This is a genomic window from Streptomyces sp. NPDC052107, assembly GCF_040680215.1.
Lineage (GTDB): Bacteria > Actinomycetota > Actinomycetes > Streptomycetales > Streptomycetaceae > Streptomyces.
Genome location: NZ_JBFAWG010000002.1, coordinates 280,224 through 335,013, shown reverse-complemented (window position 1 = coordinate 335,013; position 54,790 = coordinate 280,224). Strand labels below are relative to the sequence as shown.

At 71.6% G+C, this 54,790-nt stretch carries 54 protein-coding genes, 6 tRNA genes and 2 pseudogenes (2 of these 62 only partly in view); 20 read left to right on the top strand and 42 right to left on the bottom strand.

The window, feature by feature from the left end:
- The 6 genes and pseudogenes from AB0M27_RS03495 to AB0M27_RS03470 form a co-directional block, all read right to left on the bottom strand.
- A protein-coding gene (locus AB0M27_RS03495; protein ID WP_365717425.1) for a carbohydrate ABC transporter permease crosses the window boundary here: on the bottom strand, positions 1-450 show its 5' portion. It extends 429 nt beyond the left edge of the window; only the first 450 of its 879 coding nucleotides appear in the window; the start codon lies at positions 448-450; the stop codon falls past the left edge of the window.
- Positions 447-1,406 (bottom strand): sugar ABC transporter permease, encoded by a 960-nt coding sequence (locus tag AB0M27_RS03490; protein WP_365717423.1) that lies wholly within the window; start codon positions 1,404-1,406, stop codon positions 447-449. Before AB0M27_RS03490 ends, AB0M27_RS03495 begins: the two co-directional genes overlap by 4 nt.
- An 11-nt stretch (positions 1,407-1,417) precedes the next feature.
- Positions 1,418-2,704 carry an extracellular solute-binding protein gene (locus AB0M27_RS03485; protein ID WP_365717421.1) on the bottom strand — a complete coding sequence of 429 codons (1,287 nt, stop codon included), beginning with the start codon at positions 2,702-2,704 and terminating at the stop codon, positions 1,418-1,420.
- 247 nt (positions 2,705-2,951) lie between these two features.
- A pseudogene (locus AB0M27_RS03480) lies at positions 2,952-3,480 on the bottom strand (alpha/beta hydrolase); the annotation flags it as partial.
- Between the two features lie 469 nt (positions 3,481-3,949).
- Positions 3,950-4,021, bottom strand: a tRNA-Val gene (locus AB0M27_RS03475).
- A gap of 83 nt (positions 4,022-4,104) precedes the next feature.
- Positions 4,105-4,578 (bottom strand): TIGR02611 family protein, encoded by a 474-nt coding sequence (locus AB0M27_RS03470; protein WP_365717419.1) that lies wholly within the window; start codon positions 4,576-4,578, stop codon positions 4,105-4,107.
- Positions 4,579-4,769: 191 nt separating this feature from the next.
- Here AB0M27_RS03470 and AB0M27_RS03465 point away from each other — a divergent pair, with 191 nt between their 5' ends.
- On the top strand, positions 4,770-5,183 hold the full coding sequence (locus AB0M27_RS03465) for an SsgA family sporulation/cell division regulator (RefSeq protein WP_004002642.1): 414 nt from the start codon (positions 4,770-4,772) through the stop codon (positions 5,181-5,183).
- A gap of 306 nt (positions 5,184-5,489) precedes the next feature.
- Positions 5,490-6,050 (top strand): CGNR zinc finger domain-containing protein, encoded by a 561-nt coding sequence (locus tag AB0M27_RS03460; protein ID WP_365717417.1) that lies wholly within the window; start codon positions 5,490-5,492, stop codon positions 6,048-6,050.
- A 133-nt stretch (positions 6,051-6,183) separates the two neighbouring features.
- Here AB0M27_RS03460 and AB0M27_RS03455 read toward each other — a convergent pair whose 3' ends face one another.
- Together AB0M27_RS03455 and AB0M27_RS03450 are read right to left on the bottom strand one after the other, a co-directional pair.
- Positions 6,184-6,336: a hypothetical protein gene (locus AB0M27_RS03455; RefSeq protein WP_165289388.1), complete on the bottom strand. Its 153-nt coding sequence runs from the start codon at positions 6,334-6,336 to the stop codon at positions 6,184-6,186.
- Positions 6,337-6,547: 211 nt separating this feature from the next.
- Positions 6,548-7,000 carry a hypothetical protein gene (locus AB0M27_RS03450; RefSeq protein ID WP_365717415.1) on the bottom strand — a complete coding sequence of 151 codons (453 nt, stop codon included), beginning with the start codon at positions 6,998-7,000 and terminating at the stop codon, positions 6,548-6,550.
- Positions 7,001-7,233: 233 nt separating this feature from the next.
- Between AB0M27_RS03450 and AB0M27_RS03445 the strand changes: the two genes are divergently transcribed.
- On the top strand, positions 7,234-7,758 hold the full coding sequence (locus tag AB0M27_RS03445) for a DsbA family protein (protein ID WP_365717413.1): 525 nt from the start codon (positions 7,234-7,236) through the stop codon (positions 7,756-7,758).
- A 26-nt stretch (positions 7,759-7,784) separates the two neighbouring features.
- Here AB0M27_RS03445 and AB0M27_RS03440 read toward each other — a convergent pair whose 3' ends face one another.
- The 3 genes from AB0M27_RS03440 to AB0M27_RS03430 all read right to left on the bottom strand — a co-directional run bounded on the left by AB0M27_RS03440 (position 7,785) and on the right by AB0M27_RS03430 (position 10,562).
- On the bottom strand, positions 7,785-8,609 hold the full coding sequence (locus tag AB0M27_RS03440; protein WP_365717411.1) for a GNAT family N-acetyltransferase: 825 nt from the start codon (positions 8,607-8,609) through the stop codon (positions 7,785-7,787).
- 79 nt (positions 8,610-8,688) lie between these two features.
- Positions 8,689-9,510: an aminodeoxychorismate lyase gene (locus AB0M27_RS03435; protein WP_365717409.1), complete on the bottom strand. Its 822-nt coding sequence runs from the start codon at positions 9,508-9,510 to the stop codon at positions 8,689-8,691.
- The gene (locus AB0M27_RS03430; protein ID WP_365717407.1) at positions 9,507-10,562 is read right to left on the bottom strand and encodes a chorismate-binding protein; all 1,056 of its coding nucleotides are present in this window, start codon (positions 10,560-10,562) and stop codon (positions 9,507-9,509) included. The genes AB0M27_RS03435 and AB0M27_RS03430 overlap by 4 nt, the downstream gene beginning before the upstream one ends.
- 178 nt (positions 10,563-10,740) lie before the next feature.
- Between AB0M27_RS03430 and AB0M27_RS03425 the strand changes: the two genes are divergently transcribed.
- The 5 genes from AB0M27_RS03425 (at position 10,741) to AB0M27_RS03405 (ending at position 11,218) form a co-directional block, all read left to right on the top strand.
- A tRNA-Gly gene (locus AB0M27_RS03425) sits at positions 10,741-10,813 on the top strand.
- A 38-nt stretch (positions 10,814-10,851) separates the two neighbouring features.
- Positions 10,852-10,925: transfer RNA gene (locus tag AB0M27_RS03420), tRNA-Cys, on the top strand.
- A gap of 1 nt (position 10,926) precedes the next feature.
- Positions 10,927-10,998: transfer RNA gene (locus tag AB0M27_RS03415), tRNA-Val, on the top strand.
- Between the two features lie 47 nt (positions 10,999-11,045).
- A tRNA-Val gene (locus tag AB0M27_RS03410) sits at positions 11,046-11,117 on the top strand.
- 29 nt (positions 11,118-11,146) lie between these two features.
- Positions 11,147-11,218: transfer RNA gene (locus AB0M27_RS03405), tRNA-Val, on the top strand.
- A gap of 47 nt (positions 11,219-11,265) precedes the next feature.
- Here AB0M27_RS03405 and AB0M27_RS03400 read toward each other — a convergent pair.
- From AB0M27_RS03400 to AB0M27_RS03390, 3 genes are all read right to left on the bottom strand, one after another.
- Positions 11,266-11,550 carry a zf-TFIIB domain-containing protein gene (locus tag AB0M27_RS03400; protein WP_365717405.1) on the bottom strand — a complete coding sequence of 95 codons (285 nt, stop codon included), beginning with the start codon at positions 11,548-11,550 and terminating at the stop codon, positions 11,266-11,268.
- An 80-nt stretch (positions 11,551-11,630) separates the two neighbouring features.
- On the bottom strand, positions 11,631-12,590 hold the full coding sequence (locus AB0M27_RS03395) for an aminoglycoside phosphotransferase family protein (protein ID WP_365717403.1): 960 nt from the start codon (positions 12,588-12,590) through the stop codon (positions 11,631-11,633).
- Between the two features lie 248 nt (positions 12,591-12,838).
- Complete coding sequence (locus AB0M27_RS03390; protein ID WP_365717401.1) at positions 12,839-13,015, bottom strand: hypothetical protein; 177 nt, start codon at positions 13,013-13,015, stop codon at positions 12,839-12,841.
- A gap of 603 nt (positions 13,016-13,618) precedes the next feature.
- Between AB0M27_RS03390 and AB0M27_RS03385 the strand changes: the two genes are divergently transcribed.
- Positions 13,619-15,046, top strand: a complete 1,428-nt coding sequence (locus AB0M27_RS03385) for a protein kinase (protein ID WP_365717399.1) — start codon at positions 13,619-13,621, stop codon at positions 15,044-15,046.
- A 29-nt stretch (positions 15,047-15,075) separates the two neighbouring features.
- Here the strand turns inward: AB0M27_RS03385 and AB0M27_RS03380 are convergent, their stop codons facing one another.
- The 9 genes from AB0M27_RS03380 to AB0M27_RS03340 all read right to left on the bottom strand — a co-directional run bounded on the left by AB0M27_RS03380 (position 15,076) and on the right by AB0M27_RS03340 (position 27,774).
- Complete coding sequence (locus tag AB0M27_RS03380) at positions 15,076-15,894, bottom strand: RNA methyltransferase (RefSeq protein WP_365717397.1); 819 nt, start codon at positions 15,892-15,894, stop codon at positions 15,076-15,078.
- A gap of 73 nt (positions 15,895-15,967) precedes the next feature.
- Positions 15,968-17,212 carry a uroporphyrinogen-III C-methyltransferase gene (gene cobA, locus AB0M27_RS03375; RefSeq protein ID WP_365717395.1) on the bottom strand — a complete coding sequence of 415 codons (1,245 nt, stop codon included), beginning with the start codon at positions 17,210-17,212 and terminating at the stop codon, positions 15,968-15,970.
- Between the two features lie 212 nt (positions 17,213-17,424).
- Positions 17,425-21,582: a nicotinate-nucleotide--dimethylbenzimidazole phosphoribosyltransferase gene (cobT, locus tag AB0M27_RS03370; protein ID WP_365717393.1), complete on the bottom strand. Its 4,158-nt coding sequence runs from the start codon at positions 21,580-21,582 to the stop codon at positions 17,425-17,427.
- Between the two features lie 394 nt (positions 21,583-21,976).
- On the bottom strand, positions 21,977-23,206 hold the full coding sequence (gene cbiE, locus AB0M27_RS03365) for a precorrin-6y C5,15-methyltransferase (decarboxylating) subunit CbiE (RefSeq protein WP_365717391.1): 1,230 nt from the start codon (positions 23,204-23,206) through the stop codon (positions 21,977-21,979).
- An 86-nt stretch (positions 23,207-23,292) separates the two neighbouring features.
- On the bottom strand, positions 23,293-23,931 hold the full coding sequence (locus AB0M27_RS03360) for a GNAT family N-acetyltransferase (RefSeq protein ID WP_365717389.1): 639 nt from the start codon (positions 23,929-23,931) through the stop codon (positions 23,293-23,295).
- Between the two features lie 131 nt (positions 23,932-24,062).
- A complete protein-coding gene (locus AB0M27_RS03355; RefSeq protein WP_365717387.1) occupies positions 24,063-24,893 on the bottom strand; it encodes a MetQ/NlpA family ABC transporter substrate-binding protein in 831 nt (276 codons plus the stop codon).
- A gap of 118 nt (positions 24,894-25,011) precedes the next feature.
- Complete coding sequence (locus tag AB0M27_RS03350) at positions 25,012-25,749, bottom strand: methionine ABC transporter permease (protein WP_365717385.1); 738 nt, start codon at positions 25,747-25,749, stop codon at positions 25,012-25,014.
- Positions 25,746-26,780 carry an ATP-binding cassette domain-containing protein gene (locus tag AB0M27_RS03345; RefSeq protein ID WP_365717535.1) on the bottom strand — a complete coding sequence of 345 codons (1,035 nt, stop codon included), beginning with the start codon at positions 26,778-26,780 and terminating at the stop codon, positions 25,746-25,748. Before AB0M27_RS03345 ends, AB0M27_RS03350 begins: the two co-directional genes overlap by 4 nt.
- 343 nt (positions 26,781-27,123) lie before the next feature.
- Positions 27,124-27,774: an HAD family hydrolase gene (locus tag AB0M27_RS03340; RefSeq protein WP_365717383.1), complete on the bottom strand. Its 651-nt coding sequence runs from the start codon at positions 27,772-27,774 to the stop codon at positions 27,124-27,126.
- An 88-nt stretch (positions 27,775-27,862) separates the two neighbouring features.
- On the opposite strand from AB0M27_RS03340, the gene AB0M27_RS03335 reads away from it, so the two are divergent.
- Together AB0M27_RS03335 and AB0M27_RS03330 are read left to right on the top strand one after the other, a co-directional pair.
- On the top strand, positions 27,863-28,222 hold the full coding sequence (locus tag AB0M27_RS03335; RefSeq protein ID WP_365717381.1) for a hypothetical protein: 360 nt from the start codon (positions 27,863-27,865) through the stop codon (positions 28,220-28,222).
- A 7-nt stretch (positions 28,223-28,229) separates the two neighbouring features.
- On the top strand, positions 28,230-28,649 hold the full coding sequence (locus AB0M27_RS03330) for a hypothetical protein (RefSeq protein WP_365717533.1): 420 nt from the start codon (positions 28,230-28,232) through the stop codon (positions 28,647-28,649).
- Positions 28,650-28,747: 98 nt separating this feature from the next.
- Here AB0M27_RS03330 and AB0M27_RS03325 read toward each other — a convergent pair whose 3' ends face one another.
- The 3 genes from AB0M27_RS03325 to AB0M27_RS03315 all read right to left on the bottom strand — a co-directional run bounded on the left by AB0M27_RS03325 (position 28,748) and on the right by AB0M27_RS03315 (position 31,065).
- Positions 28,748-29,245, bottom strand: a complete 498-nt coding sequence (locus AB0M27_RS03325) for a GNAT family N-acetyltransferase (protein ID WP_365717531.1) — start codon at positions 29,243-29,245, stop codon at positions 28,748-28,750.
- A 45-nt stretch (positions 29,246-29,290) separates the two neighbouring features.
- A complete protein-coding gene (locus tag AB0M27_RS03320; RefSeq protein ID WP_365717379.1) occupies positions 29,291-29,797 on the bottom strand; it encodes a sigma-70 family RNA polymerase sigma factor in 507 nt (168 codons plus the stop codon).
- Positions 29,798-29,889: 92 nt separating this feature from the next.
- Positions 29,890-31,065: a glycerophosphodiester phosphodiesterase gene (locus AB0M27_RS03315; protein ID WP_365717377.1), complete on the bottom strand. Its 1,176-nt coding sequence runs from the start codon at positions 31,063-31,065 to the stop codon at positions 29,890-29,892.
- Between the two features lie 364 nt (positions 31,066-31,429).
- On the opposite strand from AB0M27_RS03315, the gene AB0M27_RS03310 reads away from it, so the two are divergent.
- A complete protein-coding gene (locus tag AB0M27_RS03310) occupies positions 31,430-32,101 on the top strand; it encodes a lysophospholipid acyltransferase family protein (protein ID WP_365717375.1) in 672 nt (223 codons plus the stop codon).
- 113 nt (positions 32,102-32,214) lie between these two features.
- Here the strand turns inward: AB0M27_RS03310 and AB0M27_RS03305 are convergent, their stop codons facing one another.
- The 5 genes from AB0M27_RS03305 to AB0M27_RS03285 all read right to left on the bottom strand — a co-directional run bounded on the left by AB0M27_RS03305 (position 32,215) and on the right by AB0M27_RS03285 (position 38,179).
- Positions 32,215-33,738, bottom strand: coding sequence for an MFS transporter (locus tag AB0M27_RS03305; RefSeq protein ID WP_365717373.1), 1,524 nt, complete (start codon positions 33,736-33,738; stop codon positions 32,215-32,217).
- Positions 33,735-34,286: a helix-turn-helix domain-containing protein gene (locus AB0M27_RS03300; RefSeq protein WP_365717371.1), complete on the bottom strand. Its 552-nt coding sequence runs from the start codon at positions 34,284-34,286 to the stop codon at positions 33,735-33,737. Before AB0M27_RS03300 ends, AB0M27_RS03305 begins: the two co-directional genes overlap by 4 nt.
- 82 nt (positions 34,287-34,368) lie before the next feature.
- Positions 34,369-35,340 (bottom strand): aldo/keto reductase, encoded by a 972-nt coding sequence (locus tag AB0M27_RS03295; RefSeq protein ID WP_365717369.1) that lies wholly within the window; start codon positions 35,338-35,340, stop codon positions 34,369-34,371.
- A gap of 162 nt (positions 35,341-35,502) precedes the next feature.
- On the bottom strand, positions 35,503-36,933 hold the full coding sequence (gene argH, locus AB0M27_RS03290; protein WP_365717367.1) for an argininosuccinate lyase: 1,431 nt from the start codon (positions 36,931-36,933) through the stop codon (positions 35,503-35,505).
- Positions 36,934-36,982: 49 nt separating this feature from the next.
- Positions 36,983-38,179: an argininosuccinate synthase gene (locus tag AB0M27_RS03285; RefSeq protein ID WP_365717365.1), complete on the bottom strand. Its 1,197-nt coding sequence runs from the start codon at positions 38,177-38,179 to the stop codon at positions 36,983-36,985.
- Positions 38,180-38,301: 122 nt separating this feature from the next.
- Here AB0M27_RS03285 and AB0M27_RS03280 point away from each other — a divergent pair.
- The 3 genes and pseudogenes from AB0M27_RS03280 to AB0M27_RS03270 form a co-directional block, all read left to right on the top strand.
- Positions 38,302-38,740: pseudogene (locus AB0M27_RS03280) on the top strand (hypothetical protein); the annotation flags it as partial.
- A gap of 158 nt (positions 38,741-38,898) precedes the next feature.
- Complete coding sequence (locus AB0M27_RS03275; protein ID WP_365717363.1) at positions 38,899-39,486, top strand: pyridoxamine 5'-phosphate oxidase family protein; 588 nt, start codon at positions 38,899-38,901, stop codon at positions 39,484-39,486.
- A 3-nt stretch (positions 39,487-39,489) separates the two neighbouring features.
- On the top strand, positions 39,490-40,194 hold the full coding sequence (locus tag AB0M27_RS03270; protein WP_365717361.1) for a L,D-transpeptidase family protein: 705 nt from the start codon (positions 39,490-39,492) through the stop codon (positions 40,192-40,194).
- A gap of 5 nt (positions 40,195-40,199) precedes the next feature.
- Here AB0M27_RS03270 and AB0M27_RS03265 read toward each other — a convergent pair whose 3' ends face one another.
- Positions 40,200-41,657 carry a HAMP domain-containing sensor histidine kinase gene (locus AB0M27_RS03265; protein ID WP_365717529.1) on the bottom strand — a complete coding sequence of 486 codons (1,458 nt, stop codon included), beginning with the start codon at positions 41,655-41,657 and terminating at the stop codon, positions 40,200-40,202.
- Between the two features lie 92 nt (positions 41,658-41,749).
- Complete coding sequence (locus AB0M27_RS03260) at positions 41,750-42,490, bottom strand: response regulator transcription factor (RefSeq protein ID WP_365717359.1); 741 nt, start codon at positions 42,488-42,490, stop codon at positions 41,750-41,752.
- Between the two features lie 210 nt (positions 42,491-42,700).
- Here AB0M27_RS03260 and AB0M27_RS03255 point away from each other — a divergent pair, with 210 nt between their 5' ends.
- The 5 genes from AB0M27_RS03255 (at position 42,701) to AB0M27_RS03235 (ending at position 47,667) form a co-directional block, all read left to right on the top strand.
- On the top strand, positions 42,701-44,047 hold the full coding sequence (locus AB0M27_RS03255) for a ferric reductase-like transmembrane domain-containing protein (RefSeq protein WP_365717357.1): 1,347 nt from the start codon (positions 42,701-42,703) through the stop codon (positions 44,045-44,047).
- A gap of 19 nt (positions 44,048-44,066) precedes the next feature.
- Positions 44,067-44,576 (top strand): FMN-binding protein, encoded by a 510-nt coding sequence (locus AB0M27_RS03250; RefSeq protein WP_365717355.1) that lies wholly within the window; start codon positions 44,067-44,069, stop codon positions 44,574-44,576.
- Between the two features lie 73 nt (positions 44,577-44,649).
- The gene (locus AB0M27_RS03245) at positions 44,650-46,032 is read left to right on the top strand and encodes a ferredoxin reductase family protein (RefSeq protein ID WP_365717353.1); all 1,383 of its coding nucleotides are present in this window, start codon (positions 44,650-44,652) and stop codon (positions 46,030-46,032) included.
- Positions 46,033-46,049: 17 nt separating this feature from the next.
- Entirely contained in the window at positions 46,050-46,871 is an 822-nt protein-coding gene (locus AB0M27_RS03240) for an FMN-binding protein (RefSeq protein WP_365717351.1), read from the top strand.
- Positions 46,864-47,667 (top strand): FAD:protein FMN transferase, encoded by an 804-nt coding sequence (locus tag AB0M27_RS03235; RefSeq protein WP_365717349.1) that lies wholly within the window; start codon positions 46,864-46,866, stop codon positions 47,665-47,667. The genes AB0M27_RS03240 and AB0M27_RS03235 overlap by 8 nt, the downstream gene beginning before the upstream one ends.
- Before the next feature lie 332 nt (positions 47,668-47,999).
- On the opposite strand, the gene AB0M27_RS03230 is transcribed toward AB0M27_RS03235, so the two are convergent.
- The 9 genes from AB0M27_RS03230 to AB0M27_RS03190 form a co-directional block, all read right to left on the bottom strand.
- The gene (locus AB0M27_RS03230; RefSeq protein ID WP_365717347.1) at positions 48,000-48,764 is read right to left on the bottom strand and encodes a hypothetical protein; all 765 of its coding nucleotides are present in this window, start codon (positions 48,762-48,764) and stop codon (positions 48,000-48,002) included.
- Positions 48,754-49,341 (bottom strand): sigma-70 family RNA polymerase sigma factor, encoded by a 588-nt coding sequence (locus AB0M27_RS03225; RefSeq protein ID WP_365717345.1) that lies wholly within the window; start codon positions 49,339-49,341, stop codon positions 48,754-48,756. Before AB0M27_RS03225 ends, AB0M27_RS03230 begins: the two co-directional genes overlap by 11 nt.
- 110 nt (positions 49,342-49,451) lie before the next feature.
- Positions 49,452-49,997 carry an arginine repressor gene (locus AB0M27_RS03220; RefSeq protein ID WP_365717343.1) on the bottom strand — a complete coding sequence of 182 codons (546 nt, stop codon included), beginning with the start codon at positions 49,995-49,997 and terminating at the stop codon, positions 49,452-49,454.
- 7 nt (positions 49,998-50,004) lie between these two features.
- On the bottom strand, positions 50,005-51,240 hold the full coding sequence (locus AB0M27_RS03215; protein ID WP_365717341.1) for an acetylornithine transaminase: 1,236 nt from the start codon (positions 51,238-51,240) through the stop codon (positions 50,005-50,007).
- Positions 51,237-52,142, bottom strand: a complete 906-nt coding sequence (gene argB, locus AB0M27_RS03210) for an acetylglutamate kinase (RefSeq protein WP_365717339.1) — start codon at positions 52,140-52,142, stop codon at positions 51,237-51,239. Before argB ends, AB0M27_RS03215 begins: the two co-directional genes overlap by 4 nt.
- Positions 52,139-53,290, bottom strand: a complete 1,152-nt coding sequence (gene argJ, locus AB0M27_RS03205; RefSeq protein ID WP_365717337.1) for a bifunctional glutamate N-acetyltransferase/amino-acid acetyltransferase ArgJ — start codon at positions 53,288-53,290, stop codon at positions 52,139-52,141. Before argJ ends, argB begins: the two co-directional genes overlap by 4 nt.
- Complete coding sequence (argC, locus tag AB0M27_RS03200) at positions 53,287-54,327, bottom strand: N-acetyl-gamma-glutamyl-phosphate reductase (protein ID WP_365717335.1); 1,041 nt, start codon at positions 54,325-54,327, stop codon at positions 53,287-53,289. The genes argJ and argC overlap by 4 nt, the downstream gene beginning before the upstream one ends.
- 57 nt (positions 54,328-54,384) lie before the next feature.
- Positions 54,385-54,768: a GtrA family protein gene (locus tag AB0M27_RS03195; RefSeq protein ID WP_365717333.1), complete on the bottom strand. Its 384-nt coding sequence runs from the start codon at positions 54,766-54,768 to the stop codon at positions 54,385-54,387.
- A protein-coding gene (locus tag AB0M27_RS03190) for a glycosyltransferase family 2 protein (RefSeq protein WP_365717331.1) crosses the window boundary here: on the bottom strand, positions 54,765-54,790 show its final stretch. Its footprint extends 925 nt past the window's final position; 26 of the gene's 951 nt are visible here — the last part of the coding sequence; its start codon lies beyond the right edge, outside the window — the gene reads right to left on this strand; its stop codon occupies positions 54,765-54,767. Before AB0M27_RS03190 ends, AB0M27_RS03195 begins: the two co-directional genes overlap by 4 nt.

Genomic DNA, 54,790 nt, shown 5'->3' with positions numbered 1-54,790 from the left:
GTTGATCCAGCCGAGCTTCTGGAACATCACGTACTGGGGGATCAGCAGCACGTGGTACGGCAGCAGCAGCGTGCCGATCATCAGCGAGAAGAGCAGATTGCGCCCGGCGAACCCGATCCGGGCGAACGCGTACGCGGTCAGCGAGCAGGAGATGAGCACGCCGACGACGGCACCGAGGGCGTAGAAGAGGGAGTTCTGGAAGAAGGTCCAGATTCGGACGTCAGCTATGCCGTCGGCGAGGCCCTTGAAATTGGACAGGACCGGGTGGGACGGGAGCAGCGTGAGGCTGTTGACGATGTCCTTGCTCGGCTTGAACGAGGCACCGATCACCCAGACGACCGGGTAGAGGATGACGGCCAGGATCGCCAGGGCGCCGAGGTGCCAGACGAGCGAGCCGGTGCGCTTTCGGGGGAGTCCCCCGCCGAGGGGTTTGGGGGTGGTCGCGTTCATCGGGCGTCCTCCTCGTAGTGCACCCACCTCTTCTGGGACCAGAAGAGGACGGCCGTCACGAGGGCCACGGCGAGCAGCAGCATCCAGGCCATGGCGGCGGCGAAGCCCATCTGGGCGTTCTTGAAGCCCTGCTGGTACAGGTAGCAGGTGTAGACGAGCGTGGCGTCGGCCGGGCCGCAGGAGGTGTTGGAGACGACATAGGCCGAGCCGAAGATCTGGAAGGAGTGGATGGTCTCCAGTAGGACGTTGAAGAACAGCACCGGGGAGATCATGGGCAGGGTGATGTTCCAGAACTTCCGGAACGGACCCGCGCCGTCCATCTCGGCGGCCTCGTACAGCTCCTTCGGCACCTGCTTCAGGCCCGCCAGGAAGATGACCATGGGCGCGCCGAACTGCCACACCGTCAGCGCGACCAGGCAGTACAGCACCCAGTCGGCGTTGCCGACCCAGCCTCCGACGTGCCGGCCGAAGAACGTCTGCGTACGGTCCACGATCGCGCCGTCGGAGAACAGCGACCGCCAGACGAACCCGACCGAGACGCTCGCGCCGATCAGCGAGGGGGCGTAGAAGGCGGCCCGGTAGAAGGCCTGGCCACGGCGGCTCTGCGCGAGCAGCAGGGCGACCCCGAGAGCGAGCAGCAGCTTCAGCGGGGTCCCGATGATCACGTACTTCGCCGTCACCTCCACCGACTTCTGCCAGCGGGGGTCGTCGAACATCTTGGTGAAGTTGTCGAACCCGACCCACTTCGGCGTGTTGAAGAGGTTGTAGTCGGTGAACGCGAAGTACAGCGAGGCGACCATGGGGCCCGCGGTCAGCAGCAGGAAGCCCGCGATCCACGGAGACATGAAGAGGTAGCCGGCGAGGTTCTCGCGCCGGCGGCCCGGCCGCCCCGAGGTGTCGGTGGCGGCCGGGCGTGCCTTGCGGGTCGCGGGCACGGAGTCCTTGACGAGCGTCACGGCACGTCCCATCAGGCCTGGAAGGCGGCCTCGGACTCGGTGAAGAACTGCTTCACCGCGTCCGCGACCCTGGTCTTGCCCTGTCCGAGGTCACCGCCGATGCGCAGGAAGGCGGCCTCGACGGTGTCGGCACCGGAGGGGTGCGGGGTGATCGTGCCGAGGACGCCCGCCTTGGCGGTGTCGACCTCGTACTGCGCGATCTCCTTGTTCACCGCATCGGTCGGCTGGTACGCGTCGTACTGCTCGGTGCCGGCGAGGATGCCCCGGTCGTAGCCCATGATCTTGCCCACCTCGGGATCGTGGACCATGAAGTCGATGAACTGGGCGACCTCCCTGGGGTGGGAGGTGCGGGCGGAGGCGCTGAGCATCAGCGAGGCGAGGTACTGCCCGGTGTGCTTGCCGTCGGTGGTGGGGATCGGCGCGAGGCCGTAGGTGCTGTCGCCCTCCGCCGAGTAGCGGACGGTGAAGTTGTCCCAGGTGAACTCCGAGGCGCCGTGACCAGCGGAGAGGGAGGACTTGGGCATGTCCTGCTGGACGACCTTCGGGTCGGTGACGATGCCCGCCTTGACGCGGTTGTAGCCGTCGGTCCACCACTCCGTCAGATCGGCCTTGTCGAAGCCGAGTCCGTCCTTGGTGAAGAACGCCTTGCCGTTCTGGCGGAGGTAGAGGTCGTACAGGTACATGATGGTGAAGTAGCCGGTGTCCCCGGGGACCTTCGTCCTGTCGTGGATGGTCTTCAGGGCCTTGAAGTAGTCGTCCCAGGTCCATCCCGGGTGCGGCTCGACGCCGGCCTTCTGGAACACCTTCTCGTCGACGACGAGCGCCATGGTGTTGGAGCCGACGGGAATTCCGAGCTGCTTTCCGTCGACCTCGCCGACCTTCGTCACACCTTCCCGGAAGTGATTCAGGGTCAGATTACCTGCCTGGACCTGTGATTCGAGGTCGAGGAGAATTCCTCGCTTGTCGTATTTCCGGAGAAAGGTGACGGCATTTTGGAAAACGTCCGGGGGATTTCCGCCGGCGGCCTGGGTCTGGAACTTCTCCCAGAAGGACGCGTACGTCTGGAAGTCGGTCTTGACCTTGATCTTCGGGTACTTCTTCTCGAAGAGCGCGATGGTCTGGTTGATCTTCTTGGCCCGCTCCTCAGCACCCCACCAGGAGTAACGGATCGTCACCGTCCCGCCCCCGGAACCGCTTCCACCTCCGCACCCGGTCGTCGCGGCCAGCCCGAGCGCGGCCGCCGAGGCCCCGGCCGCCTTCAGGACCGTACGCCTCTCAAGATTCCTGCTGGTTCCCATGGTGGGGTCCTCCCCGCAGCGTCGTCTCCGCCGTCATGAAAGCTGTCATGAGCGCGATCATGAACGGTCATGAATCGTTTCAAGTAAGCGCTTGCTGGCACAAGTTACGGAGGGGTCCGGGGTGCGTCAATGATTCGGACAGGATTTTCTTGCGGGCGACGCGGGCCCGGAGCCGGTCTGTCGGCCGTTCCCGCAGGTGAGCGACGTGTGGCCGACAGACCGAACGGAGGGTTCGAGCGGGCGGGATTCAGCTGGGCAGGGCGGCGAGCCAGTCGATCAGGATCCGGTTCGTCTCCTCCGGGCGCTCCTGCTGGACGAAGTCCGCAGCCGTCGAGGACGTGGGAGCCGAGCAGGCCGGGCAGGGTCCTCGGGTACGCCTCGACCGCGCCGGCCAGCCAGGCGAGCGAGGCGTCCAGGGCGCCGCCGAGGAACAGCGAGGGCTGCCTGATCGGGGCGCCCTCGTGCTCGGCCAGGTCCACCCAGACCCGGTCCATGTTCCGGTAACGGTTCAACGCCCGGGTCATCCCGGTCCGCTCGAACTCCCCGGCCAGGAAGTCGAGGTCGTCCTCGCCCAGCCAGGCCGGCAGCGGGCCGACGGGGAAGCGTTCGCGCAGGGTGCCGCCGCGGCCGACGAAGTGCGGGTCGGGGGCGCCCGGCGGGGGCATCGTGCCGGCGGACAGGGCGGCGTGGAAGCCCGCGAGCCAGCCGCGCACGTCCGGCTCGATCTCCGCCTCGGCCCGGCCCGGCTCCAGGAAGTACTCCACGCAGAACTCCTCGTTCCCGCCACGGAACCTCGCAGGTGGCGGGCGCGGGTGCAGGCGTCCCTGCCGGCAGCGCGCCGACGCGCAGGGGGTGGGACCGCGACCAGGGATGCGGGCCCGGCGACTCGGGCACCGGCCGACACGAGCCTGGCCGATCGCCGACCTCGACGGAGGCCTTGGAACCACTGGTCGCGCCTAGTCGGAGCAGGCAACGTCAGGTTGGTGCTCACACCTGGTAGTCGGCACGCGAGGCGCGAACACCGCCACTCGCCACCGCAGCCCGCACAGCAGACCCGGAACCGGAGCCCGCACCCGGAGTCGTCGCACAAGGCCCAAACACCGCTGGACGCCACCAAGGCCCACGCGCGCGACCAGGAACCGAAGCCCGCGCCCGGAGTCGGCCCGCGGGGCTCCCCCAGCCTGGTTCGCACGCGCATACGCCGACGGCCCACCTGCTCTTTCGCAGGTGGGCCGTCGGTCCGGGTGGGCGATACTGGGTTCGAACCAGTGACCTCTTCGGTGTGAACGAAGCGCTCTCCCACTGAGCTAATCGCCCGGACGCAGGAAGTACATTACCCCATGTCAGGGGGTGCTTCCGACCACGCCCAGGGCGGCAGACGACCAGGCTGTGGAGCCGGGTCACTGATTCTTGATCTTCCACGGCATGACGAGGCCGAACTTCCACACGTAGATCCCGACCAGCACGGCCACGATCGCCAGCCCGATCACGGTCAGCGTGATGTTGCGGCGCCGCACCTTGGGATCCAGGGCCCGCTGGGCGGCCTCGGTGACCTTGCGCTTGGTCCAGCGGAGCACGAGCTGGGCCCAGACGAACTCGGTCGCCCAGATCGCCATGCCGCCGAAGATCACCACCCAGCCGGGTCCCGGCAGCGGCAGCATGACGACGCCGGCGCCGACGACCGTGAGGCCGACCGCGAAGACACCGACCTGCCAGCTCAGGTGCAGCAGCCGGCGGGCCTTGATGAATTCCGGCGCCCGGGAGCCGAGTCCGTCACCCGTCTCGTGCCCGGTCTGTCCGGCTTCCTGCCGGTCCGCCCTCGCCTTGTCCGCCGCCACGATGACCTCGCCCGGCTCGTCACTCCCCGTATTCATACAGACAAACCCTACCGGAGTGAATCCAGTCACCGGAATGGTCGTAGATCTCGTACGAGTTCTCGGCCGAAGGAGTTACGTAAACACACGCAAAACCCTCAGAGGGGTTTACAACGGCATCGTAGGTGGCATGTCGATTTCGCCGACGTGCGAATCCCCGAGCGCACACTGAGCGAAAGGCCCTGGCGCTTATGAACACCACGGTCAGCTGCGAGCTGCACCTGCGCCTCGTTGTGTCGAGCGAGTCCTCCCTGCCTGTCCCCGCAGGCCTGCGGTACGACACGGCCGACCCCTACGCCGTGCACGCCACCTTCCACACCGGAGCCGAGGAGACCGTCGAGTGGGTGTTCGCCCGCGACCTCCTCGCCGAGGGGCTCCACCGCCCCACCGGAACCGGCGACGTCCGTGTCTGGCCGTCGCGCAGCCATGGTCAGGGGGTCGTGTGCATCGCCCTCAGCTCCCCGGAGGGGGAGGCCCTGCTCGAGGCCCCGGCGCGGGCCCTGGAGTCCTTCCTGAAGCGAACCGACGCCGCCGTGCCGCCCGGCACGGAGCATCGTCACTTCGATCTGGATCAGGAGCTCTCGCACATCCTGGCGGAGAGCTAGGTCGCGGCCTTCGAAAGCAGCCCGGCGCCGTCCACTCGGGGAGACGGCTCGGGCCAAGACAACCGCATACGGCACAGCCCGGCGCCGTCACCGTGACTGATTTACGCGGGACGGCGCCGGTCTGTGCGCCGGATCCCGCCACGGACGTCAGGTGTGCAAGGTGCCGCGGGCGGGAACCCGCTCGGGCGCGGAGGCGTTCCACCGGCAATCGAGGTCGGGCGGAGGCCGGTGCGGTGGGCGGCGTTGTCGCTACCATCGGCCAGCATCGGCGGGCGTCCGCCCGACCCTCAGGCCAGGGAGCGAAACGTGCTGATCACCCACGACACCCGGTGCGCCCTCGACACCGTGGTGGATCTGGTGAACACCGCGCCGGAGGACGACGCGGCGGCCGACGGACTGCCCGATGTCCCGGCTCTCGCGGATTTCGTACGAAACCACGAGATCAGCGATGTCGGTGTGCTGTCGGAGTTCGACCTCTCGGCGGTGCGCAGGGTCCGGGGGCGCTTCGCGGCGATCTTCGGTGCGCCCGACGCCCGCTCCGCCGCCGGGCTGATCAACGAGCTGGTCGCCGCGGCGGGCACCACCCCGCGCCTGACGGACCACGACGGCTACGACTGGCATGTGCACTACTTCGCGCCCGGCGCCTCCGTGGCCGACCATCTGGCCGCCGACTGCGGGATGGCGCTCGCCTTCTTCGTGGTGGCCGGGGAGCGGGAGCGACTGCGGCGCTGCGAGGCACCGGACTGCCGGCGCGCCTTCGTCGACCTCTCCCGCAACCGCTCGCGCCGCTACTGCGACAGCCGCACCTGCGGGAACCGACTGCATGTGGCCGCGTACCGGGCCCGCCGTAAGGAAGCGACGGGCTGACCTCGCCCGCAGCCCGGCCGACGGCACGCCTGGCGCAGGGCAGACCTGCCGGCACCGAGCCGATTTCGGCTCCGGACGTGAGGCCGGGGCGACGTCGGTCCCGGCGGGTGGCGCCGGGACGGACGTGTACGGCTCACAGCAACAGCAGGTCGTGCAGCGCAGCCATGAGGAGCAGACACCCGATCACCGCAAGGAAGATCATCAGCGGTGGCTGGGATAGGGCGAAGAGGCACCCGCGCGGCTCGTCCTTCGGCGGCGCGGCCTCGCTCTGTCTCGTGTCCAGCATCTCGCCGCAGATCATGGCGCAGGAGAAGCCCCGAACGCGATCAACGTACACGTGAATGCGGGAGTTGCCGCATATCGCGCCGTCCCGTCCGACTTGCTTCCGGTTGTGAACGGTTCCGGACGCCCGCGCGACCCTCTGTGTCGTTTCAGTCCGCGGGCATCAGTCTGAGAGCGCCGACGGGGTCGTCACGCCGCCCTCGGCATGCGGCCGCTCATATGCCGTGCTTCTTGAGGATGGCCTCGATGTCGCTGAAGTCGTCGTTGGAGCCCGTGGCGCCCGTGGCGCGCGGGGTGGTGGCGGAGCCGGTCGCGGGCCGGGTGGCCGGGCCCAAAGAAGGTGCGGAGGCGCCGGGGGCCACGGCCGCGGAGCGGTCGCCGCGGGCCGCCTTGCGTTCGGCACGGGTGCCGCCGCGCCGGCGTTCGACCGCCCGGGTGCCCGCGAACAGGAGCCAGGCCGCGCCCAGCACCCCGAAGCCCGCCCAGGCGGTGGGGCTGAAGGCGGTGTCCGCGAGCCAGCCGACGACCCCGGTCATGACCAGGCCGACCGGCACCAGCGCATAGGCCGCGATGCGGGTCGCCGCGAGGAAACGCTTGCGGTAGGCCGTGACCACCGCGATGCCCAGGCCCGCCGCGGACACGGCGGAGCAGACGGTCTCGGCAATCATCCGGTCCTCCTGGCGGGCTAGGTCGGGTGGGCGACGCTCGGCGGACGTGGGACACGGCATGGCGCCCCGCCTCCGTCCCCTCCATCCTGCACCGCCCGGTCCTCGCGATGCCATGCCCCCGGCGGACATCAGGGACATCTCCGGGTCGTCTCCTACTGGAGTGCCGGTGCGGTGCTGTACGGCCGTAGCGTCCCGATTGGGTCGCCCGCGTCCGGCCTGGGAGACTGGTCGGCATGAGCGACTCCTCCCCCGCACGCACCGATGTCCTGGTCCTCGACGTCTGGTGCGAACTGCAGTGCCCCGACTGCCGCACCGCCCTGGACGACGTCCGCGCCCTGCGCGCCCGCTACGGCGACCGGCTGGAACTGCGGCTGCGGCACTTCCCGCTGGAGAAGCACAAGCACTCCTTCGCCGCCGCGCAGGCCGCCGAGGAGGCGCTGGAGCAGGGCCGGGGCTGGGAGTACGTGGAGGCCGTGCTGGCACGCGTCGAGGAACTGGACCGCAAGGGCGAACCCTTCCTGGTCGAGGTGGCCCGTGAACTCGGCATGGACGCCGAGGAGTTCGACACCGCGCTGATCGACGGCCGGCACATCCTGATCGTGGACGCCGACCAGGCCGAGGGCAAGGCGATCGGGGTGACCGGCACCCCGACGTACGTCATCGGCGGCGAACGCCTCGACGGCGGCAAGAGCCAGGAGGGGCTGCGCACGCGCATCGAGGAGATCACGGACCGGCTGCTGGGCGGCCAGGAGGACTGAGCCGCACGACAGGATCCCGGCGGCACCTACACCAGGGGCTTGGAGAGGGAGCGGGACGTCGTCTCGTAGCCGAGTGACTCGTACAGCCGCTCGGCCGGGGTGTTGCCCGCGAACACATTGAGGCCGAGAACCGGCCGGCCGGCCTCCATCGCCTGGCGCTCGGCCAGCAGCATGAGCGTACGGCCGTGCCCGCGGCCGCGGTGGGCCGGGTCGGCCTCGACGTCGAACACGAAAGCCTTGGTGTCCTGCAGGGCCAGCCACAGCGTGCCCACCCGGGCCCCCTCGTGCTCCAGGACGCTGAAGATCATGCCGTCGGTGGCCAGACCCCGCGGCAACAGCCTCTCGTGGTCGCTGCGGGCCTTGGCGTGGGCCGTGGCCTCGGGGAGACCGCGTTCGATCCACATACGCGCGTAGTGCTCGCTCTCGTACGCCTGCCACGCGGCGAAATCGGCTTCGGTCATGGGCCGCTCCCGGCTGCCCGGCGGCAGTTCGGGTGGGGTGGTGCCGAGGCGCTTCTCCATGCCGCGGTTGCGCAGCGTGTAGCCGAGGGCGCGGAACAGCCGCGGGGCGATGTCGGCCGAGGCGGGGACCAGGGTCTCGATCTGCGTGCAGCCCCAGGCGCGCGCCACCTCCTCGGCGGCGAGCGCGGCCACCGTGCCCCGGCCGCGCCGCCGGTCGGGCTCGGCGATCCGCAGGTCGATGACGCGGGCCACCGAGTCGCCGAGGGACGGCGAGGTGCCGAGGTGGATCTCGCCGACGGGGCGGCTGTTCACACACACCTGGTAGCGGCGGGATCGAGTGCCGTCGGCGTTGCGCTGGAGCGGCTCGGTCGGCCGCAGGGTCGTGGTCATCACAGGTGTTCTACCCGCGGCCGACCGTCAAGTCAGCCCGTTTTCCGGTGCCGGTGCAGCCGGGTCCGGCGTACCGGGCTCAGGGGTCCAGGTCCTGCCCTGACCGCTCGTCGAAGACCCGCATGGCCTTGGCGGTCACCGGGCCCGGGGTGCCGGGCAGCTCGCGGTCGTCGACCCGGTGGACGGCCTGGATGTCGCGCAGGGTCGAGGTGAGGAAGACCTCGTCGGCACGCTGCAACACGTCCAGCGGCAGATCGGTCTCCTTGGCGCCGGTCCACTCGACGGCCAGCGCGCGGGTGATGCCGGCGAGGCAGCCGGAGGCGACCGGCGGGGTGTGGATCTCGCCGTCCAGGACGACGAAGACGTTCGACCCGGTGCCCTCACAGAGCTGTCCGACCGTGTTGCCGAACAGCGCCTCCGAGGCACCGTGTTCATGGGCGCGGGCGAGGGCGACGACGTTCTCGGCGTACGAGGTGGTCTTCAGGCCGGTGAGGACACCACGCTCGTTACGGGTCCACGGGACGGTGATCACGGCGGTGGTGTCCGGGCGGCGGGTGGTCTCGCCGAGGGCGACCACGAGGGTCGGGCCGTGCTCGCCGCGGTCGGAGCCGAGCGGGCCGTGGCCGCCGGTGTAGGTGATCCGCAGCCGGCCGAGCGGCATCGGGTTGGCCTCAAGGACGGCCGCGCAGGCCTCGCGGACCTCGTCGTGGTCGGGGTCGGGCAGGCCGAGGCCCCGGGCCGAGCGGGTCAGCCGGTCCAGGTGCCGGGTGAGGGCGAACGGCCTGCCGTGGACCGCCTTCACGGTCTCGAAGATGCCGTCGCCGACGGTCAGCCCGTGGTCGAAGACGGAGACATGGGCGGATTCCAGGTCCCGCAGCCCGCCGTCCAGCCAGATCCTCATGACAAAACCCCTCCACTTGCCTCGTACGCCCCCGACGCTACCGCGAGCAGCCGGGACGCCTTCAGCTCGGTCTCCCGCCACTCCCCCTCGGGGTCCGAGCCCCAGGTGACGCCGGCGCCGGTGCCGAAGCGCAGGGCGGCCTCGGCGCGGTCGATCCAGAAGGTGCGGATGCCGACGGCCAGCTCGCCCACGCCCCGGTCGGCGTCGACCCAGCCGACGCCGCCGCAGTAGGGCCCGCGCGGGGCGGTCTCCAGGGCCTCGATGATCCTGAGGGCGCTCGACTTGGGGGCACCGGTCACCGAGCCGGGCGGGAAGGCGGCGGCGAGCAGCTCCGGCCAGCCCGCCCCGTCCCGCAGCTCGCCGCGGACCGTGGAGACCAGGTGGACCAGGCCGGGGTGCTTCTCCACGGCGCACAGATCGGGGACGGTCACGCTGCCGGTGGCGCAGACGCGCCCGATGTCGTTGCGGACGAGGTCCACGATCATCACGTTCTCGGCGTAGTCCTTCTCCAGGAGGTCCGCCTCGGTGCGTCCGGTGCCCTTGATCGGCCCGGACTCCACGACACGCCCGTGGCGGCGCAGGAAAAGCTCGGGCGAGGCGGTGGCGATCTCCACACCGTGTTCCGGGAGCCGGATGGTCCCGGCGTACGGCGCCGGGTTGCCGCGGGCCAGCAGGGCGGTCAGGGCGTCCACGTCGGCTTCCGGGGCGACCGGCGCGCTGAGCACCCGGCAGAGGTTGGCCTGGTAGACCTCGCCGGCCGCGATGTGCTCGCGTATCCGGCGGACAGCGGCCGTGTACCCGGCCCGGTCCAGGGAGGAGGTCCAGTCCCCCACCGCCGGGCCCCGCCAGCCGCCCGGCACCGGGGCGGGCACCGGCTCCTCGCGTACGTCCGCGAAGCGGGCGCAGGTCAGCCGGCCCTCGAAGTCCGCGCAGACGGCCCAGAAGCCCGCGGAGTCCAGGGCGGCAGGATCGCTGGTCACGTCGAGGAGGCCGGTGGCGACGCGGTCGCCGAAGCGGGCCAGGGGAGGGGGGCCGGAAGGGTGGTGAAGCACGTGGTCGAGTCTAGGTCGGGTGTCCGACAGGTGGCCCCGGGATGTCCCGGAGGCGGCTCTGACCACGGGGTCCGTCGGGGTCAGCGCAGCACGCTGCGCAAACGCGTTTTTGTACTGGCCCGGGAATCCGCTAGAGTTCAACACGTCGCCGGGACGCGCAAGCGGATCGAAACGACAAGCGGACGTAGCTCAGTTGGTAGAGCGCAACCTTGCCAAGGTTGAGGTCGCGAGTTCGAGCCTCGTCGTCCGCTCGAAGGAAGAAGGGGTCATCCCGATCCCCTACACTCCTGGTGGAGTGGCCGAGAGGCGAGGCAACGGCCTGCAAAGCCGTCTACACGGGTTCAAATCCCGTCTCCACCTCCAAGGACGATTAGCTCAGCGGGAGAGCGCTTCCCTGACACGGAAGAGGTCACTGGTTCAATCCCAGTATCGTCCACTGGATCTTCTCGCAGGATCCACGGGTCTTCTCGAAGATCCCGCCCCGCGCGATTAGCTCAGCGGGAGAGCGCTTCCCTGACACGGAAGAGGTCACTGGTTCAATCCCAGTATCGCGCACTGTCCGTGACCCTCGGGTCACCGGCTGCGGACGATTAGCTCAGCGGGAGAGCGCTTCCCTGACACGGAAGAGGTCACTGGTTCAATCCCAGTATCGTCCACACACCAGGAAGCCCCCGGTCTCGTGACCGGGGGCTTCTCCGTGCGCTCAGCTGGAGAAGAGCATGTGCGCCCAGCTCTTTTGGTGACCGTGATGCCCACCGTGGTGACCGCCGTGGTGACCACCGTGCGGGGCGCCCCAGGCGGGCGCGGGCGCCGCCGGGTACGCCTGCGGGGCGGGCGGGACGGGCTTGGACCACTGGGCCTCCAGCTGGGTCAGCGCCTCCAGCTCGCCGTAGTCGAGGAAGATGCCGCGGCAGCCGCTGCACTGCTCGATCTGGACGCCGTTGCGGTTGTAGGTGTGCATCGGCGCGTGGCACTTCGGACAATGCATGGTCGGCTCAACTCCTCGCCGGTCGGTCCTGCTTCGTGCTTCCCCAGGACAGACTCCGTGCAGCCCTGGTCGGTTGCAGCTTAGTCCGTGGCTTCGGGCGCCAACTGGTGTGGAATCGGGGCCATTCGGGCACATGCCTCGACGACCGCCTGTTCCACCTCGTCCAGCGGACGGCCGGCCGCGAGCGCCTTGCTGACGGCGAGGGCGGCCGTCTGCACGGTCAGCGCGCGGCCCGGTACGTCCAGAGCGGCCCAGGGATCGCCGACCGCGGGTACGGCCGGGCCGCCGGCCCGCTGGTACGTGCCGAGGAAACGGGTCCACTCGTCGGGCGGGAGGAGCCCGCAGGCGTACCAGGCGGCCGGACGGGCCAGATCCCAGGCCGGGACGCCGGTTCCCAGGTCGTCGACGTCGATCAGGCGCCAGGGGCCGTCCGGTGCCGGGTGGCGGACGAGCTGGCCGAGATGCAGGTCGCCGTGGCAGAGGGCGGGCGGGCCGGGCATCGGCGCCTCGGCCCGGGCCCAGGCGGGGAGACCGGCCCAGGCGGCGAGGACGGGGCCGGCCGCCGGATGGGGCTCGGCGCGCAGGGCCGAGCGCAGCCGGGCGACGGCGCGGGCGGCCTTGACGGGGCCGCGCATCGGGGGCAGGCCGACGGGCGGAGGCGTGCGGTGCAGACGGGCGAGCAGGGCGCCGGTGGCCTCCCAGGGCGCCGCGTCCCGGTCGTCCGGGTCCACGGGGGTGCCGTACGGCCAGAAGGTCACCAGGCGGTCGGAGAGGGGCGCGGGGGTCGGGGCGAGCGGGGGCAGGAGGACGTCCGGGAGGCGGGCGGCCACGGCGAGGCGCCGGGTCAGCTCCACGCGGTCGGCATCCGGGGCGTGGGCCTTCGCGACGGTGTCGGCGTGCCGTACGACGGCGGCGTCGGGGCGGTCGGCGAGGGGCGTGTCGTCGCAGGCACAGGGGGCGTCGCCGGTGCGGTTCGGGTGAGCGGCGGCTCTGGCCTTTGCGGTGAGCGCGGGTACGAGGGCGGGGCTGTCTGCGGTCAACGGTGCCTCGGGAAGGTGGGCTGCGGACCTGAGCGTACTGGCGCCGGCCGGGAGTGGGTCGCTTGCCCGCGCCGGCGGGGTCCCTCGAAGGCGCCGGCACGTGCAGCTGCCGCCCCGAAAAACGGCGCATGCCGGCGCAGCTCCCCAGCTGCGCCGGCATTTGTGCCGTCCGCCGCACCCCCGTCCCCACGGGGTTTCCTGGATGGATGTCCCCGCCCGGACCGCTCTTCCGGGCCTGGGGTCGCCGCTCAGCGCCCCAGCATCGCACCCACGGACGACGCCTGTGTGGCCACCGTCTCCCAGCCGTCGAAGACGAGCAGGAGCAGGGCCGCCAGGGGAAGGGCCATGAGCGTCGCCACCAGGGGGTGGCGGCGGCCCGTCCGGCGCCGTGCGAACGTCGGGCGTCGCGGTGCCGTGTGGGCCATGGTCCCTCTCCTGACCGTGTCGGTTGTCGTCGGCAGCGGCGGGTGTCTGACCTCGGGGGACGAGTGCTGCACCCGCCGCTTGACCTCAAATCTAGGCGCGGGGCGGCCGGCGGGCGTCATGCCCTCGTATCGATTGCCGGGCCTCCCCGAGGATGAGCCACAACTCGGGACGTACTCCCCTGGGTGGAGACGCGGGTCAGGGTCTCGGGGTCTTCCCGGAAGGGGCCGCCCGCTGTGTCCGGTCATTTCCGAAGGATCCGACGTCCACAAGGAGTGACTTCGATCACTCTGTACTGGTGTGGGACCTGCGCCGGGTCCGGTGCCCGGCCCGTCCCGCACCCGGGTCCGCGGCCGGTCCGCGGTGGGTGCCGGACGGCCGCCCGAACCGGCACCACCTGCCGTCTCGTCACCTCAACACCCCCATGTCCCAGAGCGGTTGAGGGCGATGTCGGCTCAAGGACCCCGTGCGGGCTTGCTTCCTGACCGCGTTTCATGTCGTACCGATGGTCCGCACAATCCGTCCGGCCCGGAGGGCGCGGCCTCTGCGCGCAGGCGGCCGTGGAAACGTAAGCTGTGCCACGTCACAGGGACCGGGCAGCGGGGATGAACATGGCGATGATGCGCCTGAGGCGCGAGGACCCGCGCGTCGTCGGCTCGTTCAGGCTTCACCGACGGCTCGGCGCGGGCGGGATGGGTGTGGTCTACCTCGGCTCCGACAAGAAGGGCCAGCGCGTCGCCCTGAAGGTGATCCGGCCCGATCTGGCGGAGGACCAGGAGTTCCGGTCGCGGTTCGCGCGTGAGGTCTCGGCGGCCCGGCGGATCAGGGGCGGCTGCACGGCCCGGCTGGTCGCCGCGGACCTGGAGGCCGAACGGCCCTGGTTCGCCACGCAGTACGTACCCGGGCCCTCCCTGCACGACAAGGTCGCCGACGAGGGGCCGCTGAGCGCGGCCGACACCGCGGCGGTCGGCGCGGCGCTCTCCGAGGGCCTGGTCGCGGTGCACGAGGCCGGTGTCGTCCACCGGGACCTCAAGCCGTCCAACATCCTGCTGTCCCCGAAGGGGCCGCGGATCATCGACTTCGGCATCGCCTGGGCCACCGGCGCCTCCACGCTCACCCACGTCGGTACGGCGGTCGGCTCCCCCGGTTTCCTCGCGCCGGAGCAGGTGCGCGGCGCGGCCGTCACCCCGGCGACGGACGTCTTCTCCCTGGGCGCGACCCTCGCCTACGCCTCCACCGGCGACTCGCCCTTCGGGCACGGCAGTTCCGAGGTGATGCTGTACCGGGTGGTGCACGAGGAGCCACAGTTGCACGGCGTGCCCGACGCGCTCGCCCCGCTGGTGCGGGCCTGCCTGGCGAAGGACCCCGAGGACCGGCCCAGCACGCTGCAGCTGTCGCTGCGGCTGAAGGAGATCGCCGCCCGCGAGGCGCAGGGCCTGACCGACGTACGGCCGCCGGCGCCGCGTGCCGCGGAGGCGGACCGGCCCACCGGGCGGCTCGTCGACACCTACCCCGAGCAGCAGCGCACCCAGCGGCGCACCGCCCCCGGCACTCCGGTGCCGCGCACCGGTGCCCCCGCCCGGGGCGGTGCGTCCTCGCGCGGCGGAGCACCCTCGCGGACCGGCAGCGGCCCGCGCGGCAACGGTACGGGTGCCCCCGCACGGCCGGGCTCGGCGCGCCCGACCCCGGCGCCGCGCGGCGGCGCACCGCGCTCCGGCAGCGGGAGCCGTCCCGCCGCCCGGGGCGGTTCCGGGCGGCCGGCGCATCGTACGACGGGCACCGGACTGCGGCCGGCCAATCCCCGGCTGCTGCGCCAGCGGCTGTTCGTGTTCGTCGTGGTGACGCTGCTGGTGGCGCTCGGCATCGCCGTGGCACAGGGCTGCCAGGGTCCGGCCCGGGGCCTTGGCGACGACGGCGGCCGGCGCCGGCAGCACGCACAGCCGAGCCACCCGTCGGCGGACGCCGGCGGGCCGGCGTCCGACCGGGACTCCGACCGGTACGGGTCGACGCCGGCCCTGGACTTCGGGGGGTAACCGGCGGCCCGCAGGCCGGCCGGGGAAGGTCAGGCCTCCGGGCGGCCGGTGGTCACCGCGTAGAAGGCGACCGCCGCGGCGGCGCCCACGTTGAGCGAGTCGACGCCGTGGGACATCGGGATGCGGACCCATTCGTCGGCGGCGACCAGGGCCTGGGTGGACAGCCCGTCGCCCTCGGCGCCGAGCATCAGGGCCACCCGGTCCATCCGGTGCGGGGCGGCCTCGTCCAGGGCACGGGCCTTGTCGTCCGGGGTGAGCGCGAGCAGGGTGAAGCCGGCCTCGCGGACCGACTCCAGGCCCTTCGGCCAGGTCTCCAGCCGGGCGTACGGCACCGAGAACACCGCGCCCATGGAGACCTTGACGCTACGGCGGTACAGCGGGTCGGCGCAGTCGGGCGACAACAGGACCGCGTCCATGCCGAGGGCGGCGGCCGAGCGGAAGATCGCGCCGATGTTGGTGTGGTCGTTGACCGACTCCATGACCACGACCCGGCGCGCCGAGCGCAGCAGTTCGCCGCCCGTGGGCAGCGGCTTGCGCTGCATGGAGGCGAGCGCGCCGCGGTGCACGTGGTAGCCGGTGACCTGCTCGGCGAGCTCGGGGCTCACGGCGTAGACCGGGGCGGGCAGTTCGTCGATGACGTCGCGCATGACGTCGATCCACTTCGCCGAGAGCAGCATGGAGCGCATCTCGTAGCCGGCTTCCTTGGCCCTGCGGATGACCTTCTCGCCCTCGGCGATGAACAGGCCCTCGGCGGGCTCGCGCTTGCGGCGCAGCTCGACGTCGGTCAGGCCTGTGTAGTCGCGCAGGCGCGGGTCGTCGGGATCCTCGACGGTGATGAGATCGGCCACAGGGTGATACTGCCTTGTCCTGGGTGTGCTGCCAACGGCTGGGAACGGGTAGGTTACCCCGGGTTACGCGTGATCAAGCCATGGGTCGGGTGGCCTGCTGCGGGCCGACCTGCACGACCTCGCCGATGACGATGACCGCCGGGGGCTTCACTTCCTCGGTCCGTACCGTCTCCCCGACCGTGGCGAGGGTGGCGTCGACGCGGCGCTGCGCGGCCGTCGTGCCCTCCTGCACCAGCGCGACGGGCGTCTGCGGGGACTTGCCGTGCGCGACGAGCGTCTCGGCGATCTTCCCGATCTTGTCGACGCCCATCAGGATCACGAGCGTGCCGGTGAGCCTTGCCAGCGACGGCCAGTCGACCAGCGAGCGCTCGTCGTCCGGGGCGACATGGCCGCTGACGACCGTGAACTCGTGCGCCACGCCCCGGTGGGTGACCGGGATGCCGGCCGCGCCCGGCACAGAGATCGAGCTGGAGATGCCCGGGACCACGGTGCAGGGGATGCCGGCCTCGGCGAGCGCCTGGACCTCCTCCATACCCCGGCCGAAGACGAACGGGTCGCCACCCTTGAGCCGGACGACCGACTTGCCCTGCTTGGCGTGCTCGATGAGCGCGTTGTTGATGGCCTCCTGGGCCATGAAACGGCCGTACGGGATCTTCGCCGCGTCGATCACCTCGACGTGCGGCGGGAGTTCGTCGAGCAGGTCGCGCGGGCCGAGCCGGTCGGCGATGACGACGTCCGCCTCGGCGAGCAGCCGGCGGCCGCGGACCGTGATCAGGTCGGGGTCGCCGGGGCCGCCGCCGACCAGGGCGACACCGGGGGTGCGGGTGCGGTGGTGGGGCGCCACCAGGGTGCCGTCGCGCAGGCCCTCGACCACCGCGTCCCGGATGGCGGCGGTGTGGCGGGGGTCGCGGACGCGCGCGTCCGTGGTCAGTACGGCGACGGTGACGCCCTCGCTGTGACCGGTCGCCGGGGTCCAGGCGGTCGCCTGGTCGGCGTCGTCCGAGCGGACGCACCAGACGCGGTGGCGCTCCGCCTCGGCGGAGGCGGCGGTGTTGGTCCCGGGGTCGCTGGTGGCGATGAGGGCGTACCAGGCCTCGGCGAGGTCGCCGTCCTGGTACGGCCGCCTGATCCAGGTGATCTCGCCCGCGTCCGCCATGGCCTCGACGGAGGGGGTCGCCTCGGGGGATACGACGACGATGTCCGCGCCGGCCGCGATGAGTGCCGGGAGGCGGCGCTGGACCACCGTGCCGGCACCGAGGACGACCACGCGGCGGCCGGAGAGGCGGAGGCCTACGGGGTAGGCGGGGTGTTCGGCCATGGCGGTGGCTCCTCCGGTGGCTGTGCGGTGGCGCTGACGTGCGGATTTTACGTTGGCCGGGCTGAAGGCGGCTCAGGTGTCCGGTAGCTGGGCAGGGTGGCCGGGTGCGCCCCTGTGGGTGGTCGTGCCCAACTCGTCCGCCCCAGCGGAACGACTGCCCACAACCACCCGGCCCGCCGGCGGGGCGCCCGGAACGTCCGTGCCGGGAGGCCCTACTTCTCCGTGACGCCCGCCGAATCGAACGTCGCCACCTCGTGCATCGCCCGCGCCGTGCTCTGGACCAGCGGAAGGGCCAGCAGGGCGCCCGTGCCCTCGCCCAGGCGCAGGTCCAAGTCGACCAGCGGGCGCAGGCCCAGCTTGTTGAGGGCGGCCACGTGGCCGGGTTCGGCGCTGCGGTGGCCGGCGATGCAGGCCGCGAGGACCTCGGGGGCGATGGCGCGGGCGACCAGGGCCGCGGCACCGGCGCTGACGCCGTCCAGGATCACCGGCGTACGCAGCGAGGCGCCGCCGAGGAGCAGGCCGACCATCGCGGCGTGCTCGAAGCCGCCGATGGCCGCGAGGACGCCGATGGGGTCGGCCGGGTCCGGCTGGTGGAGGTCCAGAGCCCGGCGCACGACCTCGGTCTTGCGGGCCAGCGTCTCGTCGTTGATGCCGGTGCCGCGACCGGTGACCTCGGCCGGGTCGGCGCCGGTGAAGACCGAGATCAGCGCGGCGGACGCGGTCGTGTTGGCGATGCCCATCTCGCCGGTGAGCAGCGCCTTGTTGCCGGCCGCCACCAGGTCGCGGGCGGTCTCGATGCCGACCTCGATGGCCGCCTTGGCCTCCTCGCGGGTCATCGCGGGGCCGGTGGTCATGTCGGACGTACCGCCGCGGATCTTGCGGGGCAGCAGGCCGGGGGTGGCGGGCAGGTCGGCGGCGACGCCGACGTCCACGACGCACACCTCGGCGCCGACCTGGCTCGCGAAGGCGTTGCAGACCGCTCCCCCGCCCAGGAAGTTGGCCACCATCTGGGCGGTGACCTCCTGCGGCCAGGGGGTGACGCCCTGGGCGTGCACGCCGTGGTCGCCGGCGAAGATCGCGACGGCGGCGGGCTCCGGGATCGGCGGCGGGCACTGCCGGGACAGCCCGGACAGCTGCGCGGAGATGATCTCCAGCATGCCCAGCGCGCCGGCCGGCTTGGTCATGCGCTTCTGGCGCTCCCAGGCCTCGCCGAGGGCCTTGGCGTCGAGCGGGCGGATCTGTGCGACGGTCTCGGCAAGCAGGTCGTGGGGTTCCTCTCCGGGCAGGGCGCGGCGGCCGTACGTCTCCTCGTGCACCACCCAGGACAGGGGGCGTCGCTTGGACCAGCCGGCCTGCATCAGCTCGGGCTCGTCCGGGAACTCGTCGACGTACCCGATACACAGGTAGGCGACGACCTCCAGGTGCTCGGGCAGACCGAGCGCGCGGACCATCTCCCGCTCGTCGAAGAAGCTGACCCAGCCGACGCCGAGGCCTTCGGCGCGGGCGGCGAGCCAGAGGTTCTCCACCGCGAGCGCCGAGGAGTAGGGCGCCATCTGCGGCTGGGTGTGACGGCCGAGGGTGTGCCGGCCGCCGCGGGTGGGGTCGGCGGTGACGACGATGTTGACCGGGGTGTCGAGGATGGCCTCGATCTTCAGTTCCTTGAACTGCTTGGCCCGGCCCTTCGGCAGCGACTTGGCGTAGGCCTCGCGCTGACGCATCGCCAGTTCGTGCATCGTCCGCCGGGTCTCGGCGGAGCGGATGACGACGAAGTCCCAGGGCTGCGAGTGGCCCACGGAGGGCGCCGTGTGGGCGGCCTCCAGGACGCGCAGCAGCACCTCGTGCGGGATGGGGTCGCTGCGGAAGCCGTTGCGGATGTCTCTGCGCTCGCGCATGACCTTCAGGACGGCCTCGCGCTCGGCGTCGGCGTAGCCGGGCGCGGCGGGGCCGTTGGGCTGTCGTGCTTCCGCCACCGCGGCCGTGCCCTCTTCCTCCTGGTCGGCGGCCCTGGTCTGCAGGTCCTCCGCGTGCTGTACGACATCCGGGGCCGCCGTCGGTGCGGGCTCGGCCTCGCGCGGTGCCGGCACCGAGGCCACCGGCTCCTGCGCGTCCTCCGTGGGGAGGACCAGGGGCTGCGGCGGGGTGGGCGCCAGGTGCGGGGTCGTCGGCACCTGGCCCTCGACCGGCACGAACTGCCCGAGCGGCTGCTCCGGGTGCGCCTGGAGCGGGACGTTGGACGGCAGCGGCTCGGTCTGCTCGGCGGTCTCCGGGTGCTCGGGGGAACCGCCGGCGGGGTCGCCCGGGGTGGCCCCGGCCTCGGTGGGGGACGGCATCGGGGCGCCGTCGTCGGCGACCGGCACGGCGAAGGCCTCGGCGGGCTGCGTCTGCGGGCCGGCGGGCAGGTCCAGGCCGTGCGCGGGGGTCGTATCGGCGGCGGCAGCGGCCTGAGCGACCTGGTGGACCGGGTCCTGGGCGGCGGGCTCGGCCTGCGGCTGCGGTACGACGGGGGGCTGCGCCGTGCCGGGCACGGTCTCGGCCGCGACCGGTTCGGCCAACTGGGGGCCCTGCGCCGGGTAGCGCTGCACAGTTGCGGTGCCGTCAGTGGCGGCCGCTGCCGGTGTGCGGTCCTGCGTCGGGGAGGGTGCCGGGGCCTCTGCCTGCACCGGCTGCGGAGCGTGGGCCGCAGTGCCGGGGTCGGGCACGGCCGCCGGCGCGGGTGCCGGTGCGGCTTCGGCGGCGGGCGCGTCCTGGGGAGCGGAGGGCTGCCCCTCCACCGCGCCGCGCTGCGGCTCGACGGCAACGGGGCCGTTCGGGTCCGGCTGTGCCGGGGCGGCGGCCTCGCCCGGGACGGCCTCCTCGGTGAACTGGACCGCGCCCGGCGCCTGTTGTGCGGGATCGGAGTCCGTGGTCTCGGCGGCGCCCTGCGCGACTACCCTCACCGCATCGGTCGTTGCGGCCTGCCCGGCGTCGGCGACCGGCGTGCCCTCGCCCTGCTCAGAGATCTCGCCGGGATGAGCGGGGGCCGAGGGCTGAGCCGGCGCGGACGCTTCGGCGCCGGTGGCTGCCCCGGCGTCCTCCGGAACCTGACCGGGCACGGGCTCGCCCTGCACCGCCTTGACCTGGGCCGCATGAGCGCCACCCGGATCGGCGGGGGTCACGGGCTCGGGGGCGGCGTCGGCCACCGGGGCCGCCGCAGCCGGATCGGCTGCCGCGTCGCTCTCCAGGGCGGCGGCCTGCTCGGCCTCGGGCGCCACCACGACACCCTCGACAGCCAGGCCGGCCTCCGCTTCGGCCACGGGCGCGCCGGCACCGGCGGTGCCGTCGGCGGCGGCGAAGTCACCGTCCACGGCGGCCGTAACATCCATCGGCTGCGCACCGGTCAGGCCCTGACCGGCCTCGCCGGAGAACTGGTTGACGCCGTCGGCGCCCTGAACCGGAACAGGCGACTGCGCACCCTCGGGGCCCTCGGCCGCGGCAGGGCCGAAAGCGCCCTCGGGACCGTGACCCGCGACAAGCGGCTGAACACCTTCGGGCACCGCGCCCGCAGGAGCCGCGTACACGCCGTCGTGGCCATGCACCGGCTGCACGCCGTCATGGCCGTGGACCACCTGTGCAGTGCCCGGTGCCTGTGCGACGGCCTGGTTCGCGAGGCGGGCGACGGCGGCCCGGGCGGCGCCGGACGGGTCGGCCTGGGCGGCGGCGTCCGCCGAGGTGGCGGCCGGGTCAACCGTTTCGGCAGCCGGCGTCTGCACGCCGACCTGGGCCACCGCGGCCGGTGCCGGTGCGGCGGCCCCGGCCACCGCGGCGGCGGGCGCCGCACCCCAGGGGGCCGCGCTCGGCGGCGCCATGTCGCGCAGCGGCTGGGCGTCATGCAGCGGCTGGGCGTCGAGGTACTCGGGGCCGGCCGTCTGGGGCCCGGGCTGCCGTACCGGCGCTCCTGCCGGGCCGCGGTCGGCGAGGGAGCGGACCGGGCTGGCGGAGGCGTCGGGAATCGGCGGGCCGAGGTGCAGCGGACGGCGGGACGGCTGCGCGGCGGCCGGCTGGACCTGCGGGGCCGAGAGGATGGGTGACGGCGGCACGGACGCCGGGGCCGGGTTCGGCAGGCGGACGCCGCTGAGGTCGACGGAGCCACTGTCGCGGCCGGCCGTCTCGTGCGGGCCCGGCTCGTGGACGGCCTCGACGACCGGTTCCGGAGCGGGTGGCGGCACCTCGTTGCCCCACGCGCCCTGGGCGCCCGGCAGCAGCAGGTCTTCGTCCTCGGCGGGTGTCTCGGAGAGGTAGGTGTACGCACCGTGCGCGGCGACGCCCGGCTGCTCCACCATGCCTGCGCTCTCCGGCTGCCCCTCGGCCGGGACCTGGCCGGTGTCGGTCATGCGTACCCCTCGCCCATCGGTTTAGTGCTCCTACGACCAGCTCACCCGGAACGGCGCACCGACCGCCCGTAGTGAAGAACGAGCGTCCGTGCCCAGCGGCACGAACGACCCTCCGGAAAAGGCGACAAAGCCATTCCGTGGCATTGTCCCGGCTGTTCCGCCGTCGCGACAGCATGATCCGCGACAGCCCGCTGTGGACTGCGCCACGTTGCGCGTCCTCCGGTTCCGCAGTACCACACCCACCCCAAAACGGGCGCGCTTTCCGGACATTGGCGAACGAAGTTCCGGGCCGCCCGGTGTGGCACAACGATCGGCCAGCCTACCGCGCGCAGTACGACAACAGGATCACGGGGCGCGATCCGGGAGGGCCCGCCCGTCGCCCGACCACCACCCCTCAACGAGGCGCTTCGCGCCGCAGCAGTTCTCCAGTGAGCAGGAATGCGACGCTCCGCTCGGTCTCGGTCCAGGCGCGGGTGTCGAGTTCGACCGACTGCAGCAGGGCGCACTCGACGCGGTATCCGTGCTCGGTCAGGTCGCGGCCGACGAGTTCGGCCGCGTCGCGGGTCGCCGCGTGCGCGACGATGCGCTGCGGGCGCCGGTCGGCGACCGCGGAGACCACGGCCGCTCCCCCGCCGCCGACCCGGACGACGTCCGGTTCGGGCAGGTCCTCCAGGACGTGCGGGGCGGTGCCCTGGACCACTTGGAGCTGGACGCCGTACCGGCGCGCGGCCGCGTCGGTCCGGGCGCAGGCGCCCGGGTCCCGGTCGACGGCGATGACGGCCGCTCCGGCGCACGCGGCCTCGGCGGCGAACGCGCCGGAGCCGCAGCCGATGTCCCAGACGAGGTCGCCGACCCGCGGCCCGAGGCGGGCCAGTTGGGTGGCGCGCAGCAACTCCGTCTCGCCCTCGCCGAGACCGCGACCGGCTCCGTCTCCGTACGACGCGTCGGGCTGCACCCAGCCGCGCGGGCCGGCGCCCGGGTCGCGCCCGGCGATCCAGCCGCCGCTGCCACCGGCTCCCACGGATCCGCCGATGACGATGACGACGTTGGGGTCGCGCCAGGTGTGGTCGGCGGCCTTGTCGGAGGTGACGACGGTGACCTGCTCGCGTTCGGTGCCCAGCTCCTCGCAGATGACGAACGTCCGGTGGACGCCTTCCAGCAGGAGCCCGAGTTCGGCGGGTCCGGCGCCGGGTGCGGTGAGGACGGCGACCTTGGTGTGGGCGCGGCAGACGTTCACGGCCCGGCGCAGGGTGCGCGGGTGGGCGACGACCACCTGGGCGTCGTCCCAGGGCATGCCGGCGCGGGCGAAGGCGGCGGCCACGGCGGAGACGGCGGGCACGACCTCGACCTCCAGGCCGAACTCCGGAGCGCGCAGGGTGCGTACGACGCCGAAGAAGCCGGGGTCGCCGTCGGCGAACACGACGGCGGTGCCGCGGTGGGCGGCGATCCGGCGGGCGGCGAGCGCGACGCTGCCCAGGCGGACGCGTTCCGCGGTGGGCGGGACCTCGGGCAGCGCCAGGTGGTGGGCCGCGCCCGCCACGAGCGTGGCGGCGCCGAGGGCGGCGCGTGCCGCGTCGGTCAGCGGCGAGCCGTCCCAGCCGATCACCGTGACCCGGTCGGCCATCGTCGTTTCTCTCCAGGTCTTCGCAGGTCGTCAGGGGGGCGGACCCATGGCGGGCTCCCTGAGCGTACCTGGTGAGGCCGACGGGCTCAGTTCCAATCGGAGTACGACGTGAAACCGCCCGTGTCGGCCAGCTGCTCGCCGGCCCCGGCCAGGTCCTCCGGCAGCAGGCTCCAGACGATGACGTCGGTGCGGACATCCGTCCAGGTGCCGTCCGCTGTTCTGCTGCGCGCTATCCAGGCGCCGCGCAGCACACCCTCGCTGATGCAGCCGATCTTCTGGGCGACCTGCTGGGAGGCGGTGTTGTCGGCGGCGGTGCGCAGCTCCAGGCGTTCGAACCTCTGGTCGTGGAACAGCCACTGCGCGGTGGCCAGGGCGGCCTCGGAGGCGTAGCCCTCGCCGCGGGCCCAGGGCGCGACGACGTAGGCGATCTCCGCCGAGCGCACCCGCCAGTCGGTGTTGCTCAGGTGGACGGTGCCGACCAGACGCTGGGTGAGGAACTCGTCGACGGCGAACACGATGCCGCGGCCGTCGGCGCGCTCGGCAGGGGCCTGTGTGGTGATCCAGTCCCGGGCGTCGGCCTCGGTGTAGGGCTGGGGGACCGAGGTCCAGGTGGTGACCAGTTCGTCGTTCATCATCTCGGCGAAGGCCTCGATGTCCGACTCCTCGAAGGGGCGCAGGACCAACCGCTCCGTGCTGATGGAGACGTTGGGAAAGGTGCCAGTCATGCGCCGCTCCGTAACTTCTGAAAAACCTTCAGGGCCTGCTGAACTGCCCAGCATGCAGCATGAAACCACTGAACCGCACGACGGGGTCCACCCCGGGTGAGGGAGTGGACCCCGTAGCTGTGCGAGCCGGATCAGAAGGACGGGATGACCGAACCCTGGTACTTGTCCTCGATGAACTTCTTGACCTCGGGCGAGACGAGGAGCTTGGCGAGCTTCTTGACCCGCGGGTCCTTCTCGTTGCCCTTCTTCACGGCGAGGAAGTTGCCGTACGGGTTGTTCTTCGCGGACTCCAGGACGATGGCGTCCTTGGCGGGCTTCAGACCCGCGGAGATGGCGTAGTTGCCGTTCACCACGGCCGCGTCCACGTCGTCCAGGGAGCGCGGGGTCTGAGCCGCCTCGACCTCCTTGAACTTGAGGTTCCTGGGGTTCTTGGTGATGTCCTGCGGGGTCGCCTCGTTGCCGACACCGGACTTGAGGGCGATGAGCCCGTTGTCGGCGAGCAGCTTCAGCGCGCGGGCCTCGTTGACGGCGTCGTTCGGGACGGCGATGGTCGCACCGCTCTTCAGGGCGTCGGCCTTCTTGACCTTGTGGGAGTACAGGCCGAGCGGCTCCAGGTGCACCGTGACGACCGGCACGATGTGGGTGCCGCGCTTGGTGTTGAAGTCGTCCAGGTACGGCTGGTTCTGGAAGTAGTTGGCGTCCACCGAGCCGTCCTCGGTCGCCGTGTTCGGCGTGATGTAGTCCGTGAACTCCTTGACCTCCAGGTCGAGGCCCGCCTTCTTCGCCAGGTTGTCCTTGACGAAGTTCAGGATCTCGGCGTGCGGGGTCGGGCTCGCGGCGACGACCAGCGGGCCGCTGTAGTCGGAGGAGGCGGAGTCCTTGCCGGAGCCGCAGGCGGTCAGCCCGAAGGTGAGGGCTCCGGCGGCGAGGACGGCGGTGGTGAGCTTGGCGGTGTTACGCACGAAAAGTGCCTTTCCTTAAGGGTGGTGCGACCCCGAATCAGGGGATGTCGGCGCGAAGCGCCGTCGTCAAGGCGTGGTGGTGGGGTGACGGGTGGGCGTACGGGGAGTCTTCGGGGCCTCAGGCGACCTTGCTGACGTCGGCCGCGGCGGGCTCCGTCGCCTTCAGCAGGCGGAGCCCCGGCGCCGGGCCGGAGCGGCCGCCGCGGGCGTGCAGGGAGCGGGCCGCGAGGTCGCCGGCGAACTGGATCAGGGAGATCACGACGGCGAGGATCGCGACGGTGATCCACATCAGCTCGGTCTCGAAGCGCTGGTAGCCGTAGCGGACGGCGAGGTCGCCGAGACCGCCGCCGCCGACCGTGCCGGCCATGGCGGAGTAGCCGATGAGCGCGATGACCGTGGTGGTGGTGCTGGCGATCAGCGAGGGCAGGGCCTCGGGGACGAGGACCTTGCGGACGATCGTCCAGGTGTTGCCGCCCATGGACTGCACGGCCTCGACGAGACCGTTGTCCACTTCACGGACAGCCGTCTCGACCAGCCGGGCGAAGAACGGGATGCCGCCGATGGCGAGCGGCACGATAGCGGCGGTCGTACCGATGGTCGTCCCGGTGACCCAGCGCGTGAAGCTCATCAGGGCGACCATCAGGATGATGAACGGCATGGACCGGCCGATGTTCACGATCTGGCCGATCACCTTGTTGGCGACGACGTTCTGCAGCAGGCCGCCCCGGTCCGTGAGGACGAGGAGGATGCCGAGCGGCAGGCCGGCGGCGACGGCGATCAGGGTGGACCACAGCACCATCTGGAACGTCTCGGTACACGCCTGGGACAGCAGCGGCTGCATCTCGGACCAGGTCACTTGGCACCTTCCTTCACCAGCAGAGCCTCCTGGCCCACCACGTCGATCTGCAGGCCCTGTTCGCGCAGGAACCCGATCGGCACCACGTTGTCCTCGTAGCGGCCGGGCAGTTCGATGCGCATCCGGCCGATCTGCAGGCCGCCGACGGTGTCGATGGCGGCGCCGAGGATCGAGATGTCGATGTTGTAGGTGCGGGAGAGCTGGGAGATGACCGGCTGGGTCGCGGCCTCGCCGTGGAAGGTGACGTCGACGACGGTCCGGTCGGCGCCCGTGCGCTCACCGCTCACCGGGAACAGCGCGGCGGCCAGCTCGGAGCCGGGGGTGGCCAGCAGCTCGCTGACCGTGCCGGACTCGACGACGCGGCCCTTGTCCATAAGGGCGGCGGAGTCGCAGACCGCCTTCACGACGTCCATCTCGTGGGTGATGAGCAGGACGGTCAGGCCCAGCTGCCGGTTCAGGTCGCGCAGCAGCTGGAGGATGGAGCGGGTGGTCTCGGGATCGAGGGCGCTGGTGGCCTCGTCGGAGAGCAGCACCTTCGGGTCGCCGGCGAGGGCGCGGGCGATGCCGACGCGCTGCTTCTGGCCGCCGGAGAGCTGGGCCGGGTAGGCCCCCGCCTTGTCGGCGAGGCCGACCAGGTCGAGCAGCTCCAGCGCCTTGCGGGACCGTTCCTTCCCGGACTTGCCGAGGATCTCCAGCGGCAGCTCGACGTTGTCCTGGACGGTCCGCGAGGAGAGCAGGTTGAAGTGCTGGAAGACCATGCCGATGCGGCTGCGCGCCCGGCGCAGCTCCCTGCCGGCGCGCGGGCCGCGGCCGGCGAGGGCGGTGAGGTCGTCCCCGGCGACGGTCACGGTGCCGGAGGTGGGGCGTTCCAGCAGGTTGACGCAGCGGATGAGGGAGGACTTGCCGGCGCCGGACTGGCCGATGACGCCGTAGACCTCGCCTTCGCGGACGTGGAGATCGACGCCGTCGAGGGCGGTGACCTCACGGCCGCGGGAGCGGTAGACCTTGGTCAGGCCCGAGGTGGTGATCACAGGATTTCCGTCACTGTCGAGTACGCGGGCGTGGGTGTGCCCGGGCACGGGTGCATGCGGTCCAGGCATGGGGAGTGGATGTGCGTCTCGTACGGACCGAGCGCACGGACATGCCACGGCTCTCGCTTCGGGGCGCGAGGCTCAGCTGATGCGGGGGCCCTCTAGAAGGCGCACATTCGACACATCAGGCGACACATACAACGAGCACCGGGCGTCATGGTCGCCTCGGTCGCAAGGGTGCGGCAGCTCGTCGTGGTCATGCGATCAGTAAAGCAGACGTATGGTCCTGACCGGTCGCCGCTGTCCGGATAGTGGACAGCGGCGGACAGCCTGGAACGGGCACTCACCGGCGGACGGAGATCTCCACGCCCCCGTCGGTGACCAGTGCCGACAAGGCCGACAGGTCCTTCACCACGAGGTCGGCGTCGAGTTCCTCCGCCCGGTGGGTTGTGGCCAACGCCACGGTGGTCATCCCGGCGGCGCGGCCCGCCTGGAGTCCGGCCGGGGCGTCCTCGAAGACGACACAGCGGGCCGGGTCGACGCCGAGCTGCCGGGCGGCGAGCAGGTAGGGCTCGGGGTCGGGCTTGCCGCGGGTGATGTCGTCGGCGGCGATCAGCGTCTTGGGCAGGATGCCGACGGCGTCCAGCCGGGCCTCGGCGAGCCGCCGGGTGGCGGAGGTGACGACGGCCCAGAGGTCGGCGGGCAGCGAGTCCAGGAAGTCCCGCGTGCCGGGCAGCAGCCGTACGCCTCCGTCGGGTACGTCGTCCACCTCCAGCTGCTCGACCCGGGCGACCGCCTCGGGGACCAGGTGGGCGGGCAGCAGATCGGCGACTATCTCGGCGGCGGGCCGCCCGTGCAGGGCCACGCGCCCGAACTCCTCGGCGGTGACCCCGTACTCCCGGGCCCAGCGGGTCCAGCAGCGCTCGACGGAGTCGAGGGAGGAGACGAGGGTGCCGTCGTTGTCGAACAGGAGGGCGTGCGCGTGGATCGTCATGCCTAGACCCTACGGTGTGGTCTAGACCCCATGGCCTACGGGCGGGGTCGGCGGCCGGCGCCCGTTTCGGCCGTAATAAGGTCACCGCATGCTCAATGCCCTGACGCTGGTGACCGGGGTCGCCGCGCTGTTGCTCGCCGCCTGGTGCGGCTGGGCCGCCTACCGGGACCAGCCGACCAAGGACTGGCACTTCATCGGCATGGCGGCAGTGTCGCTGCTGGCCGTGGTCCAGCTGGTGGTCGGGATCGTGCAGCTGGCGCGGGGCGAGAAGCCGGAACAGGGCACGACGATCTTCGTGGCGTATCTGCTGGGCGCGTTCGCGTGCGTTCCGGCGGCGGGCTTCATGTCACTGGCCGAGCGGACCCGCTGGGGCTCGGTGACGGTCGCCGCCGGCGGTGTGGTGCTGGCCGTGCTGGAGGTGCGGCTCTATGACATCTGGGGAGGCTGAGGCCGAGATGACGGCGCTGGAGGAGAAGCCGGCCCGGTTGATCAGCGGGCCGGGCATGCTGCTCGTCTGGTTCTACGGCGTGATGGTGGTCGGGGCGGTGTCGCGTTCCGCGTACCAGATCTCCACGGAGTTCGACCGGGCGCCACTGGCCTACTCGCTGTCGGCGGTGGCGGGCGTGGTGTACGGGTTCATCACGTACACGCTGATCCGCGGCGGGGAGACCGCTCGGCGGGCGGCGTCGGTGTGCTGCGCCGCCGAGCTCGCCGGTGTGCTGATCGTCGGCACGTGGACGCTGGCCGACCGCTCGGCGTTCCCGGACGCGACCGTGTGGTCGTACTACGGGGCGGGGTACATCTTCATTCCGGTGCTGTTGCCGGTTTCCGCGATGTACTGGTTGCGGAAGGCGCGCAAGGACCGGGGCGCCTGAGGATGCGTCGGCGGCTGCGGGTGGTCCGTGGCTTGTCGCGCCCACGCGGCGGAGCCGCACCTTGATACGGCCTCGCGCCCCTCTCGGGGCGCTTCGGCTCACGCCGTCCGGACGAAAGCCCCCGCCGGCTTCTCCAAAACGATCATCTCTACGCCGTCCGCGCCCTTGGACCTGCCGACCGTCTCGTAGCCTGAGCGGCGGTACAGGCGGAGGTTGCCCTCGCTGCGGTGGCCGGTGAAGAGGCGGAAGCGGGTGGCGCCGCGCTCCTCCACCAGCGCCGCCTCGGCCGCGCGCAGCAGCCGCGCGCCGATGCCGTGGCCCTGCAGGCGGGGGTGGACGCAGAGCTTGCCGATGGCGGCCGCGCCGTCCTCGGCGAGCTTGCCGCGCACCGAGCCGACGACCTCCTCGCCGAGCCGGGCGACGAAGACGCAGTCGGAGGCGACCTCCTGGCGGACGGAGTCCAGGGTTTGGACGAGCGGGTCGATGCGGTAGTTGCCGTACAACGCCGCCTCGCTCTGGAAGCACAGGTACTGGAGCCTGAAGATCTGCTCCGCGTCCTGTTCGGTCGCCACCGAGATGGTCACGCTCATGCCCATGTGCGCACGCCTCCCGCTCACCTGATCACCTGTCGTCCCTCACTCCTATCCCCGCACTTCGCGGGCCGCAACCTCCGGCGTGAGCAATCTGCGCAGACATCCCAGACATCTGGAGCGTTCCGGGCCAAGACTGCCCTGTGAGATACCCAACTCCCCCGCGATCTCCCGGTATGTCAGGTCCTTCGGGGACAACAGGGCCTCGATGAGCCGGGGACAGCGGCCGGGCAGCCGGCGCACCGCCTCGCGCAGCGCGCGGTGCCGGGCCGCCGTGAGGACGTACTGCTCGGGGTCGGTGCGGGTGTCGTCGGGCGGCTCGGCGCCGTACGGGTGTTCCCGGCGGGTGGTACGGCGGCTGCGGCGGGCCTCGGCGCGGACGGCCTTGCGCAGCCAGCCCTGCGGGTCCGGCGGCGGCCCCTCGGTCTCCAGCCGCTCCAGCAGGCGGAGCCAAACCGCCTGCTCCAGGTCGCCCGGCTCGCTCCCGGCGGCATATGCCTCGGCCGAGGCCTCGGCGGTGAGCAGCGGGCCCAGGGCGGCTACCAGGTCGTGCGTCATATGCGGAACGACGCGCCGCCCCGGGAACAGGTTTCCGGGGCGGCGCACAGTCACCCCGAACGGGGTGGCGACAGGGCTGCGGGTTGACGGCGTCAGCCGGCCAGGAAGTCGGCGCGGGCGAGCAGGCCGGTGTCGGCGTTGTCCGTGAAGACGCCGTCGATGCCGGTCGCGAAGTACGTCTTGAAGGCGCCGAAGGAGTCGCCGTAGCCGTCGGCCGCGCTGCCCTTGCGGTACTCGGCCGGGAGGAACGGGTTCTCGTTGCGCATGGTGTACGGGTGCAGGATCAGGCCCACCTTGTGCGCGTCGGGGACCAGGGTCGTGGGCTTTCCCAGGGTGCCGTCCGCGTTCTTGGGGATGATCAGGTCCAGGGTCGGGCCGATGCCCTGGGCGTAGCCGGCGATCTCCCGCAGACCCTTGGGCGTGATCAGGTCGGCGACCGTACGCGGGTCACCCGCCTCGACGAAGTCGTAGGGGCGGCTGTTCGCCGAGGAGAGCAGCACGACGAGCGGGTTGTCGACCAGCTGGTTCAGCTTCTGGATGCTGCTGGGCTCGAAGGACTGCAGGATGACGGGCGAGTTCCGGCCGTCCTTGCCGTACTTGTGCAGCAGCTTCGCCACCCGCTCCTCCAGGCCGAGGCCCAGCTTGCGGAAGTAGGTGGGGTGCTTGGTCTCGGGGTAGATCCAGACCTGCCTGCCGCGCTTGCGGGTCTGCTCGTCCTGCCACTTCAGTACCTCTTCGAACGTGGGTATCTCCCAGCGCCCGTCGTAGAGGGTGTTGTGCGGCCGGTTGGCCGGGATGCGCTCGACCGCGCGCAGCGTCTTCAGCTCGGCGAGCGTGAAGTCCTCCGTGAACCAGCCGGTCGTGGCGACGCCGTCCAGCATCTTGGTGGTCTTGCGGTCGGCGAACTCCGGGTGCGAGGCGACGTCCGTGGTGCCGCCGATCTCCGGCTCGTGCCGGCAGACCAGATGGCCGTCCTTGGTGGGCACCAGGTCACCGGCCTCGACGACGTCGGCGCCCAGGTCCAGGGCCAGGTTGTACGAGCCGAAGGTGTGCTCGGGGCGGTAGCCGCTGGCGCCGCGGTGGCCGATGATCGTCGGCACCGGCAGGCTCTTCAGGCCCCGGCCGCCCGGTCCGGACTGCTGGGTCCCGGCGGCCTCGGCCGTGCCCGGCAGCCCGAGGGCCGCTCCGCTCACGCCGAACACCGCCGCGCCGAGGATCGCCCGCCGCCCGGTGCCCTGTGTCTTCTCGTTCGCCTGGTCGCTGCCCATCAGCGCCCTCCTGCCATCCGTCTTGAGTCCGGGCCGATCGTAGGGGCGTGCACATGACCGCAGGGAGGCCCTCGACGGAACGCGCGGGTGACGTCGTATGTCCTGTGGGGGGCGGGTGGTGACGGGTCGTCGCATCGGTGGCCGGGGCCGTGCAGCCGAGTGGGTGAGACCTTCGCGCGATCTCCGTCACACCGTCGCAGAGGTGTTACGGCGCGTCCTCGGAACGTCACCGCAGGTAAACCCACGTCAACACTTCGTAAGACCTCGGTGAACCGGCCGTACCCGATGTGCGCCGGGCCCGGGGCCGCGAGTAATGTCCTCACCTGCACAGACTCATATCGACCTCTCGACATCGGAGGCCCCGTTGTCCCGCTTCGCGCTCATCAAGGCAGTGCTCGGACCGATCATGCGCCTGATGTTCCGCCCACAGGTGGAGGGCGTGGAGCACATCCCCGGCGACGGCCCGGTCATTCTGGCCGGTAATCACCTCACATTCATCGACTCGATCGTGCTGCCGCTCGTCACCAGGCGGCAGGTGTTCTTCATCGGCAAGGACGAGTACGTCACCGGCAAGGGCGTCAAGGGCCGGCTGATGGCCTGGTTCTTCACCGGCGTCGGCATGATCCCGGTGGACCGGGACGGTGCGAGCGGCGGCGTGGCCGCGCTGATGACCGGACGGCGGATCCTGGAGGAGGGCAAGATCTTCGGGATCTACCCCGAGGGCACGCGGTCGCCCGACGGCCGGCTGTACCGGGGGCGCACCGGTATCGCGCGGCTGACGCTGATGACCGGTGCGCCGGTGGTTCCGTTCGCCATGATCGGCACGGACAAGTTGCAGCCGGGTGGGGCTGGGATTCCGCGGCCCGGCAAGGTGACGGTTCGCTTCGGTGAGGCGATGGAGTTCTCCCGGTACGAGGGGATGGACCGGGACCGGTATGTGCTGCGGGCCGTGACCGACTCGGTGATGGCTGAGGTCATGCGGCTGTCTGGGCAGGAGTACGTGGACATGTATGCCACGAAGGCGAAGGCTGCCTAGTCGCCGTACGGGGCGCGGGATCTCTTGCGGGTGCCGCTCCGTTGTGGTTGCTCGCGCCCCCGCGGCGGAGCCGCATATCGGTACAGCCCCGCGCCCCTTTCGGTGCGCTTTCCTCACCCGGCGCTTTCCAGTTTCTGGCCCTTCAGCAAGAACCACGCCACCACCGCCGTTGCCAGCAGGACTGCCGCTCCCGCGCCCGACGCCAGGTGCAGTCCGTGGACGAAGGAGTCGCGGGACGCGTTCAGGAGTGCCTCCGCTGAGTGCGGGGGCATTTTTGTCGCCGCCTCCACAGCCGCGCCCAGTGATTCATGTGCCTGGGCCGGGGTGCCGGCCGGGCCGGTGAAGCCGCGGTAGGCGCCCGTGACGATGGAGCCGAGCAGGGCGATGCCGAGGGCCGCGCCCAGTTCGTACGCCGTCTCGGAGACCGCCGAGGCGGCGCCTGCCTGTTCCTTGGGCACGCTGGAGAGGATCACGTCGGCGGTGACGGTGAAGGAGAAGCCCGCGCCGATGCCCACGACCAGGAGCGCGGCGCCGAGCAGGGGGTAGCCGGTGGACTGGCCGAGCGCCGTGAGCGCGGCCAGGGCCAGGCCGACCGCCGCGAGGCCGCCCGAGACCACGGTGCGGACCGAGAAGCGGCGCGCCGCGCGGCCCGCGATCAGTCCGGCCGCCACCGCGCCGACCGCGGCGGGCAGTTCGGCCAGGCCCGCCTCGAACGGGCATCTGCCCTGGACGAGTTGCAGGTACTGGGAGAGGAAGAACACCAGGCCGGACATGCCGAGCACGGTCAGCAGGTCGGCGAGGACAGCCCCGCTGAAGCCACGGCGCCGGAACAGCCGCATGTCCAGCAGCGGGGTCGGCATGGTGAGCTGACGGTGGACGAAGCCGTAGAGGGCCGTCGCGCCGAGCAGTGCCGTGGCGAGCACCGGCCAGGTGAACCCGTGCGTGGCGGCCTCCTTGACCGCGTACACGACGGCGATCACGCCGACCAGCGACAGCACGACGCTGATCAGGTCCCAGGGACCCGGGTTCGGATTGCGGGACTCGGGCAGCGTGCGGATGCCGACGAGGACCAGGACCGCCATCACCGGCAGGTTGATCAGGAAGACCGAGCCCCACCAGAAGTGCTCCAGGAGGAAACCGCCGGCGATCGGGCCGACGGCCGTGCCGGCGGAGGCGGTCGCGCCCCAGATGCCCACGGCGAGGCTGCGCTCGCGCGGGTCGTGGAAGAGGTTGCGGATCAGGGCGAGGGTGGCGGGCATCAGGGTCGCGCCCGCGACACCGAGCAGCGCCCGCGCCAGGATCATCAACTCCGGTGTGGTGGCGTAGGCGTTGAGGACCGATATCGCGCCGAACGCCGTGGCACCGCCGAGCAGGATCCGCTTGCGGCCGATGCGGTCGCCGAGGCTGCCCATGGAGACCAGCAGACCGGCGATGACGAAGGAGTAGACGTCGCCGATCCACAGGAGCTGAGTGCCGGAAGGGTTGAGGTCTTCGCTGATGTAGGGGGTCGCCAGGCCGAGGACGGTGGCGTCGACGGCCACCAGCAGCACGGCCAGGACGAGGACGGAGAGCGCGAGCCAGCGGCCCGGGCGCGTCACCGCCTCCGTCGTCGCGGCCGGCTGCAGGGTGCTGGTCATGATTCCTCTCTTCGTACAGCGCCGCCGAGCAGCAGCTCGGCGACCATCGTCGGGAAGTCCCTGGCGGCCACACGGCCGTCCAGGGTGGCCCAGGCGCAGGAGGCGATCAGGCCGTACAGCGCCTCGGTGAGCCAGACCGGAGTGAGGTCGATACGGAACTCGCCCGCCTGCTGGCCGCGCTGGAACACCGCGCCGATCCGGGTGTCCAGGCGCAGCCATCCGCCGTTCTGCCGATCGCCCTCCCACAGCTGGCTCTCGCCGTACAGGAAGGCGAGCAGTCCGGCCGCGGGCTGGATCTCGCGCACCAGCCTGCGTACGGCCTCGCTCGCGGGCCCTTCCTCCAGCCGGGCCCGGTCCACGGCCGCCTCGCACTCCTCGATGCCGAGCGCCTCAAGCGCCCGTACGAGGGCATCGCGGCCGGCGAAGTGGCGGTGCAGCGTGGCCCGGCTGATCCCGGCGGCCTTGGCGACCTCGTCCATGGTCGCGGTGGATTTACGGGTCAGGAGGGCGGCCGCACTGCGCAGCACCTGGTCACGGTCGAGAGTCATGAGACAAGGATAGCCCAGATGAGACAATCTTGTCTCATCCCGGGCGTGCGTGACTCATAGTCGCCGCCGGGACGAGTGACGGTCAGTGCCAGGGCAGCTGTCCGCGCCGCTCCCAGTAGGCGCGCGGGTCCTCGGCGAGCGTGGCGAGGCGGGTCAGCTGGTCCACGTCGAGGTCGACGGCGGGAGCGTGCAGGTTGGAGACGAGCTGGGTGACCGTCGCGGCGCCGGAGAGCACGACACCGGCCCACGGCCGGCACAGGATCCAGGCCAGGGCCACCGCGTCGCAGCCGAGGCCGGTCTCCTCGGCGACGGCCCGGAGCATCTCCGGGGCGTGCGGCGCGGCCAGCCGGCCATTGGCCATGCCCTCCTTGACGATCACGGTGAGCCCGGCTTCGTGCGCCTCGGCGAGGGCGGAGGCCGCCGAGGTCTCGAGCACGTTGTACGTCGACTGGACGGTACGGAAGAGGGGCTCGCCGTCGGCGGTCAGCTGGAGGGCGGCGCGGATCGTGTCCGCCTGGGCGGGGCCGCTGGTGGAGAAGCCGATGGTCAGGCCCTGGGCGGCGGCCTCGGCGAGCCGGGTGTGGAGGTCCTTGTCGGTGAGGGCCGGGCTGTCCGGGGTCACCGAGTGGATCTGGTACAGGTCGAGCCGGTCGCCGAGCACGGCGTCGGTCTCGGCGCGCTGCCGCTCGTACGCGGCGAGGCTGTGGTCCTTGACCTCGTGCTGTTCGGCGTCGGTGGACCAGCCGGCGGTGTAGGTGTAGCCCCACTTGCTGCCGACGACCACGTCGTCGATGTCGGGGCGGGCGTTCAGCCAGTCGGCGAGGAATTCCTCCGAACGGCCGTAGGAGCGCGCCACGTCGAAGTAGCGCACGCCCTGGGCGTAGGCGGCGTCGAGGAGTTCGTGGGTGCGATTGCGCAGCGCGTCGGCGCTGCGGCTCTCTCCCAGGTCGCGTTCTCGGTCGAGGTTGATGTAGCCGGGGCGGCCGACGGCGGCGAGACCGAGTCCGATGTGGCAGGTGGGGGTTGTTGCTGTTGCCAGGCGGGCGAAGGGCATCGCGGGCTCCGTTCGGTCGGATCCGGTACGGCTTCCGACCAACGTATCCCCGCGACGACCTCAGGGTCCGCCTAAGGACTCGGGTCGCGCGGTGCAGTCGCGAGCGCGGGTGCGCTGTGGTTGCCCGCGCAGTTCCCCGCGCCCCTTCAGGGGCGCCTCACATCAGCGCTTCTTTGCGTCCGCCCATTCGTGCTGGGCCGCCACGTTCGCCTTCACCTCGGCAAGCTGGATCGCGACCGCGCTGGGTGCCGTACCTCCCCGGCCGTTGCGGGAGGCGAGGGCGCCCGGGACGTTGAGGACGGACCGGACCTCGGGGGTGAGGTGGGCGGAGATCTTCGCGAACTGTTCGTCCGTCAGGTCGTCCAGTTCCTTGCCCTCGGCCTCGGCGGCCTTGACGCACTCCCCCGCGACCTCGTGGGCCACGCGGAACGGCACGCCCTGCTTGACCAGCCACTCGGCGATGTCGGTGGCGAGCGAGAAGCCGGCCGGGGCCAGTTCCTCCATGCGCTCGCGGTTGACCGTGAGGGTGGCGATCATGCCGGTGAAGGCGGGGAGCAGGACCTCCAGCTGGTCGCAGGAGTCGAAGACCGGCTCCTTGTCCTCCTGAAGGTCGCGGTTGTAGGCGAGGGGCAGGGCCTTCAACGTCGCCATCAGACCCGTCAGGTTGCCGATCAGGCGGCCGCTCTTGCCGCGCGCCAGCTCCGCGATGTCCGGGTTCTTCTTCTGCGGCATGATCGACGAGCCCGTGGAGAACGCGTCGTGCAGGGTGACGAAGGAGAACTCCTTCGTGTTCCAGATGATGATCTCCTCGGCGATCCGGGAGAGGTTCACGCCGATCATCGCGGTGATGAAGGCGAACTCGGCGACGAAGTCGCGCGAGGCCGTGCCGTCGATGGAGTTGCCGACGCTGCCGTGCTCGAAGCCGAGGTCCTGGGCGACCGCCTCCGGGTCCAGGCCGAGGCTGCTGCCCGCGAGAGCGCCTGAGCCGTACGGCGACACCGCCGTGCGCTCGTCCCACTGGCGCAGCCGCTCGGCGTCCCGGGACAGGGACTGGACGTGGGCGAGGACGTGGTGGGCGAAGAGGACCGGCTGGGCGTGCTGGAGGTGGGTGCGGCCGGGCATCGCGACGTCCGGGTGGGCCTCGGCGAGGCCGATCAGGGCGTCCTGGAGGTCGGCGATGAGGCCGCCGATGGTCCGGGCGTGGTCGCGCAGGTACATCCGGAAGAGGGTGGCGACCTGGTCGTTGCGGGAGCGGCCGGCGCGCAGCTTGCCGCCGAGGTCGGGGCCGAGGCGCTCCAGCAGGCCGCGCTCCAGGGCGGTGTGCACGTCCTCGTCGGCGATGGTGCCCACGAAGGCGCCGGACGCGACGTCGGCCTCCAGCTGGTCGAGCCCGGCGATCATGCGCTGCAGCTCGTCCTCGGTGAGGAGACCGGCCTGGTGCAGCACGCGCGCGTGGGCCCGCGAACCGGCGATGTCGTACGGCGCGAGCCGCCAGTCGAAGTGGACGGACGCGGACAGCTTCGCCAGGGCCTCGGCGGGGCCGTCGGCGAAACGGCCGCCCCAGAGCCGTACGTCACCGCTGTTGCTGCTCACTTGCGCTGCTCCTAGAGAAGTGGGTCGGTTACGCGAGGTGTGCGTCAGGCTATGCCTGCAGATCGCGCCGGGCGGCGATCTTCGAGGACAGGCTGTGGATGTCGATGAAGCCCTTGGCCGCGGACTGGTCGAACGTGTCGCCCGTGTCGTACGTCGCCAGGCTGAAGTCGTACAGGGACTCGGCCGAGCGGCGGCCGGTGACGACCGCGCGGCCGCCGTGCAGGGTCATCCGGATGTCGCCGGTCACGTGCTGGTTGGCCTCGTCGACGAAGCCGTCCAGGGCGCGCTTGAGCGGGGAGAACCACTGGCCGTCGTAGACGAGTTCGCCCCACCGCTGCTCGACCTGCCGCTTGTACCGGGCGAGCTCGCGCTCGACGGTGACGTTCTCCAGCTCCTGGTGCGCGGCGATCAGGGCGATCGCGCCCGGAGCCTCGTACACCTCGCGGGACTTGATGCCGACGAGGCGGTCCTCGACCATGTCGATCCGGCCGATGCCGTGGGCGCCGGCGCGCTCGTTGAGCTGCTGGATCGCCTGCAGGACGGTGACCGGCCCGCCGTCGATGGCGACCGGGACGCCCGCCTCGAAGGTGATGATCACCTCGTCGGCCTCGCGGGGCTCCGCCGGGTTGGCGGTGTACTCGTAGATGTCCTCGACCGGGGCGTTCCAGATGTCCTCCAGGAAGCCCGTCTCGACCGCCCGCCCGAAGACGTTCTGGTCGATGGAGTACGGGGACTTCCTGGTGGTGGCGATCGGGAGCTGCTTGGCCTCGCAGAAGGCGATCGCCCTGTCCCGGGTCATCGCGTAGTCGCGGACCGGGGCTATGCACTTCAGGTCGGGGGCGAGGGCGACGATGCCTGCCTCGAAGCGGACCTGGTCGTTGCCCTTGCCGGTGCAGCCGTGGGCGACGGTCGTGGCGCCGTGCTTCCGGGCGGCGGCGACCAGGTGCTTGACGATCGCCGGCCGGGAGAGGGCCGAGACCAGCGGGTAACGGTCCATGTAGAGCGCGTTGGCCTTGATCGCCGGGAGGCAGTACTCCTCGGCGAACTCGTCCTTGGCGTCGGCCACTTCGGCCTCCACGGCACCGCAGGCGAGGGCGCGTTTGCGGATGACGTCCAGGTCCTCGCCGCCCTGGCCGACGTCCACGGCGACGGCGATGACCTCGGCGCCCGTCTCCTCGGCGATCCAGCCGATGGCGACGGAGGTGTCCAGACCGCCCGAATAGGCGAGTACGACGCGCTCGGTCACGGATTTCTCCTCACACTGCACTTGCTGTCATGCATGAGTATGCAGAGGCCTGCATGATTCGTCAATGCGCGGGGTGCTTGACCGCGTGAAACCGCTTTCTCGTACTTCCCGCCGGCATCCGCATGCCCAGGGCTCTTCCGAAGTACAACAAGCGTCGCGTGGCGGTCGTCGGGGGCGCTGCCGCCGTGGCGCTGTCCGGCGCGGTGATCGCCGGCTCGCTCTCGCGGGCACCCCGCCAGGAGCGGCGGCGCGGCGCAGGCCCGGACCCTGGCGAGCCCCGGCACCATCAGCTGCCCGGACGTCCCCTCCGAGCGCCCGGCCGTCCCCGCCTCCGCCAAGGCAGAGGTCGACCGCAACCCCACCCTCCTCCAGACCCAGATCCAAGAAGCCAACAAGCGTTCGCAAACCACCGTGGGTCAAGGCGGACCCCGCTTCGCCGACAACGCCATCCTCGGACCCCTCAAGGACAAGCGGATCTCCACCATCGACCGCATCGCCATCGCCATCGGCCGCACCACCACCAAGCCCACCGGACTCGACGCCCTGGCCGCCTGCACGCTCACGAAGTGAGGTAGCGGGCAGCGTGGCCGTCCCGACCAGCGCCGGCCGGGGCGGCCACGGTGGGTCCGGGAGCGTGCGCCCGGAAGTGTGCGTCCGGATGGGGCCTCTGCGGCGAAATCCTTAGACAGGCGAAGGGGTTGCGCCGATAATCGTTAGACATGGGAAAGACCTATGAGCGCATCGACGGCAGGCTCCGGACGTTCATCGAGGAGCAACCCCTCTTCTTCACCGCGACCGCACCGCTGTCCGGCGACGGCACGGTCAACCTGTCCCCCAAGGGCCTCAAGGGCTCCTTCGTTGTGCTCGACGAACTGACCGTGGCCTACCTGGACTTCGCCGGGTCCAACGCCGAGACCATCGCGCACCTCAGGGAGAACGGCCGGATCACCCTGATGTGGTGCGCCTTCCAGGGCCCGCCGAACATCGTGCGCGTGCACGGCCGGGGCGAGCCGGTCTTCCGGGACGACCCGCGCTTCAAGGAGCTCCTCACCCATTTCCCGGACATCGATCCGAGTGTGCACGGGCTGCGCGCGGTCATCGTCGTACACGCCGAACTAGTCCGGGACACCTGTGGGTACGCCGTCCCCCACATGGCGTACGAGAGCGACCGCGACCTGCACGGGAAGCGTTTCGGGCGGGAGGACGACGTCTCGCTGAACGCGTACTTCGAGAAGAAGGAGCATGTCGCGACGAGCCTGGACGGACTACCCGGGCTGCCGTTGCCGCTTCCGCCGTCTACCGTCTGAGCCATGCGCCCCGGTGTCGTGCTCGCCCTCATGTCCGCATCCTCGCTCGCCCTGCTCGGCTTCACACCGGGTCCCGAGTCCGCGCCGCTGCCCACACGCATGGCCGACACCGGCGGCGGCAGCCAGCTGATCACCGCTCAGGCACCGGGCACCGGCTCGACATCGGGGACGGTCACCTGGTGGGACCTGCGGGACGGGCAGTGGGTGCGGGCCGGTTCGGCACCGGCGCGGTTCGGGGCGAACGGGCTGGCGGAGGGGGCCTCGCGGCAGCAGGGGACGAACACGACACCGACCGGCCTGTACGGCCTTCCCTTCGGCTTCGGGATCAAGGCCGCGCCGAGCGGGACGAGCATCGAGTACCGGCCGGTGAAGGAGAGTTCCTGGTGGTGCCAGGACAACGACTCTGCGGCGTACAACCGTTGGGTGGATCCGCTGCCCGCCGACTGCCGCGCCTCCGAGTCCGAGCACTTGGTCACCTACAGCACCCAGTACGCGTACGGGCTCCTCATCGGCTTCAACTACGACCGGCCGGTGCGGGGGCGCGGAGCCGGGATCTTCCTCCATGTGAACGGGCAGGCGGCGACGGCTGGGTGCGTGTCGGTGCCGGAGGACGCGATGCGGCGGATCCTCCAGTGGGCGAAGCCGGACCGGAAGCCGCACATGGCCATCGGGACGGTGGACGGAGCCACGGCCGTCACCCGGTACTGAAGGGCTCAGCTCGCCGGAAGCCGCACCGTGAACGTCGTGGAGCCCGGCCTGCTCTCCAGCCCCACGCTCCCCCCATGGGCCTCCACCACCGCCGCCACGATCGACAGGCCGAGGCCCGCGCCGGAGCCGGAGGTGCCGGTGGGGCGGCGGTGTTCGGCTCGGGTGAAGCGTTCGAAGACGCCGGGCTGGACCTCCTCGGGGACGCCGGGGCCGTCGTCGTGGACGGAGAGGACGGCCGCGTCGGTGCCGGCCTCCAGGGTGACCGTCACCTTCGTGTCAACGGGCGTGTGCAAACGTGCGTTGGCCAACAGGTTGGCCAACACCTGTTGAAGACGGTGGGCGTCGCCCGGGACCGTCACCGGGTCCTCGGACAGGTCCAGGGTCCATCGGTGGCCGGGACCGGTGGCGCGGGCGTCGGTGACCGCGTCCAGGACCAGGTGGGTGAGGTCGACCGGGCGGCGCTCCAGTGGGCGGCCCGCGTCCAGCCGGGCCAGCAGCAGCAGGTCGTCGACCATCTCGCCCATGCGGGCGGACTCGGCCGTGATGCGCTGCAGGGCACGGGTGACCTCCGGCGGTACCGGGCCGGGGTGCAGCAGGGCCAGCTCGGCGTGGCCGCGGACCGAGGCGACCGGGGTGCGCAGCTCGTGGCTGGCGTCGGCGGCGAAACGGCGCAGCCGCTCCTGGCTCGCGTGCCGTTTGGTCAGCGCGTCCTCGACATGGCCGAGCATGCGGTTGAAGGCCGCGGCGACCCGGCCGACCTCGGTGCCCGGGTCGGCGTCCGGGGCGCGCGGCGGCAGCGCGACCTCGCCGCTGGCCAGCGGGAGTTCACTGACCCGGGTGGCGGTGGCGGCGACCCGGCTGAGGGGGCGCAGGGACCAGCGGACCCAGAAGGCGCCGGCCACGCCGGTCACCACCAGGGCCAGCCCGAAGACGATCGCGGCGACCGCCTCCAGCCGGTGGACGGTGGCCTCGACCGGTTCCAGCGGCAGGCCGACGACCAGCACGTCCCCGTCCCGGCCGGCGGTGGCGACGACCCGGTAGTCGTGCAGGGCCGACAGCTCGACGGTGTGGGGCCGGCCGTCGGCCGGTACGCGGGCCAGCCGGGCGGCGTCCTGCGCGGTCAGGCCGACGGTCAGGTCGGCCGCCGGGTCGCCGGAGCGGATGAGGCCCTTGTTGGTGACCGTGCCGTTCAGCAGACGGGCGCCGAAGGTGCCGGTGGCCATCCGGCGGGTGTCGCCGTGCTCGTCCCCGTCGTGGTCGTCGGGCAGCTTGCCGTTGTGTTCGAGGCTCTCCGGGAACCGGGTGCCGACCTGGGCGAGCTGCTCGTCCAGGCGCTGGGTGAGGAAGCCGTTCAGCTCGACGACCGCCGTCAGGCCCAGGGCCGCGCAGCTCACCGCCAGCAACACCACCAGGCCGAAGATGAGGCGGGCGCGCAGGGTGCGGGGGCGGGGCAGACGGGACACCCGGGACAGACGTGACTCGCGGGGCACACGGGACCGGCGGGGCCAGGACAGGCGTAGCAGACGGCGCACGGCAGTGGAGCGGGAGAAGCGGCTCACTTGGTCACCGGTTTCAGTACATAGCCCGCCCCGCGCACCGTGTGGATCATGGGCTCACGGCCCGCGTCGACCTTCTTGCGCAGGTAGGAGATGTACAGCTCGACCACATGGGCCCGGCCGCCGAAGTCGTAGGACCAGACCCGGTCGAGGATCTGCGCCTTGCTGAGCACGCGGCGCGGGTTGCGCATGAGGAAGCGGAGGAGCTCGAACTCGGTGGGTGAGAGCTCGATCAGCTCGCCGGCCCGGGTGACCTCGCGGGCCTCCTCGTCCATCGCCAGGTCGCCCACGACCAGCCGTGGTCCCTCCTCCTGCTGCCTGGCCATGCCCGCCCGGCGCAGCAGGCCGCGCAGCCGGGCCACGACCTCCTCCAGACTGAAGGGCTTGGTGACGTAGTCGTCGCCGCCGGCCGTGATGCCCGCGATCCGGTCCTCGACCGCGTCCCGCGCCGTGAGGAAGAGCACACAGACGTCCGGCTTCACCTCGTGCAGCCGGCGCAGCACGGCGAAGCCGTCGGTGTCCGGGAGCATCACGTCCAGGACGACGGCGTCGGGCAGCAGCTCGCGCGCGGTGCTGAGCGCCATGGCGCCGTCCCCGGCGGCACGCACCTCCCAGCCCTCGTAGCGCAGGGCGCCGGTGAGCACCTCCGCGAGGTCGGGGTCGTCGTCGACGACAAGGACGCGCAGCGGGGTGCCGTCGGGTCGGGTGAGGGCCGGGCGGCCGGAACGGGTGGTGTTCATCGCGCTTTCCAGCATCACCCCTGCGGAGGGGTGCGAGGTACCGCCTCCGCTCTGAGTTTTCTCTGAGAGCGCTCACCCGTCCCCTGAACGCCGACTGAGAACCGCCTCTGAGTCTGCTGTGAAAAGGCCTGGTCATGGGCTCGCTCAGAGGTACCTCAGAGCTTTCCGCCGCACAGTGGCCCGTGACGACGGACGAAGGGACGGCAACTGATGACCACCGTGGGTATGCGGCGGGCGGCCCCGCCCGTGACCGCGCGGCGCTCCCCCGCGGGGCCCGTGCTGGCCGCGCTGTGGGCCGGAGCGGCGGCCGCGGTCGCGATCTGGTGGGCGGACACCGGGTCCGTGGTCGGTACGGCCGACTGGCTGACCGGCGCCGGGCGGATCGCCGGGCTGCTGTGCGGGTACGCCTGCGCGGTGCTGGTCGGTCTGATGGCGCGGGTGCCGCTGCTGGAGACGCGGATCGGCTCGGACCGGGTGGCGCGCTGGCACGCGATGGCCGGCCGGTACACGGTCTGCCTGCTGGTCGCGCACATCGTGCTGATCCTCTCCGGGTACGCCGCCCAGGACCGGGCCTCGCTCTGGCACGAGGCGGTGACCGTCGTCCTGGACTACCCGGACATGCTGAAGGCCACCGCCGGCACGGTGATCCTCTTCGCGGTCGGCATCACCTCGGCCCGGGCCGTGCGCCGCCGCACCAGCCACGAGTTCTGGTACTACGTCCACCTGCTGACGTACGCGGCCGTCTTCCTGGCCTTCTTCCACCAGCTGACGCTGGGGAACGAGTTCAACGGCAAGCCGGTCGCGACCGCCGTCTGGTACGCGCTGTACCTGGGCGTCGCGGCCCTGGTGCTGTGGTTCCGGATCCTCGCCCCGGTCCGCCTCAACCGGCGCCACCAACTGCGTGTGGACTCGGTTCACATGGAAGCACCCGGTGTGTACTCGGTCGTCGTACGCGGGCGGCACCTGGACGAGCTGGGCGCGCGGCCGGGGCAGTTCTTCCGCTGGCGCTTCCTCGGCGAGGGTCTGCGCTGGACGTCGACGCCGTACTCCCTGTCGGCCCCGCCGCGCCCGGATCTGATGCGCGTCACGGTCAAGGCGCTCGGCGACCACAGCGCGGCCGTCGCCCTGCTGCGGCCCGGCACCCGGGTGTGGGCGGAGGGCCCGTACGGCTCCATGACCGCCGACCGGGCCACCAGCCACCACTCACTGCTGATCGCGGCAGGCGTCGGCATCACCCCGCTGCGCACGCTGTTCGAGACGCTGCCCGGCGAGGTCACCCTTCTGTACCGGGCGCGCAGTGCGGAGGATCTGGCGCTCGGCGGCGAGCTGGAGGCGATCGCCCGCTGGCGCGACGCACAGGTGCTGTACGCCCTGAACGGTCCCCGGGGCGAGCGCCCGGCCATCACCGCGGAGTCGCTGCGCGCGACCTTCCCGGGCCTCGCCGGCCACGACGTCTATATCTGCGGGCCGCACGGCTTCGCGCAGGACGTGTACGAGGCGCTGCGGGCGGCCGGGGTGCCGGACCGCCGTATCCACCACGAGTCGTTCGAACTGTGAGAGCTGTGAGGCAGACCACGTGCATGCCCTGAAGAAGAACCGCCCGCTCCGCCGGATCGTGCTGGCCAGTGCCGCCACCGTCTCCGGGATGGTGCTGCTGCTGTCGCTCAAGCCGCACACGGGCCCCACGCTGGCCATGGCCGACACCAAGTCGCCGACCGTATCGAGCAGTTCGGCCCCGTCGAGCGGATCGAGCGGATCGTCGGGCGGATCGAGCGGCTCCTCCGGTGGCTCCGCCTCGGGTTCGAAGGTCAGCAAGACCGTCACCGGAGACACCGTCCAGACCCGCTGGGGCCCGGTCCAGGTGCGGGTGACGATCAAGAGCGGCAAGCTCACGGACGTGACGGCGGTGCAGTACCCCCAGGACAACCCGCGCGACCAGGAGATCAACAGCTACGCCCTGCCCCAGCTGCGGCGTGAGGCGCTGGCCGCGCAGAGCGCGGGCATCGACATGGTGTCGGGTGCCACGTACACCAGCACCGGCTACCAGCAGTCCCTGCAGTCCGCGCTGGACTCGGCGGGGCTGTGAGGCGGGGCCGCTGAACACTCGGCGCACGCGGCACGTATCTGTGGGCCAAGGGTCAAGTCCCCACGGAGGAACCGTGACCACCACGCTCGCAGGCGGACGTGCCGCCCGCCGACAGACGATGCGCCGCATCCGCCCGCGCCGCTCCCCGGCCGTACCGCTGCTGCTCGCCGTCTGGGCGGGCGCGGCGGCCGTGCTGTGGCTCTGGTGGCACAACACACCGTCCATCGCCGACGACACCGGCCGGATCCTCAACGCGGGCCGGATCACGGGCCTGTTGGCCGGCTATCTGATGGCGCTGGTCGTGCTGCAGATGGCGCGCGTACCGGCGCTGGAGCGGCGGGTCGGCTCGGACCGGGTGGCCCGCTGGCACGCGATGAGCGGCCGCTACACGCTCTGCCTGATCGTGGCGCACGTCTTCCTCACCATGTGGGGGTACGCGCGCCAGGCGGGCAAGTCGCTCGGCGACATCGTCCAGCAGACCGTCGACTCCATCGACCAGCTTCCCGATGTGGGCAAGGCGGCCATCGGCACGGGCCTGTTCGTGCTGATCGGGCTGACCTCGATCGGCGGTATCCGCCGCCGGATGCCGTACGACACCTGGTACCACGTGCATCTGATGACGTACGCGGCGGTGTTCCTGACGTTCTGGCACCAGATCACCACCGGCAACGACTTCGCGGTCGAGCCCATGGCGAAGACCTTCTGGTACGGCCTGTACGGCGTGGTCACCGCGCTCTTGATCTGGTACCGGATCCTCACCCCGATCCGGCTGAACCTCAAGCACCGGATGCGCGTGGAGGCGGTCATCGAGGAGACGCCGGGCATCGTGTCGGTGCTGATCGGCGGCCGCAAGCTGCACCGGATGGGCGCGGAGGCGGGCCAGTTCTTCCGCTGGCGGTTCCTCGCGCCGGGGATGCGCTACAGCTCGCACCCGTACTCGCTGTCGGCGGCGCCCCGCCCGGACATGCTGCGGATCACCGTCAAGGCGATCGGCGACCACAGCGCCCGGTTGCGCGAGCTGACGCCCGGCACCCGGGTGTGGGCGGAGGGCCCGTACGGGGCGATGACCGCCCAGCGCCGCAGCCGGGGCAAGGTGCTGCTGGTCGCGGGCGGGGTCGGCATCACCCCGATGCGGGCGCTGTTCGAGACGCTGCCCGGCGCGGCCGGTGACATCACCCTGCTCTACCGGGCCAACAGCACCCAGGACCTGGCGCTGTGGGACGAGCTGGCGAAGATCGCCGAGGAGCGGGGCGCCCGGCTGATGTACGCGGTGAACAGCCCCGACGGGGAGCGGCCGGACATCTCCGCGGAGAACCTCCAGCGGAAGATCCCGGACATCGACCGGCACGACGTTTTCATGTGCGGCCCGGCCGGGTTCGCGCAGTCGGTGTACGAGGCACTGCGCGGCGCGGGGGTCCCCGCCCGCCGCATCCATCACGAGTCGTTCGAGATGTGAGCGGGAGCTACGGACAGATGAGGAAGAGCCACCCCATTCGGCGGGTCGTGCTGGCCACCGCCGCCACCGTGTCCGGTGTCGTGCTGCTGCTGTCGCTGAAGCCGGCCTCCGATCCGGCCGCGGCGTCGGCGGCGGGCGCGGCCCCACAGGCGACGGCGGGCCAGCAGACACCGCAGGGCGGCACGCAGCCGGTCGGCGCGGCCGGTTCGGCCGGATCGACCGCCGGCACGGTGACCGGTGACGCCACGCAGACGCAGTACGGGACCGTGCAGGTACGGCTGACCGTCGCGGGCGGCAAGATCACCAAGGCCGAGGCGGTGCAGGCGCCCAAGGGCGGACTCAGCGACCAGAAGACCGCCCTGGCCGTCCCCAGGCTCAACCAGGAGGCCGTCGCGGCGCAGAGCGCGCAGATCGACGCGGTGTCCGGGGCGACGTACACGAGCAACGGCTACAAGAAGTCACTGCAGTCGGCGCTGGACAGGATGAAGACGTCCGCCGGGTCCTCGACGGGGACCTCGGCCGGCTCCTCCGGTTCCGGAGCCTCCGGCAGTTCCGGTACGGCACAGGCCCGCACGGTCACCGGTAAGGTCGCGCAGACGCAGTACGGCCCGGTGCAGGTGCGGATCACGGTCAGCGGTGGCAAGATCACCAAGGCCGAGGCCGTCCAGGCGCCCAAGGGCGGACTCAGCGACCAGAAGACGGCACTGGCCGTCCCCAGGCTCAACCAGGAGGCCGTCACGGCCGGGAACGCGAACATCGACGCCGTCTCCGGCGCCACCTACACCAGCACCGGCTACAAGCAGTCCCTGCAGTCGGCGCTCGACCAGGCCGGTGGCTGACCCGGTGACCGAGTCGGGCGATGCTCCCGCCGCGGTGCGTCATGCGGAGGAGGTCATGGGGACCGTCTTCTCCTTCGACGTCCGCGGCGGGGAACCCGGTGCGGTGCGCGAGGCTCTCGCCGAGGCCGTCGCCGGTCTGCACCGGGTCGACGCGGTGTTCAGCACCTACCGCGAGAACAGCGAGGTCTCGCGGCTGGCCCGGGGTGAGCTGACCGTGGCGGAGTGCGCGCCGGAGGTGGCCGAGGTGCTGGACCTCGCGGCCGAGGCGGAACGGGTGAGCGAGGGCTGGTTCAGCACCCGCTACCGGGGCTCGCTCGATCCCACCGGCATCGTCAAGGGCTGGGCCGCCGAACGGGCCGCGCGGCTGCTGGCGGGGGTGGCCGGGGTGCGCGGGGTGAGCGTCAACGGAGGCGGGGACGTCCAGCTCCTCGGCACGCCAGAGCCTGGGCGGCCGTGGCGCGTGGGGGTGGCGGATCCGCTGCGGCCGGGTGGTCTGGCGGCGGTGATCTCGACGGCGGGCGTGGCCGAGCTGTCGGTGGCGACCTCGGGTACGGCCGAGCGGGGCGCGCACATCGTGGATCCGCGCACCGGGAAGTCCGCGGTGTCGGACCTGGTGGCCGTCACGGTGATCGGTCCCCGTCTGACCTGGGTCGACTGCTGGGCCACGGCGGCCTTCGCGATGGGCTCCCGGGCGGGCCTGGCGTGGCTGGAGTCGCTGCCGGACGTGGAGGGGCTGCTGATCACCGCCGGCGACGAGGTGCGGTGCACCGGGGGACTGGCGGCGCGGCTCGGCTGACCACGGGCGAAGGCCCGTTCGCCGCACCGTCGGTGTCACGCTGTACGAGGTCGCGTGCGGTGACGTCCTTTTCGACTGCGGGGATCCCGCAGACGAGACCGACGAGACCGGCGACGGCGGCGACGGCGACGGCGCGGACGACTGGTACCCGCAGGCCGAGGAGGCGGCCCCGCCGATCGCGTCCCGGCGGCGGCTGCCGCCCGCGCTCGCCGGCGCGATCGACGCCTGTCTGCGAGCCGACCCGGCCGCGCGGCCGACGGTCGCGGAGCTGGCCGCGGCCCTGGAGGGGGACCTTGCCGCGGCGCCCCTGACGCGGGCCGGCCCAGCGTCGGCTACGACGGCTCCACGACGTGCCCCATCTCCAGGTGGGCCGTGGCGAGGACGGTGCCGCCGGGTGTCGTCAGCCGGGCGCCGGAGAGGGTCGAGAGGTCACCGGGCGCGGCCACACCCCACTCGCCGCGTCCGGCGGTCAGGGGGAAGGCGCCGACCCGGACGGTCGTGCCGTCGGAGTGCTGCAGGAGACAGGTGACCTTGCCGGTGTACGCGCCGCGGGGGCCGGCGGAATCGACGGACACGAAGATCCAGCCGGGGGTCCCTGGGTGGGCGTAGACCTCGCCGACCTTGCCGCCGCCGCTCGTGGCCGAGGTCATGTCGCCGACCAGCATGGGCTCGGACACCGAGGCGGGCGCCGTCGAGGCGACGACCTCCTCGATGGCGGTGCCGATCCCCCAGCCGGCGAAGCCGACGGCGACGGTGAGCGCGGTGGCGACGGCCGCGAGCCGCAGCCGGGCACGCCGGGCACGCCCGCGCAGCTTCCGGGACGCACGGCCGGACGCGCCCGCGGGAGCCTCGGGCGCCGAAGCCTGCTCGGCCAGCCTGCGCGCCACTCGGGTCTCGAACCCGGCCGGGGGCTCGCCGTCCGGCAGCAGGCCGATCAGCCGGTCGCCGACCAGGGTGAGCTGACGGACGTACTCCCGGCAGTCCGCGCACCGGTCCAGATGGGCGACCGCCTCGGCGCGCTCCCGGCCGGGCAGCACGCCCAGGGCCAGCTCGGCGCCGATCTCGCGCAGCTTGTCGCAGTTCGCGTCACTGGACATGGTCGCCTCGCTTCGGAGACGCGAGCGTGGTGCGCAGTTTCGCCATGGCTGCCCTGATCCGTGTCTTGGCGGTGCCCAGCGGGATGCGCTCCGCGTCGGCGATCTGCTGGGCCGTCATCCCGTAGATGCCCGCCATCACCAGGGCCCTTGCCTGTTCCCGGGGCAACCGCGCCACGGCGGCCCGCAGCTGGGAGGAGGCCTCGTCGGCCAGCGCCCACTGCTCGGGGGTCTCGGTGACGACGCCGATGACGGAGTCGAGGTCCTCGGGTGCCATCGGCTCGGTCCGCCGGGCCCGGACGGCGTCGACGGCGAGGTTGTGCGCGATGGTCGTCAGCCAGGTGCTGACCGAGCCGCGGCGCGAGTCGTAGATCTGGGCGTGCCGCCATGCGCGCTCGAACGTCAACTGAGCGACGTCCTCGGCGAGTTGCTTATCCCCGGTGACGGCCATGGCAACCCCGAAGACCCGGTGCTGAAACCTGCGTACGAAGATCACCGCCAGTTCCGGATCACCGGTGGCCAGCCCGGCCAGCAGGGCTTCGTCCGGGAGGCGGTCCACGGGGAACCGGAAACCCGACACACCCCTGTATACGGCCGACGGCCACCAGGGGATTGCCCGCCCACCTGCCCGCCCGCCGCGGAAGATCACACTGTCATTCTCCGCCCGCGGGCGGGGGGCCGCATGCGGGTTCAGTGCCCGTTCTGTGCCAGCCGCAGCAGGTGGTCCGCCAGGGCCTGGCCCCCGCTCGGGTCCCGGCTGATCAGCAGCAGCGTGTCGTCGCCGGCGATCGTGCCCAGGATGTCGTGCAGCTCCGCCTGGTCGATGGCCGAGGCGAGGAACTGGGCGGCCCCCGGCGGGGTGCGCAGGACGACGAGGTTGGCGGAGGCCTCCGCGGAGATCAGCAGCTCCTGGGACAGGCGCCGCATGCGCTCCTCCTTGGCCGACCCCCCCAACGGGGCACGGGGGGTGCGGAATCCGCCCTCGCTCGGCACCGCGTAGATCAGCTCGCCGTCGGTGTTGCGGATCTTCACCGCGTTCAGCTCGTCGAGGTCCCGGGAGAGCGTCGCCTGGGTGACGCTCAGCCCGTCGTCGGCGAGCAGCTTCGCCAGCTGACTCTGCGACCGCACCGGCTGCCGGTTGAGGATGTCCACGATCCGGCGGTGCCGCGCGGTACGTGTCTGCGGGACGGCCGGTCCGGTACCCGCCGCCTGCTCGTGGTCCTGCGCCTGGCTCATCGTCGTCCTATTCTTCGGATCGTCCGTCCCCATCCACTGGGTTCGCTGCGTCGAGGACGCCGGGCAGCACCTGCAGGAACGCTCCCACCTCGTCGTCGGTCAGGTTCAGCGGCGGCATGAGCCGTACGACGTCGGGGGCGGGGGCGTTCACCAGGAACCCGGCCTCCTGGGCCGCCTGCTGCACCTGTGGCGCGCGCGGCCCGGTGAGCACGATACCCAGGAGCAGGCCGGCACCCCGCACATAATCGATCAGCGGGTGGCCCAGCCCCTCGATTCCCTCGCGCAGCTTCTCGCCCTGCCGCTTGACGTTCTCCAGCAGGCCCTCGTGCGCGATGGTGTCGAGCACGGCCAGTCCGGCGGCGCAGGCGACCGGGCTGCCGCCGAAGGTCGTACCGTGCTGGCCCGGCTGGAGCAGTTCGGCGGCCCGGCCGAAGGCCACGGTGGCGCCGAGCGGCAGTCCGCCGCCGAGCTGCTTGGCGAGGGTGACGACATCGGGCAGGACGCCCTCGTGGGCCTGGTACTCGAACCAGGTCCCGGTGCGGCCGATGCCGGTCTGCACCTCGTCCAGCACCAGCAGGGCGCCGGTGGCGGCGGTGATCGCGCGGGCGGCCTTCAGATAGCCGGCCGGGGGCACCACCACCCCGTTCTCGCCCTGGACCGGCTCGATGATCACCAGAGCGGTCTCCTCGGTGACCGCCGCCGCGAGCGCCTGGGCGTCGCCGTAGGGCACGTGGGTGACCTCGCCGGGCAGCGGCAGGAAGGGGTCCTGCTTGGCAGGCTGGCCGGTGAGCGCGAGGGCGCCCATCGTACGGCCGTGGAAACCACCGGTGGTGGCGACCATGTGGGTGCGCCCGGTGAGCCGGCCGATCTTGAAGGCGGTCTCGTTGGCCTCGGCGCCGGAGTTGCAGAAGAAGACGCGGCCCTCCCGGCCGAAGAGCTGGAGCAGCCGTTCGGCGAGGGCGACGGTGGGCTCGGCCATGAAGAAGTTGGAGATGTGGCCGAGGGAGGCGATCTGCCTGCTGACGGCCTCGACGATCGCCGGGTGGGCGTGACCGAGGGCGTTGGTGGCGATGCCGCCGACGAAGTCGTGGTACTCCCGGCCCTCGGCGTCCCACACCTTGACGCCCTCGCCGCGCACGAGGGGCAGGCGGGGGGTGCCGTAGTTGTTCATGAGCGCGCCCTGCCAGCGCTGGGTCAGCTCCTGGTTGGCCTGGTGCCCCTGGTTGCCCTGGTTGCCCGTCACTGTGCGTCCCCCTCGAGCTCGTCGGGCACGACCATCGTGCCGATGCCTTCGTCGGTGAAGATCTCCAGCAGGATCGAGTGCTGGACCCGGCCGTCGATGACGCGGGCGGTGTGCACCCCGTTGCGCACGGCGTACAGGCAGCCCTCCATCTTCGGCACCATGCCGGAGCTCAACTCCGGCAGCAGCTTCTCCAGTTGGGAAGCGGTGAGGCGACTGATCACCTCGTCGGAGTTCGGCCAGTCCTCATAGAGGCCCTCGACGTCGGTGAGGACCATGAGGGTCTCGGCGCCCAGTGCCGCAGCGAGTGCCGCAGCCGCCGTATCAGCATTGACGTTGTAGACATGGTGGTCGTCCTGGGAGCGGGCGATCGACGACACGACCGGGATACGGCCGTCGGCGAGCAGCGCCTCGATGGCGCCCGTGTCGATCGCGGTGATCTCGCCGACCCGCCCGATGTCGACCAGTTCGCCGTCGATCTCGGGCTGGTGCCTGGTGGCGGTGATGGTGTGCGCGTCCTCGCCGGTCAGGCCGACGGCGAGCGGCCCGTGCTGGTTGAGCAGACCGACCAGCTCCCGCTGCACCTGCCCCGCCAGCACCATCCGTACGACGTCCATGGCGTCCTCGGTGGTGACGCGCAGGCCCGCCTTGAACTCGCTGACGATGCCGTGCCGGTCGAGGGCGGCGCTGATCTGAGGGCCGCCGCCGTGGACGACGACCGGCTTGAGGCCGGCGTGCCGCAGGAAGACGACGTCCTGCGCGAAGGCGGCCTTCAGTTCCTCGTTCACCATGGCGTTGCCGCCGAACTTGATGACGACGATCTTGCCGTGGTGCCGGGTCAGCCAGGGCAGCGCCTCGATGAGGATCTGGGCTTTCGGCAGGGCCGTGTGCTTGCGAGTGCTCATGACGAGTAGGCGCTGTTCTCGTGGACGTAGTCGGCGGTGAGGTCGTTGGTCCAGATCGTCGCGGTCTCGGCGCCCGCGGCCAGGTCGGCGACGATGTGCACCTCGCGGTAGCGCATGTCGACCTTCTCGCGGTCCTCGCCGACCGAACCGTTCTTGCACACCCACACGCCGTTGATGGCGACGCCCAGCCGGTCCGGCTCGAAGGCGGCCTCGGTGGTGCCGATCGCGGAGAGCACCCGGCCCCAGTTGGGGTCCTCGCCGTGGATCGCGCACTTGAGGAGGTTGTTGCGGGCGATGGAGCGGCCCACCTCGACGGCGTCCGCCTCGCTCGCCGCGTTGACCACCTCCACCTTGATGTCCTTGCTGGCGCCCTCGGCGTCCCGGATGAGCTGCTGCCCGAGGTCGTCGCACACCTGCCGTACGGCGTCGGCGAACTCCTCGAACTCCGGGGTGATGCCGGAGGCGCCGGAGGCGAGCAGCAGGACGGTGTCGTTGGTGGACATGCAGCCGTCGGAGTCGACACGGTCGAAGGTGACCTTCGTGGCCGCGCGCAGCGCCCGGTCCAGTGCGTCGCTGTCCAACTCCGCGTCCGTGGTGAGGACGACCAGCATGGTGGCGAGGCCGGGGGCGAGCATGCCGGCGCCCTTGGCCATGCCGCCAACGGTCCAGCCCTCCTTGGTGACGACGGAGGTCTTGTGCACGGTGTCGGTGGTCTTGATCGCGATGGCGGCCTTCTCGCCCCCGTGCTCCGACAGCTGGTCGGCCGCCGTCTCGACACCCGGGAGCAGCTTGTCCATGGGCAGCAGGACGCCGATGAGCCCGGTGGAGCACACGGCGACCTCGATGGCGCCCCGGCCGAGCACCTCGGCCACCTTCTCGGCGGTCGCGTGGGTGTCCTGGAAGCCCTTGGGACCGGTGCAGGCGTTGGCGCCGCCGGAATTGAGGACGACGGCGGAGACCTGGCCGCTCTTGAGGACCTGCTCGGACCACAGCACCGGCGCGGCCTTCACACGGTTGGAGGTGAAGACGCCCGCGGCGGCACGGCGCGGCCCGTTGTTGACCACGAGGGCCAGGTCGGGGTTGCCGTTCTCCTTGATCCCGGCGGCGATCCCCGCCGCCGTGAATCCCTTGGCTGCCGTGACACTCACGGTGCGACTCCGATCGTGGAAAGCCCCATGGCCTCGGGAAGACCGAGGGCGATGTTCATGCTCTGGACGGCACCGCCGGCGGTGCCCTTGGTCAGGTTGTCGATGGCGCTGATCGCGATGATGCGGCCCACGCTCTCGTCGTACGCGACCTGCAGCTGAACGGCGTTGGAACCGTAGACGGACGCCGTCGCGGGCCACTGGCCCTCGGGGAGCAGATGGACGAAGGGCTCGTCGGCGTAGGCCTTCTCGTAGGCGGCGCGGACCGACTCCGCGGTGACACCCGCCTTCGCGGACGCGCTGCACGTGGCGAGGATCCCGCGCGGCATCGGCGCGAGCGTCGGCGTGAAGGAGACCGAGACCCGCTCCCCCGCCGCCCCGCTGAGGTTCTGGATCATCTCGGGGGTGTGCCGGTGGCCGCCGCCAACGCCGTACGGCGCCATGGAGCCCATGACCTCGCTGCCGAGCAGATGCGGCTTGGGTGCCTTGCCCGCGCCGGAGGTGCCGGACGCGGCGACGATCACCGCCTCGGGCTCGGCGATCTGGGCGGCGTAGGCCGGGAACAGGGCGAGGGTGACGGCGGTGGGGTAGCAACCGGGCACCGCGATGCGCTTGGCCCCCTCCAGCGCGGCGCGGGCGCCCGGAAGTTCGGGGAGGCCGTAGGGCCAGGTGCCGGCGTGCGCGGAGCCGTAGAACTTCTCCCAGTCGGCCGGGTCCTTCAGCCGGAAGTCGGCGCCCATGTCGACCACGAGGACATCGGGCCCGAGCTGCTCGGCGACGGCGGCGGACTGCCCGTGCGGCAGCGCGAGGAAGACGACATCATGCCGACGGCCCTGCCCGGCGAGCGCCTCGGCCGTGGTCTCGGTGAGCACGCGGTCGGCCAGGGGCGGCAGATGCGGCTGCAGCGCGCCGAGCCGCTGGCCGGCGTTGGAGTTTCCGGTCAGGGCACCGATCTCGACCTCGGGGTGCGCGAGGAGCAGGCGCAGGACCTCGCCGCCCGCGTATCCGCTCGCTCCGGCCACCGCCGCACGTACCGCCATGTCCATCCTCCTCGTGATGGCATGACTATACGTACTGCCGCAGTTTTATGCAACGAACTATGCGGGCGGCTGGGCGATCTGCCTGGGAAGCATCACCCAGCGGGACACGACGAAGGTGACCGGGATCGCCGCCGCCGAGGCGAGCAGCGGGGCGAAGCGACTCCCCGCGTGGAGGACGTCGACGACGACGTAGACGCCCGACGTCGTGACCAGGAAATTGGTGACGTTCGTCAGCGGGAACAGCAGGAATTTACGCCAGGTCGGCCGCGTCCGATAGGTGAAGCGCGCATTCAGGAAAAACGAGCCGACCATACTGATCACAAAGGCGATGACATGCGCGAAGAGATAGGGCAGCCAGTTCAGGAACAGCAGGTAAAGGCAGTAATAGGTGGCGGTGTTGATCACACCGACCGCGGCGAACGTGAGGATCTGTCGCTTCAAGGAATGAGGTCTTTCGTCCGTT

Excerpts from the sequence above, each read along its gene's own strand:
- cbiE (WP_365717391.1), bottom strand. The coding sequence starts at position 23,206 with ATGGCCGACCGGGTCACGGTGATCGGCTGGGACGGCTCGCCGCTGACC.
- AB0M27_RS03260 (WP_365717359.1), bottom strand. The coding sequence starts at position 42,490 with ATGAACACCACCCGTTCCGGCCGCCCGGCCCTCACCCGACCCGACGGC.
- AB0M27_RS03455 (WP_165289388.1), bottom strand. The coding sequence starts at position 6,336 with ATGCTGGACACGAGACAGAGCGAGGCCGCGCCGCCGAAGGACGAGCCG.
- AB0M27_RS03450 (WP_365717415.1), bottom strand. The coding sequence starts at position 7,000 with ATGATTGCCGAGACCGTCTGCTCCGCCGTGTCCGCGGCGGGCCTGGGC.
- AB0M27_RS03300 (WP_365717371.1), bottom strand. The coding sequence starts at position 34,286 with ATGACTCTCGACCGTGACCAGGTGCTGCGCAGTGCGGCCGCCCTCCTG.
- AB0M27_RS03255 (WP_365717357.1), top strand. The coding sequence starts at position 42,701 with ATGACCACCGTGGGTATGCGGCGGGCGGCCCCGCCCGTGACCGCGCGG.
- AB0M27_RS03465 (WP_004002642.1), top strand. The coding sequence starts at position 4,770 with ATGAACACCACGGTCAGCTGCGAGCTGCACCTGCGCCTCGTTGTGTCG.
- AB0M27_RS03360 (WP_365717389.1), bottom strand. The coding sequence starts at position 23,931 with ATGACTGGCACCTTTCCCAACGTCTCCATCAGCACGGAGCGGTTGGTC.
- AB0M27_RS03445 (WP_365717413.1), top strand. The coding sequence starts at position 7,234 with ATGAGCGACTCCTCCCCCGCACGCACCGATGTCCTGGTCCTCGACGTC.
- AB0M27_RS03275 (WP_365717363.1), top strand. The coding sequence starts at position 38,899 with ATGGGAAAGACCTATGAGCGCATCGACGGCAGGCTCCGGACGTTCATC.
- cobT (WP_365717393.1), bottom strand. The coding sequence starts at position 21,582 with ATGACCGACACCGGCCAGGTCCCGGCCGAGGGGCAGCCGGAGAGCGCA.
- AB0M27_RS03485 (WP_365717421.1), bottom strand. The coding sequence starts at position 2,704 with ATGGGAACCAGCAGGAATCTTGAGAGGCGTACGGTCCTGAAGGCGGCC.
- AB0M27_RS03220 (WP_365717343.1), bottom strand. The coding sequence starts at position 49,997 with ATGAGCCAGGCGCAGGACCACGAGCAGGCGGCGGGTACCGGACCGGCC.
- AB0M27_RS03470 (WP_365717419.1), bottom strand. The coding sequence starts at position 4,578 with ATGAATACGGGGAGTGACGAGCCGGGCGAGGTCATCGTGGCGGCGGAC.
- cobA (WP_365717395.1), bottom strand. The coding sequence starts at position 17,212 with ATGGCCGAACACCCCGCCTACCCCGTAGGCCTCCGCCTCTCCGGCCGC.
- AB0M27_RS03335 (WP_365717381.1), top strand. The coding sequence starts at position 27,863 with ATGCTCAATGCCCTGACGCTGGTGACCGGGGTCGCCGCGCTGTTGCTC.
- AB0M27_RS03400 (WP_365717405.1), bottom strand. The coding sequence starts at position 11,550 with ATGCATTGTCCGAAGTGCCACGCGCCGATGCACACCTACAACCGCAAC.
- AB0M27_RS03440 (WP_365717411.1), bottom strand. The coding sequence starts at position 8,609 with ATGACCACGACCCTGCGGCCGACCGAGCCGCTCCAGCGCAACGCCGAC.
- AB0M27_RS03295 (WP_365717369.1), bottom strand. The coding sequence starts at position 35,340 with ATGCCCTTCGCCCGCCTGGCAACAGCAACAACCCCCACCTGCCACATC.
- AB0M27_RS03230 (WP_365717347.1), bottom strand. The coding sequence starts at position 48,764 with ATGTCCAGTGACGCGAACTGCGACAAGCTGCGCGAGATCGGCGCCGAG.
- AB0M27_RS03390 (WP_365717401.1), bottom strand. The coding sequence starts at position 13,015 with ATGGCCCACACGGCACCGCGACGCCCGACGTTCGCACGGCGCCGGACG.
- AB0M27_RS03240 (WP_365717351.1), top strand. The coding sequence starts at position 46,050 with ATGAGGAAGAGCCACCCCATTCGGCGGGTCGTGCTGGCCACCGCCGCC.
- AB0M27_RS03325 (WP_365717531.1), bottom strand. The coding sequence starts at position 29,245 with ATGGGCATGAGCGTGACCATCTCGGTGGCGACCGAACAGGACGCGGAG.
- AB0M27_RS03270 (WP_365717361.1), top strand. The coding sequence starts at position 39,490 with ATGCGCCCCGGTGTCGTGCTCGCCCTCATGTCCGCATCCTCGCTCGCC.
- AB0M27_RS03315 (WP_365717377.1), bottom strand. The coding sequence starts at position 31,065 with ATGGGCAGCGACCAGGCGAACGAGAAGACACAGGGCACCGGGCGGCGG.
- AB0M27_RS03385 (WP_365717399.1), top strand. The coding sequence starts at position 13,619 with ATGAACATGGCGATGATGCGCCTGAGGCGCGAGGACCCGCGCGTCGTC.
- AB0M27_RS03320 (WP_365717379.1), bottom strand. The coding sequence starts at position 29,797 with ATGACGCACGACCTGGTAGCCGCCCTGGGCCCGCTGCTCACCGCCGAG.
- AB0M27_RS03340 (WP_365717383.1), bottom strand. The coding sequence starts at position 27,774 with ATGACGATCCACGCGCACGCCCTCCTGTTCGACAACGACGGCACCCTC.
- AB0M27_RS03435 (WP_365717409.1), bottom strand. The coding sequence starts at position 9,510 with ATGAGGATCTGGCTGGACGGCGGGCTGCGGGACCTGGAATCCGCCCAT.
- argB (WP_365717339.1), bottom strand. The coding sequence starts at position 52,142 with ATGAGCACTCGCAAGCACACGGCCCTGCCGAAAGCCCAGATCCTCATC.
- AB0M27_RS03305 (WP_365717373.1), bottom strand. The coding sequence starts at position 33,738 with ATGACCAGCACCCTGCAGCCGGCCGCGACGACGGAGGCGGTGACGCGC.
- argC (WP_365717335.1), bottom strand. The coding sequence starts at position 54,327 with ATGGCGGTACGTGCGGCGGTGGCCGGAGCGAGCGGATACGCGGGCGGC.
- AB0M27_RS03330 (WP_365717533.1), top strand. The coding sequence starts at position 28,230 with ATGACGGCGCTGGAGGAGAAGCCGGCCCGGTTGATCAGCGGGCCGGGC.